The following is a 55,850-nucleotide window of genomic DNA, read 5'->3' as shown; positions in this document are numbered from 1 at the left end:
GCAGAGCGCGCGGGTATTCCAGCAGGTGTGCTCAGCATTCTGCCCTCCACCGCGTCTAGCGAAATCGGTAAGGAATTCTGTGAGAACCCTGTCGTGCGCAAGCTGACCTTCACTGGTTCCACCCAAGTTGGCCGCATCTTGTTGCGCCAAGCCGCAGATCAAGTGATGAAATGCTCCATGGAACTGGGCGGCAACGCGCCCTTCATCGTCTTTGACGACGCAGATATCAACGCGGCTGTGGACGGTGCGATCATGTGCAAGTTCCGCAATGCCGGTCAAACCTGCGTTTGCGCCAACCGTATTTATGTGCAAGCAGGTGTCTATGATGAATTCGCCGAAAAATTAGCGGCCAAAGTCGGCGCGATGAGCATGGGTGACGCGCTTGCAGGCACTGTCGATTTCGGCCCGCTGATCAACCCGAAAGCCGCTGAGAAAGTACATTCACACATAGCCGATGCAAAGGCAAAGGGTGCTACAGTTATTCTGGGTGACACAGAAACGGGGCTGTCTGGTAACTTTATCACGCCAACGATTGTAACGGGCGCCACCAAAGACATGGCGTTCTCCAACGATGAAACATTCGGCCCATTGGCACCTTTGTTCAAGTTTGAGGATGAGGACGAGGTGATCGCCTTAGCCAATGACACGATCTTCGGCTTGGCGTCTTACTTCTACGCCAACGATCTGAGCCGCGTTTACAAGGTTGCAGAGGCTTTGGAGTATGGCATCGTCGGTGTGAACACAGGCATCATTTCCACAGAGGTTGCGCCCTTTGGCGGCGTGAAGCAGTCCGGTCTCGGACGCGAAGGCAGCCATCACGGAATCGAGGATTATCTCGAGATGAAATACATCTGCATGGCGGTTTAAACGCGCGGCGCAGCCCCATGGGTGGACCGGAAAAGGCAAAGTGACAAACGATGTATTTCAAAACGCGCTAGACGCGCTTGGTGTAGGCGAACCGCCGCGCGTGTGGTCGTTTATTGTCACGATCTTTGGCGATCTCGCACAGCAAGCAGGGGATCGGCTATCGGGCCCTGTCTTGGGGGATATACTGTCCCCCGTCGGCGTTCGCCCTGAAGCGATGCGCGTAGCCTTGCATCGTTTGCGTAATGAGGGCTGGATCGAAACCACCAAACAAGGTCGCGTGGGTCTGCATGGATTGACCAGATTTGGGCTGGAACAAAGCGCGATAGCGAGTGAGACGATCTATGCGCCCTCAAACGCGGCTGGTTCTGATTGGCATGTGTTGTGCTTTGCGCCAGTGCCCTCGGTCACGGAGCAAGTGCGCGCAAGCACTTTGACAAAGCAAGGCTACATCGCCGTGTCGGCAGGGGTGTATCTTGCGAACGGGCCTTGCGTTAAGACCCCAAGCGACGCACTTGCGCTGAATGGATCCTTAGGGGACGTGCCAGTGTGGTTGTCACACTCTATTGTCTCAAGTGCGCAACGCACGGCCTTCCGTGCGCTTACACGTGATTTGGAACGGCTTGGCTTAGATCACGGCAACGTCGCTGAATTCACACCTATTCAAATTGCAACGCTACGGGCGCAGATCGTACATCGCTGGCGTAAGCTAGTTTTGAAGTTGCCTGATGTGCCCGACGTCTTGTACGGCGCAGATTTTGAGGGAAGGCGTTGCCGCGTCGAGGTTCTGCGCACTCTGGATGTTTTGCAGCGCCCCGCAATTACGTCACTGATCTGAGGACTGCTCCAAAGCAAGCAAGGCGGCAAGCCCTGCGCGGTAGTCTGGGTAGAGCAACGTCACCCCTAGCTCTGACTTGATACGATCATTTCGAACGCGCTTGCTTTCCGCATAGAAACTACGCGCCATCGGGGTCATCTCGGCTGTTTCAAAATCAACCTCTTCTGGCAAAGGCAGGTCCAATAGTTCCGCGGCATGTGCAATCACATCTTGCGGCGGCGCGGGATCATCATCGCACATATTATAAATAGCTCCAGCGTTCGGATCTGCGATGGAGGCCGCGAGGATCTGCGCGATGTCCTCTACGTGGATACGACTGAAAACCTGCCCTTCTTTGATGATCCGACGCGCTGTGCCTGCGCGCACTTTAGAGAAGGGTCCGCGACCGGGTCCGTAGATGCCCGCGAGGCGAAAGATGTGCAGGGGCAGGTTCGGGATGGATTGCCAGTCCGCTTCAGCCGCAACACGCATTTGACCGCGCTTGGTGGCGGGTTTCAATGGGCTACTCTCATCGACCCAGCCGCCATTGGCGTTGCCGTATACGCCGGTCGTTGACAGGTAACCCACCCATTCAAGATTAGGCGCATGGCGCGCTATATCTTCACGCAAAGCGTTGAGAACAGGATCGCCATCCGCACTAGGCGCAGCGGAAGTGAGCAGGTGGGTTGCGCTATGCAAGGTCTCGCGCAGGTCCGTATCCGGCCAGATCACCGAGGTCACCCCCGTCGCCTCAAGCGCTGCGGCTTTGTCAGAGGAGCGCGTCGTGCCCGTGATCGTGAACCCTTGCTCAAGCAGGAGAGGCGTCAACGCACGCGCAGAAAAGCCGTGCCCTAAAGAAAGCAGATGTTTTGTCATATCGCTTTAGTGCGGCAGGCACTGCGCGGTTGCAAGTGCGCGTCGCTTTCGCTTCTATTAGAGTATGACCGATAATCCAGACTTAGAAGCGGCCTACAAGCTAAGCGGGCCGGATGGCTCGAAACAGCTGTATGCCGCATGGGCAGAAACCTATGACAGCAGCTTTGCCAAAGATATGCAGTACCGCGCACCGCAAGCGGTTGCAGAGTGCTATGCGAAAATCTCTGGAGTGTCGCCTGTTTTGGATCTAGGCGCGGGAACTGGATTGTTAGGAGCCGCGCTTGTGCAACAGGGTATTGAGGTGGTTGATGGTACGGATATCTCGCCCCAAATGCTGGTGGTGGCGGAGAAGAAGCACGTCTATCAACGCTTGTTTGAAGGGGATCTTACCCAACGACTTGAGGTGGATGAAGGAGACTATGCTGGTGTGGTCAGTTCTGGCACATTCACGCACGGACATGTCGGGCCTGATGCGTTGGAAGAGGTTCTGCGCTGCATGGGAAGTGGCGCTTGGGCCGTGCTGAGCGTGAATGCCACGCATTGGGATGCACAAGGGTTTGAAGACGTGCTGAAGCGCCTCGAGCCGCAAATTGCTGAATGGCGCAGGGATGAGTTTGCGCTTTATGGCGCAGGTGCAACGGGTGCACATGCCGCTGACACGGGTTGGCTTTTGCAAATGCGCAAGGCTTAGGAATACATCCGTTTCTTGCGCGCGCGTGTTTCTGCTGTGCTTTCTGGCGTGCCATTGTGAAACGTGCCAAACCAGCGATCCCACGGCATTTCCTGATTGCCATGGTTACACTCGTAATACCGGTGATGCAGCTGGTGATAAAACGTGCCCAGCGCGAGGCGACGTTTATCCTTGATCAAGAGATCTTCGTATCCTGTGTGGGTCATTGCCGCGACGGGGCCAAGGTAGATGACCTGAAAGATCACAAGGATCGGATCGCTGGGCACGACCCAGTGAATGCAAAGCGAGGAGCAATAGAGAAAATGTTCAACAGGATGCATGGAAAAGCCCGACCACGGGCCGACGTTGACGTTGCGATGATGCAGAGAATGCACATGGGTGTAGAGGAACGGCACATGCAGAAAACGATGCATCCAGTAGAAATGAAACGCTGACCAAATCGGCAAAAGGATCAGCGAAAGAGTGAACTACACAGGATTGCCGAGCGGTGTTATCGTCGGCGCGTAACCCTTCGCCATCAGCCACATTGTGAGCGCACTGAAGAGCGTCAGAAACCCTAAGCCGGAAACCAGCGAGTGAAACATGTTGTCGTGCACTTGGTTAGAGAAGCTCCAAAGGCGGTTGCCTTTGGCCATCTCAAGCTTGTCGAATTTTAACTCTGTACCCTGCCCTTTGCGCATGAAGAAATACCACTGGAGCGTGCCTGCACTGATCAGAACCAAGGCGAAATTCGCACTCCACAGATGAGCGGTCCAACCGATTTGGAAACTGCTTGCTGAGGCGAAGTCGGGATAGATCCAAAGCCATAGAGCGATCGCAAGTATGACCATCATCACCCGCTCTGACAGCGTCAGCCAATTGCGCACAAACCAACGCGCAAGGAAACCAACGCGCACGGGCCATTTGAAGATTGAGCCGTCCGCGAGAGGCAAGTCAGGGTGATAATTCCAGTCCGAAGACTTTGATTTGCTCAAAATGTGATTCCTAAGGTGGCCTTACTTGCTGCAGCACGTAAGGCTACGTTGCGTAGTTACTGCCTTCATCGTCCAGAATACCCTTAAGCTCTGCAAGATGGCGCTCATCTTGCTCAGGGTATTGCTCAAGCTCATGTGCTGTTTTTTCTGCGATCTCATCAGGCAGCACACGCAAAGGCTGACCCGTCTGCAATGCTCGAATATATGTCTCGCAGGACCGTTCAAAGTAAAACAAGCGATTGAACGTGTCGGCCACGGTATCGCCAATTATCATGACCCCGTGATTGCCCATCACCATCACTTTCTTTTTGGGATCATCAAAGAGTTTCGCACAGCGCTCCCCTTCTTCTTCAAACGCGAGTCCACCGTAATTTTCGTCGATCACTACACGATTGAAAAACGTCGCTGAATTCTGATCAATCGCAGGTAAGCGGCTATCAGCCAGCGACGCCAACACGGTCGCAAAAATCGAATGCACATGCATTGCGCAACGCGCGTGCGGGCAATGGCGGTGCATCCCGCCATGCAGCCCCCAAGCAGTTGGATCCGGCGCATCGGGCCCCTCCAGCGTCTTAGGGTCATTGGCATCGACGATAATTAAATCCGACGCCTTGATCCGGCTGAAATGCACCTGATTGGGGTTCATCAAAAACCGCGTGCCTTCGTCGTTGATCGAAAGGGAGAAGTGGTTCGAAACCGCCTCATGCATATTGAGGCGCGCGGTCCAACGGAAAGCGGCCGCAAGGTCGACGCGTTCTTGCCAGTGATCCATATTCGGGCGTGTTGCGGTGTTCATTGTGCGTTTCTTTCTTCTGATGTGAGCGCGCGTGAGGCTACCCAAGCATATCCATTCGCGCAAAGAATACAGGCCTCGAGCAGACTATGCGGTTTATTGGTTGGTTCTTGCAAGATATGACCACCATGGGCGTCAGCTTTGCTTGCAGCGACATCAGGATCCGTCGCAAACAGATGAAACTGCGCCCCACCGCCGCGCGCGCCGGCTTCGGGCAGCAGAGACAGCAGAAGATGCGAGTGATAGGTGCCGTCGCTATGGAGCTGAAAGACCTGATCGCCGTAGGTCATGATCGCGAAGTCGCCCGAGACACGATGCGCTTTCATGTCGAAAACGGCACTCAGGAACTCTGCTTGTGCGATCACGTCGCACACAAGAATGTTAAGCCCTAATCCGCGCAAAGACGTGCCAAAGTCAGCGGCGCTTACCGTTTCATAGTACATTTCGCATACTCATCCTTGCGCTCAACCAGATGCTTGAACATCCCTCAAGCTCGTGTCAACTTTGGACATGAGCACAGCGAATTTCAAAACATGGCCGCAAAGCGCGCCGCGATTGGTTAACGTTGCCGCGGGACGCGCAGCCGCTGACCTTGTGATCAAAGGCGGCACATGGGTGAATGTGCACACCCGCGAATGCCTCGAAAACCACGATCTTGCCATTGCAGACGGGCGTTTCGCTTATTGTGGGCCAGACGCGAACCATTGCATCGGGCCAGACACGGAGGTGATAGACGCGCAGGGTCGTTATATGATACCAGGTCTGTGCGACGGGCATATGCATATTGAGAGCGGTATGCTCACCCCTGCCGAGTTCACGCGCGCTGTGATTCCGCATGGCACAACGTCGATGTTTACCGACCCGCATGAGATCGCCAATGTGCTTGGCCTCGCGGGTGTGCGTTTGATGCATGACGAGGCGATGATGCAACCGATCAATGTGTTCACACAAATGCCTTCTTGCGCGCCGTCCGCGCCGGGTTTGGAGACGACAGGTTTCGAGATCAGCGCTGACGATGTGGCCGAAGCCATGGCGTGGCCCGGTGTCATCGGGTTAGGCGAAATGATGAATTTCCCCGGTGTCGTAAACGGCAATCCGCAGATGTTGGCGGAGATCGCAGCAACGCAAAACGCGGGCAAAACTGTTGGAGGGCATTATGCTTCGCCGGATCTGGGACCCGCGTTTCACGCTTACGCAGCGGGCGGTCCTGCGGATGATCATGAGGGCACATGTGAAGCCGACGCAATTGCACGCACGCGCCAAGGGATGCGCCACATGATGCGGCTTGGCTCCGCTTGGCATGATGTTGAAAGCCAGATCACGGCGGTCACGGAAAAGGGCCTTGATCCGCGTGGATTTATCCTGTGCACCGATGACAGCCATTCAGGCACAATCGTGAATGAAGGCCATATGAACCGCGTTGTACGCCATGCGATTGAGTGTGGGTGTGATCCTTTGATTGCCTTGCAAATGGCGACGATCAATACTGCGACGCACTTTGGGTTGGAGCGCGATATTGGCTCTATCGCACCGGGACGGCGTGCAGATGTGATCCTAACCTCAGACCTTAAGACCCTGCCAATTGAGCAAGTGATCGCGCGCGGCCAAACAGTCGCGCGAATGGGAATTTGCGAAGTCGAATGTCCCCATCTTGACTGGCCGCGACACGCACGCAGCACAGTACATATGGGGCCTGCCAAGAACGCTGATGCGTTTGAAATTAGTGCGCCTGATGGGGCCAATTCAGTGCGCGCCAATGTGATTGGTGTAGTCGAAAACCAAGCGCCTACGAAAGCGTTGAAAGCAGATTTGCCCGTCACCAACGGCCTTGTCGAAACGACAGGTGACATTTGCCAGATTGCGTTGGTGGAGCGGCACCGTGCTACTGGGGGGGTGGTGAACGGGTTCGTCTCCGGCTTTGGTTATAGCGGCAAAATGGCTATGGCTTCTACAGTTGCCCATGACAGCCATCATATGATTGTCGTTGGCACGGATCGCGAGATGATGGCGGCGGCGGCGAACCGATTGTCCGACGTGGGCGGCGGCATCAGCGTTTGGAAAGATGGCGCTGAACTTGCGCTTGTTGAACTACCCATCGCGGGTCTTATGTCGGATGAACCTGCAAAAGACGTCGCGCGCAAAGCCGATCAGATGGTGCAAGCCATGCAGGACTGCGGCTGCACTTTGAACAATGCCTATATGCAACATTCCTTGCTTGCTTTGGTCGTGATCCCTGAAATCAGGATTTCCGATCTCGGCCTTGTGGATGTTACGCAATTTCAACTGACCCCGCTCTTTGAAAGCTAGGGACTTGAGGAACATGTGACCGATAAATCTATAGTTACACCTAACGCACCACATCCCGAAGCCTACCGCGACCCCAAAGCCGCGGTAGATCAGCTGGTTAAGCTTTATGAGCGAGCGACAACTTTCCTATGCGAAAAATTTACTGAGGCGATGAGCAAGGGCCATCCCGGTCATCGCTACCGTGCGTTTTATCCAGAGATCAGGATCACTACGACGAGTTTTGCCCAAGTTGATAGCCGTTTGAGCTTTGGGCACGTGTCTTCGCCGGGCATGCATGCCGCGACGATTACGCGGCCTGATTTGTTTCGCAAATATCTGGAACAGCAGATTGGCTTGCTGATTGAAAATCACGATGTTGCAGTTGGCATCAGCGTCTCTGACACGCCGATCCCTGTGCACTTTGCCGTTGCCAATGACGCGCGTATCTCTGTGCCGCTGGATGGCGCGGCTGAGTTCACGCTGCGCGACGTGTTTGATGTACCGGATCTCAGCACCACCAACGATGATATCGTGAATGGGACGTTTAAGCTGCCTGAAGACGGAACCGAACCGCTTGCGCCATTCACCGCCCAGCGCGTTGATTACTCGCTTGCGCGTCTCGCGCATTATACCGCGACAGAGCCAGAGCATTTTCAGAACCATGTGCTGTTCACAAACTATCAATTCTATGTATCCGAGTTTGAGGCTTATGCGCGTGCGCAACTGGCTGATCCGAAGAGTGGCTACACCAGCTTCGTAAGTACCAGGAATGTTGAGATCACCTCGCCAGATGAAGTGATCGATCCGGTGATGAAGATGCCGCAAATGCCGACCTATCATCTGAAAAAGGCGGATGGCAGCGGGATCACCTTGGTCAATATTGGCGTTGGCCCCTCAAACGCAAAGACCGCGACAGATCACGTCGCTGTGTTGCGACCCCATGCGTGGTTGATGGTTGGCCACTGCGCGGGACTGCGTAACTCGCAAAGCCTTGGAGATTTTGTACTGGCCCACGCTTATCTGCGTGAGGATCGTGTGCTTGACGATGACTTGCCCGTTTGGGTGCCAATTCCAGCGCTCGCGGAAATTCAGATAGCTTTGCAAAAGGCGGTTGCGGAAGTCACCGAATACGAGGGCTATGATCTCAAGCGTATTATGCGGACGGGCACCGTTGCATCCGTGGACAATCGCAACTGGGAGTTGCGTGACCAAGACGGGCCAGTGCAGCGATTGTCGCAATCGCGCGCGGTGGCTTTGGATATGGAAAGCGCGACAATTGCCGCCAACGGGTTCCGATTTCGCGTCCCCTACGGCACGCTTTTGTGCGTCTCTGACAAGCCGCTTCATGGGGAGTTGAAGCTGCCAGGAATGGCCTCCGATTTCTATACCACACAGGTTACACGGCATTTGATGATCGGAATCCGCGCCATGGAAACGCTGAGCGAAATGCCGCTAGAACGCATTCATAGCAGGAAATTGCGCTCATTTCAGGAGACAGCCTTCCTGTGACCTAGCGGAAACCGGCCAAAACGCCTGTTTTTATACCTTTTTTCACCTCTATGCGTTGTGCTGACTTGCAAGATGCAGTTAAATGAGCACGTAGAGGCCCTAGATACGGGCAGTAAAGGGAGACCATGAACATGGCAAAACCAATGACAAAAACTCAACTGGTCGCTGCACTGGCTGAAGAGATGGGCGCAGACAAAAAAGCATCAGGCGCAGCGCTTGATGCGGTATGTGCATTGATCACACGTGAAGTATCCGACGGCGGTGCTGTTACACTTCCAGGCGTTGGCAAGATCTATTGCCGCGAGCGCCCAGAGCGTATGGTGCGTAACCCTGCAACAGGTGAGCAGATCAAGAAAGACGCGGACAAGGTTGTTAAAATGACAATCGCGAAAGCACTTAAAGACAGCGTTAACGGCTGATTTTGCTGTCCTAGCAAAATTACGAGAAGGGTCGCTCTGGTTGAGCGGCCCTTTTTAATTGGAGAAAGACCCAATGGATCTGCGCGCACTTTTGATGGGCCTTGCCTTTGCATTCATGTGGTCAAGCGCGTTCACCTCCGCGCGCATCATCGTACAAGACGCGCCACCTCTGATGTCGCTTAGTCTGCGGTTCTTTATCTCGGGTGTAATTGGAATTGCGATTGCCAAAGCACTCGGCCAGCGTTGGCGCCTTACAGCTGCTCAGTGGCGTGCTGTGTTCGTCTTTGGCCTGTGTCAGAATGCGCTTTATCTCGGGCTGAATTTCATGGCGATGCAAACAGTCGAAGCGTCGCTCGCCTCTATCATCGCTTCGACCATGCCATTGATAGTTGCGGGGGCTGGTTGGGTCTTACTCAAGGACAAGCTGCCAACCCAAGGTATCATCGGTCTTTTCATAGGTATCGTTGGCGTTGTGCTGATCATGGGCGCGCGCTTTGATGGAAATGCAGATGCGTTTGGGATGGCGCTTTGTGTGATTGGCGCGATTGGCCTGAGTGTTGCGACACTTGCGATGCGCGGGGCATCTTCGGGCGGTAATTTGCTGATGATCGTTGGTCTGCAAATGCTCGTTGGTTCCGCGATTTTGGGTGTTGTGGCTGCGTTTACGGAAACCTATTTCCTCAATCCCTCGCTCAAGCTTGCTGCCGCATTTGCGTATACGACGCTTATCCCCGGCCTTGTTGCGACTTTCATCTGGTTTCGCCTCGTTGAACGGATCGGCGCTGTGCGTGCATCAACGTTTCATTTCCTCAATCCATTCTTTGGCGTCACGATCGCTGCGCTTTTGCTGGGTGAAACCCTTGGAGTTATGGATGTATTTGGCGTTTTGATCATCACCGTCGGCATCCTACTTGTTCAGCATTCGAAACAAAAACCCACGGACAGTTGAACGCACAACAGTATGTTGTGGGGTGGCAGACTGTCAGGTTTCGCCGTACGACCACTGTCATGGAATTAATAATTGCATATGGCGCAGGATTGCTGACGCTGATTAACCCCTGCGTTTTGCCGGTGTTGCCGATTGTATTGGCCACGGCCTTACAAGCGAGCTATTGGGGGCCCGCCACGTTAGCCGCTGGGATGAGCCTATCCTTCGTCGTCCTCGGCGTTGCTGTCTCTGCCTTTGGCCGCGCTGTTGGGTTAAACGCTGATGATATAGCACATGCAGGCGCGGTTTTAATGATCCTCTTCGGAATCGTGCTGCTGGTGCCCCAAGCCTCGGCCGTATTCTCAACCGCGACCGATGGTTTTGCGGCGCGCGCGGATAGTGGATTGGACGAGGTGGATCGTGGATCGCTCACCGGACAATTCGTCGGTGGCATGTTGCTGGGCGCTGTATGGAGCCCTTGTGTTGGTCCGACATTAGGTGGTGCCATATCCCTAGCAAGCCAAGGCGAAAGTCTGCTGCGCGCGACTGCAATCATGATCTTCTTCGCGCTTGGGATTTCCACAATCATTCTTGTGCTTGGCTATGGCGCGCGTTCTGCTTTGCAAAAGCGCCAAGCGGCAATGCGCAAATTTGCTGTCGCTGCGCGCCCTTTGCTTGGCGTAGTTTTCGTCGCCGTCGGTCTTATACTGTTCTTCAAGTGGCACTATGCCGTTGAAAGCTGGCTGCTCGATATCATGCCGATCTGGCTGCAAGAACTATCTGTTGCTTTGTAATTCGAACCTACCAAGGAGTTAAAAATGAACCGTAGAACATTGATCCTATCCGGTGCTGCGACGCTCGTGATGCCTGCTGCACCAGCGCTCGCAAGTGCTGTAAACTATGTGCCTGGCTTGCTGAAAAAACATCAAGCGGCTGGCGATACAGTGTTCCTTGATTTCACTGCAAGCTGGTGCGGAACGTGCCGTGCACAAGGTCGTGTTCTGGAAAGCCTGAAAGCAGAGAACCCTGCATATGATCAGAACATTGTGTTCATTGATGTCGATTGGGACACTTACGGCAATTCAGTCATGGCAGATCGTTTGAAAATTCCGCGCCGCTCCACGCTGGTTGCGATGAAAAGCAAGAAAGAGATTGGGCGCATCATTGCGGACACCTCCAAGCGCAATATCAAGAAGTTGGTTGATGCAGCTTTGGGTGCAGCGACAGCTTAAGCCAAAAGGCCAGCCGCGGGTCGAATGTATCCTGTGAGCGTCCCACGCCAGTTGGTGATCGGGGCGTTCATACGTTTCAGGGTGGCGGGATGGTTCCTATCAAGAACGCCTGCGCGCACCAACAAGGCCGCAACCGCACATTCTGCACCACGCGTTGTGCCGTCTGCAACTTTCAGTGCAATACCAAGCTGTTGTTCTGGCAGAATGGCAACATAGAACGCTTCCGCCCCTGTTTTGATCGCAGTTCGCCCACCCATCGCGCACATCAATTCTGTGCAAGCACGGGTCTCTCCCGCAACCAATTCGGGATGAAGAGCCATCGCTTCGGTCAAACGTGCCGCAGCAGAGCTGACACTGTCTGAACGCGTATGTGCGGATGCAAAGAATCCCATCGCGCGCGCGATACCCCGCAAAGAGCTAGCAAAATTGGGGGCAGAACAGCCATCAATGCCAAAGCCGGGAGAAGTAAGTTGCGTAGTTTCCTCGAACGCATCAAGGCAGGCTTTCTGCACGGGGTGCGTGGGGTCAATGTACTCGGGCCCAGCCTTCAAATGCTTGGTCAATGTCAGGAAGCCCACATGCTTGCCAGAACAGTTGTTGTGGATCTGGCAGGGGCTTGCATCAGTTTTGATCAAATCGGTTTTCGCAAGTTTATCACTGGGCATTTGCGGCCCGCAACGCATGTCATCATTGCATAAACCTAGGTCATTGAGCCAAGCGCTCACCCGGTCCGTGTGGATCGCCGCACCTTGATGGGATGCACAGGCCAGCGCAAGTTGCTCTGTGCTCAGACCCGCTGCATCCGCAGCACCCGATGTGATCAAAGGAATGCCTTGCAGCATCTTAGAAGACGAGCGCGGGAGCACGATTTCGTCGGCGTTGCCCCAAGCTTGCACAATCTCGCCAGCACCATTGCAAATGACCGCATGACCCAGATGCACACTCTCCAAAAATTCACCGCGCCAGATTTCAGCCAGAGGAACGGGTTGGGTCATGATAATCTCCAGGATTTGAACGGCGAAAAAATGCCAAGGAGGCATTCACCTGTGGTGGATTTCAGGCTAATGTGCTTTTGTCGAGAAGAAAAATATCCTTTTGCGTAGAGAGCCGAGAACAGGCGACGCGCGTAAAGGAACGAGTGAGGCTAAGGACAGCTGGAGGCTGGACAAGATGAATTCATGGATCTCGCGCACAAGTTTGGCGGCCGCTTTGGCGGTTGCAGCAACAGGCGCATTTGCTCAGGCACAGAGCACCAACCGCGTTGGCGCAAACACCGATTGGAGCGTTTTCGTTGAAAGCAATCCGAAGGAATGCTGGAGCGTGTCGTCTCCGAAAGAAACCGTAAACTCACGCGATGGACGCGTTGTTGCGGTGAAACGCAGTGACATTTTGCTGTTTGTGTTCAATCGCCCGGGATCCGGGGTGACGGGCCAAGTGACCTTCACAGGCGGCTATCCTTTCGAGGATGGTTCTTCCGTCAATATGAACATCAGCGGCACAGAGTTTGAATTGTTCACAAAAGGTGAATGGGCGTGGCCCGCGACCCCTGCGGATGATGCGAAGATAATTACGGCAATGAAACGCGGTAGCTCTGCGATTATGACGGCGCGCTCTGATCGTGGCACTCAGACGCAAGACACGTTTTCGCTGCTGGGGTTCACCGCCTCTGTTGAAGAGTCCGAGAAGCGCTGCAAGTAAGCCTTCCCGCCAAGTTGATTTAGACACGCCGTGCCAATTTGGTGCGGCGTCTTTCATTTTGTGACGAATCCGGTGTATAGCCCGCGCAACCCATCAAAAGGCGACACTCCCATGACGGCCACAGCTCCGATCACGCAAGACGTTATGACCATTCCGCGCAAACTGCCGGAGGGTCCGATCAATCTCGTTGGTTTGACACGCGATGGTATGCGCGATGCATTGATCGAGAATGGTACGCCCGAAAAGCAGGCAAAGATGCGTGCAGGCCAAATTTGGCAGTGGATCTATCAATGGGGCAAGCGCGACTTTGATGAGATGACGAACCTCTCCAAAACGTACCGCGCTGAATTAGCCGAGAAGTTTGCGATCGAAGTCCCTGAGGTGGTCACACGTCAGGTGTCCGAGGATGGTACCCGCAAATATCTCGTCAAGATCGCAGGCGGTCACGAGGTTGAGGTGGTTTATATCCCTGAAGACGGACGCGGCACGCTCTGTGTGTCCTCGCAAGTTGGTTGCACGCTGACCTGTTCCTTCTGTCACACAGGCACGCAAAAACTGGTGCGCAATCTGACCGCAGGCGAGATCATCGGCCAAGTCATGATCGCGCGTGACGATCTGGATGAATGGCCAGAGCAAGGTGCGCCCAAGGATGAAACACGCCTCTTAAGCAACATCGTTTTGATGGGCATGGGCGAGCCGCTGTACAACTTTGAAAACGTGCGCGACGCGATGAAGATTGCGATGGACGCCGAGGGCATTCAGCTGTCGCGCCGTCGTATCACACTATCGACCTCTGGCGTTGTCCCAGAAATCGCGCGCACGGCGGAAGAGATCGGCTGCCAACTGGCGATCAGCTTTCACGCAACCACGGATGAGGTCCGCGACAAGCTGGTTCCGATCAACAAACGCTGGAATATCGAGGTGCTTGTCGAAGCGCTTCGTGCCTATCCGCGTGTGTCCAATTCAGAACGGATTACTTTTGAATATGTGATGCTTGACGGGATCAATGACACAGATGCCGATGCGCACCGTTTAATCAAATTGATTGAAGGCATTCCCGCCAAAATCAATCTAATTCCTTTCAACGAATGGCCCGACGCGCCTTATAAGCGCTCCTCCGGCAATCGCATCCATCGCTTTGCGGACATCATCTATAAGGCGGGCTATGCGTCGCCGATCCGCAAGCCGCGTGGCGAGGATATCATGGCGGCCTGCGGTCAACTTAAATCCGCAACAGAACGCGCTCGCAAATCGCGAAAGCAAATTCAGGCTGAAGCGGGTCTTTGATCTGAACCGTACGTCTTGTTCCCACCGTTTACTGTTCGCGGCTGTACCGCGCGAGGAAAGTGGTGACAGCGCCTTCGATGACGCGTTCTAGCTCTGCTTTTTCAAAGTTGGTTTGAACACCGAACAGGATCTTCGGAAAGATATCCGCCTTACAGAGTTCCGCAAATTGATCCGCTGCTAAATCGCAATCGACAATATCTAGTAAGCCCTTGGCTGTCGCATCGTGTAAATATTCACCGATCTTTTCACGCACGACCATCGGCCCGCTTTGATAAAACGCGAGGCCAAGGTCGGGAAAACGATCCGCCTCTGCCACGCAAATGCGGAAAATTCGTTGCCCAAATTCGGATGTCATAAACCCCAACAAGTGGCGTGCTGCACTGCTGAGAACATCTCCGGGCGGTGCGCTTTGATCGATGTGTTGCATCGCCTGCTCCGCTTGGTGCGCGCAAATGGTTTGAACGACGACAATAAACAGGCTCTCTTTATCGGCAAAATAGCTATAAAGCGTGGCTTTGGACACGCCGCTAGCCTTGGCCACATGATCCATATTGGCTGCACCAAAGCCGTCCGCCAAAAAGATTTCGCGCGCGCCTTCCAAGACTTGATCAAACTTGCGACCCTTGCGGATCGCTGTGCTGTGTATATTCAATTTCATCTCCAACGCTACGGCGCAGCCTGCACATCCGAACGGTCTGTGTAGCATAACAACCCTGTCTTTCCCAACGCCGCGTTCCAATAATCAGCAGCTGTTGTGTTTTAGGCGTCGCACACTCGCTTCGGTCTTGCTCCGGTTCAATAGGCAAGTTACCTCTGTTTTAATGCTTGATATCTTCTTACAGACGTTGCCTTTCTTCGCGATCATTGCGCTTGGATATGGCGCAGGGCGCACCGGCTTTTTCACGCCGGAGGCAACGACCTATCTGACCAAATTCGTTTTCTATTTCGCCCTATCTGCGATGCTATTTCGCTTTTCCGCCAATCTTCCGCTGGGCGAGGTGTGGAACGGGCGTTTGGTTATCGCCTATCTGTGGGGAACCGCGTTCATCTATGGTGTGGCAACAATTGTCGCTTTGCTGCGCAATCAGGGCTTCGCCAAGACCGCAATCGAGGCGCAATGCGCAGTCATTGGAAACACTGGATTTCTTGGCGTTCCCATGCTGGTTCTGCTCATGGGGGAGAACGCGATTGGACCCGTCATTCTGGTGCTCGCAGTCGATCTTGTGGTGTTTTCCAGCTTGATCGTCGTTTTGATGTCGATTGCCAAGGATGGCCGCTTTGATCTGTCGATCTTTAAGACTATCGGCCTTGGCCTCTTAAAGAACCCAATGATTGTGTCGATGATGCTAGGCCTTATGTGGTCCGCAACGGGCGCGCCTTTGCCAAGGGCCGTTGATGCGTTTGCAGAGTTGCTCGGCTCTGCCGCAACCCCCGGTGCGCTGTTTGCGATTGGCGCATCGCTTGCCAGTAAATCCACCGAGAAGGTCGAAGTGGCCGCATGGCTCTCATTTTGCAAACTGGTCCTGCATCCAGCTTTTGTCGCGATAGCCGCGATCTATCTCTTTCCGCTCGACCCTTTTTCCGCAGGCGTGATTATCGCCGCTGCCGCCTTGCCAGTCGCGGGCAACGTCTTCATGTTGGCGCAGCATTATGGCGTTGCGCCGCAAAGGGTCTCTGCCGCAATTTTGGTATCCACTACAATCAGCATTGTCACCGTTTCATTAGTCATTGGATGGGTAAGCCAGCTTTAGGCCAAAACCCACACTACAGGAGCACGACCCACTATGACCCCCATTTCAGAGAACGCCTGCTTTGGCAGCACCCAAGGCGTTTACACGCATAAGTCAGATGTCTGCGGCGGCGATATGACCTTCGGTCTATTCGTGCCAGCCAAGGCTGAAAACGGCCCTGTGCCGCTCTTGTGGTTCCTCTCGGGTCTGACATGCACACATGAAAACGCGATGGTCAAAGCAGGCGCGCAAAACTGGGCCGCAGCGCAAGGGATCGCTTTGGTCTTCCCTGACACTTCCCCGCGCGGGGAAGCCGTGGCCAATGATGAAGCTTATGACCTTGGCCAAGGTGCAGGGTTTTATGTGGACGCGACCCAATCCCCATGGTCGCCGCACTACAAAATGTGGAGCTATCTGGCTGACGAACTCCCCGCATTGATCGAAGATCAATTCGAAGTAGATATGGAACGCCAAGCGATCACGGGTCACTCCATGGGCGGGCATGGTGCCTTGACGATGGCGATGAATCTTGAGGGACGCTTTCGCTCAGTCTCAGCCTTCGCACCGATCTGCAATCCGACGGCCTCTGATTGGGGGCGCAAGCAGCTCAGCGCATATCTTGGCAGTGACGAAAGCACATGGGCGAAACATGACGCCACGCTTATGATGGCGGAAAAGGGCTTTGACGGACCTGTCCTGATTGACACGGGCACCAATGATCAATTTCTTGATTTACTAAAGCCCGAAGCATTGGCAGAAGCCGCAACCAAGCGCCGACAGCCAATGAACTTCCGTATGCAGCCAGGCTATGATCATAGCTATTTCTTCATCTCGACCTTCATGGAAGATCACATCAGTTTTCATGCGGAAGCGCTCCACGCTTGAGCCTTTTCATCGATGCAGATGCATGCCCCGTTAAGGCAGAAGCGGAAAAGGTCGCGACCCGCCACCGCGTGACGATGTATGTCGTTTCAAACGGTGGTTTGCGGCCCTCGCAGAACCCTTTGGTGGAAAACATCATCGTCGATGCGGGGCCAGATGTGGCCGACATGTGGATCGCAGATCGCTGCGGCCCTGCGGATGTGGTGGTGACGGGCGACATCCCACTGGCCGCCAAATGCGTCGAAGCGGGTGCAGAGGTGTTGCAGCACAACGGGGATCGGTTCACCGCAGCCAACATCGGGCAACGCTTGGCGATGCGTGATCTAATGGCCGATCTGCGCGAAGCCAATCCACTGGGTGCAGGGGGTGGTGGCAAACCCTTTTCCAAAACCGACCGCTCCCGATTTTTGGATTCTTTGGAACGCGCCTTGAGGGCTGCAAAAGGAAAAATCGCATGACAGTTGAGGCGGTTGTTTTCGATATTGGAAACGTGCTGATCGAATGGCAGCCAGAGCGCTACTTTGACAGCGTAATCGGCGAGACGCGTCGCCACGCTATGTTCGAAACTGTGGATCTCCATGCAATGAATGATCGTGTGGATCGCGGCGAAAACTTTCACGATGTGATTTATGAAACGGCCGATCAATATCCCGAGTTGCGCGACGATATTCGCATTTGGCATGACAATTGGATCGAGATGGCCAGCCCCCCTATCGCGCATTCCGTGCGACTATTACGGGCCTTGAGCGCAAAACAGGTGCCTGTATTTGCTTTGACGAATTTTGGTGTTGAAACATTCGGGATTGCCCAAGGAACCTATGATTTCCTTAGCGAGTTTGATCGAGCGTATGTGTCTGGCCATATGAAAGTGATCAAACCCGATGCGGAAATCTATGAGCAACTTGAAACTGATTGCGGCATTGCGCGTGCGAGTTTGCTGTTTGCAGATGATCGGCTCGAGAACATAGAGGCCGCCGCTGCACGCGGTTGGCAAACGCATTTGTTTGAAGGTCCCAGTGGTTGGGCCGCGCGATTGGTTCGCGCTGGATTGTTAAGCGAGGCGGAGGCACAATGAACATTCAGATCGGTTTTGAAGATGGCGAAAAGGGTCTCGATTGGATCGGTCTGACCAAGGCTTTGAAGGCCGGACATAAGCTGCCAAAAGCGGAGATTGCCGATACATTTCTCTATCGCGGCAAGGACACTTTGTTGAACCGCTCCGCTTGGATTGATGATCTCGGCTTAACCGTGAAATGCGCGACGGTTTTTCCCGAAAATCCCAGCACGGGCGTCCCGATGATCAACGGCGCGGTGTCTTTGTTTGATGACGCACATGGGCGACTTGAAGCGATTATTGATTTTCACTTGATCACAAAATGGAAGACCGCGGGCGACAGTTTACTAGGCGCTTTGCGTCTTGCACGCCCTGAAAGCCGCAAGATTTTGATCATCGGATCAGGCACAGTCGCGCGGTCCTTGTATGACGCTTATAGCGCTGGTTTTCCCGAGGCGAAGTTCACCGTTTGGAGCCGCACGCGTGCAAATGCGGAGATGTTTGCGAATGAGCGCGCCGCAGTCGTTGCTGATGATTTAGAGACGGCAGTGCGTGACGCTGATATCATCACGAGTGCAACCATGAGCACCGAGCCCGTCTTGCGTGGGGACTGGTTGCAGAACGGCCAGCACGTGGATCTGATCGGTGCATATCGGCCTGATATGCGAGAGGCGGATGATCGGGCTTTGCAGCGTGCACGTGTGTTTGTTGATAGCTTTGACACGACTATTGGGCATATTGGCGAAGTGCAAATCCCGCTGGACAGCGGCGCGATTTCACGGCCTGACTTGATTGCGGATTATTATTCTGATGCTGGGTTTGAGCGGCGTTCTGACGATGAGATTACACTGTTTAAGAATGGCGGTGGCGCTCATCTTGATTTGATGGTGAGCCGCTATGTGCTGGAGCGCTACGCCGGCTAGTCTACCCTATTGCTACTCAATCGGACCGAGTAGGGGCCAGCGCCCACACCCCCGGAGTTTTGGCAAGATGTAGTCTAGGCTGCTAGAGGGCGTTCGAGTTTACTTTCTCTGATCGGAAGGTGGATGAGTGCGCTGAACGCACCAACGCCGATGCCAACCCACCAAACGGCTGTGTAGCTACCATAAATGTCGTACATGCGACCCCCGAGCCATATACCGAGAAAGCTGCCAAGTTGGTGACTGAAAAAGACGATGCCATAGAGCGTGCCCATATAACGCAGCCCATAAATATGTGCGACTAGGCCGGATGTGAGCGGCACTGTGGCGAGCCAGAGTGATCCCATTGCAACCGAAAAGATGATGACTGATGTGGGTGTGATCGGGCTCATGATGAAGAGAATGGCGATGATTGTGCGGCCTGTGTAGATCCCCGCGAGCAGGTATTTCTTTGAGTAACGGTTGCCAAGCCAGCCTGCGAAGAGCGTCCCGCCAATGTTGGCCCCGCCAATAAGTGCGATGGCCATTGCGCCTAGCGCAGAGGTCGTGGTGATACCCGCCGCATGCAGCGCGCCACCAGGCAGGATCGGGCCACACATTTCGGTCACAAACGCCGGAAAATGCGCAGTGATGAAAGCGAGCTGATAGCCACAGCTAAAGAAGCCGAGGAAGATGAACGTATAGGTCGGGTCTTTGAACGCGCCTTTGAGGACTTGTCCGAGGCTTTGTTCCAACTCTGCCTTGCTGGCCAATTGTGGAGCGCGCATGAAGGGTAGCAACATCAGCACTGCGAGGATCGCAGCGGCGAAGACGATGAATACGTTTTGCCATGGCATGAAACTGAGCAAGAGTTCAGCCGTTGGCGCACCCACGATTTGACCCGCACTTCCCGCCGCAGTCGCGATTGCCAGCGACATTGAGCGGTTCGCATCCGAGCTCGCGCGACCAACTACCGCGAGGATCACACCAAAACCTGTGCCAGCGATGCCGAAACCAACAAGGATTTCGAGCACCTGATGCGCTTCGGGAGTGACCGCGAAGGAGGACAACACAAGGCCCGCCGCATAAATGAACGCGCCCGCGATGATGGCTTTGCGATCACCTATCTTTTCTGCCAAAGCACCGAAAATAGGCTGGCCAATGCCCCATGCAAGGTTCTGGATCGCGATGGCGAGCGAAAATTCAGAACGCATCCAGTTGAATTCCGCGGCGATCGGGATTTGGAACACACCAAAGGAGGCGCGGATCGCGAAATTCACAAGGATGATGACGCAGCCAACAATTAAGACCGGCGTGAACAAATTACTTTGAGATTTCATCGCGACCTATCCGACTGCTTCCTGCGGGACGTTACGCTTTTTCCTTAGCGGGTCAATTGCCTGCCCTCTTTTCGCAAGACCATTTGCGCGGTAGAGGGGGGCATGGAGACTTTATCGCAGATATATGCAGCGCGCGTCGCAAGTGGTGAATTGACGGCTGATCCCGTGCAGGAACTTGCGTTGACACAGTTTGAACGCATTCGTGCAGCGCTTGCGGAACCTGTCAAAACTGGGTTCTTTCGCAAAGCGCCACCGCCGCCAAAGGGGCTATATCTTTGGGGCGGTGTCGGGCGCGGCAAATCGATGTTGATGGATCTGTTCGTTGATGCTTCCCCTGTGCCCGCACGGCGTGTGCATTTTCATGCGTTTATGCAGGAAATTCATGCGGGGATGCACAAGGCGCGCCAAGATGGTGTTGAGGACGCACTACAACCCGTCGCACAGGCGGTTAGCACTGATATCAGACTGCTTGCGTTTGACGAGATGCAGATTACCGATATCACGGATGCGATGATTGTTGGCCGCTTGTTCGAGATGCTCATGCAAAGCGGCGTTGTGATTGTAACGACCTCGAACCGCGTGCCTGACGATCTTTATAAGGATGGTCTGAACCGCCTGTTGTTCTTGCCCTTTATTGATCTTCTAAAGGACAAGATGGAGGTCGCGGAGCTCGCCAGTCCGACGGATTACCGTCAGGACAGATTGTCAGGATCTCCCGTCTTTTTTGCGCCAAACGGGCCAGAAGCACGTGCACAGATTGAGGAGATCTGGCAGCGGTTGACTGAGGGCAAGGCGAAACCGCTCGACCTGATTGTGCAGGGGCGCAAAGTACGCTTGCCTGGCTTTCACAACGGTGTCGCGCGTGCGAAGTTCTTTGATCTATGCGGCGCTCCCCTTGGGCCTGCGGATTATCTGACTATCGCAGAGGCCGCGCGTGTGTTGGTGCTAGAAGATATCCCACGTCTGAGCCGTAACAACTTCAACGAAGCCAAACGTTTTGTGACGTTGATCGACGCGCTTTACGAAGCGCACGTACAATTGATCGCCTCCGCTGCGGCGACGCCAGAAATGCTATACGTCGAAGGTACGGGCGCGTTTGAATTTGAACGCACCGCGAGCCGTTTGCGCGAAATGCAAAGTGCGGATTGGGGACTCGACTAGATCCTTACCACATCCGTGGTTTGGCATATTTTGCGTATTCGTCATCATAGGCTTTGCCATCAAACAACGCATCGAGTTCTTTCACGAAGTCACCCGCTGTGGGCACTTTGGTATCGCAGCCTAGACCTTGCCAGAGGCCCGAACGCATCAGCGCTTTGGCACATTGGAAATACATCTCACCAATACTCATCACGACGACAGAGCGCGGGAGCTTGCCCTTTTTTTCAAAACGCGAACATGTGGCAGGATCTGTTGTGACAATCCCAGTGCCGTTGATGCGCACAACATTGGTGATAGAGGGGATCATGAACATAAGGCTGACCCGCTCGTCGCGCACAATATTGCGCAGGCTATCAATGCGATTGTTACCGAACCAATCGGGCAGCAGCACGGTTTGGTCATCCAGTATTTCAACGACAGACCCATCATCACCGCGCGGGCTGGCGTCCGTGCCTTCCGGCCCAACCGTAGAGATCACTACAAAGCGGGACGCTTCAATCCAAGCGCGATAGTGCGGGGTCATTGTTGTGACCACTTTTTCAATCGAGCGCGGGACCGGTTTGGTGTAGATCGCTTCTAGCTCTGCGAGGGTCTTGATTGGGGTCATATCCGTCTCCACTGCGTGCACTGTGCAAGCGTTCATAGAGCGCCTTTGGCAGCAACTCAAAAAAGAAGGGACGATGAACGCCCCCTCAAGTCTTTGCCTGTTATTAAGTCCCGTTGTCCGAACGCCGCTCGATGAGACGTTGGTCTTCGGAGGGATCTTAGATTTTAACTTTTTTGGGACATAACATCGCGCAACGTAAAACTCGTTATCCGCATGTGTCGGTGCATTCGCTTTCTCCCCAACGGACCAAATCTGTTCATGTGAGGCTGGCAGGCGTCACGCGGGTCCGGTTGGGAATCAGATATAAGCGAATCGATTCGTTCTAGTCAACATTCTGTGATTCGCGATTTGGACGCTACAAAATCTGGCGTGCTGCCTGATCAAGCCTCGGTGGAAATCACAGGTTGAAGTGTGAAAACCACAAGCCCTTGTTACGACTCTAGAAAATCGAAACAGATGTTAGAAGAAAAACTGAAATCACAATGAAACAGCTAACTCGGTCAGGCAAAGTCGCGCCGAAATTTATTTTCAGAAGCGTTGCTTTCTCGAAGATTTGCCCAATCTCGTGGCAGCCCTGGGGCATGCGATAATTCAACTGTTGACCAATCCGAAGCGCATTTGAATTTTGACGCAGCGAGGATCTGTATTGCAACAGCTGATCAGTCGCAAAGGCGGAACCATAGAGTTTAATCGCGATCAATGCCAATGTGTCACCCGATGAGACCGTATAGTTCTGCAATCCTGAATTCGCAGCGATTTGCGGGCGCGACACTTGCTGGACGGATGCGTTGTCGATTGCGACGGCCGGAGCACTTGGCTCAATGCGCATTTGCGAGGACGGCGCACTGACAATCAGCGTACCATCCACATGCCCCATGGAGCGACGCACGATAGAGTTCAGAAGACTTCCCTGCTGGCCCGGTGCTTTGGACACATGTCCAATGCTGTCGAGCGCATTGAGCGTTTGCCAGCTCATATCACGAAGTTCCGGCGCAATGGCGTGTATGCTCGCTTGCGGCTGGACTGAGGGTTGCTGAAAAACTGTTGTCGCTTCAGCCAATGCATCACTCACGGCAGAATTTGTGTTTATGTGAGTCGCCAATGTCGCTTGAAAACGATTCAAAGCTGCACCTGTGTCCGCCGCTTCCGACGCGACTACGGGTCGAACAGATTGCTCTGTTCCGCCCGATTTCAATTCAAAGATGACATCATCGGGCATTGTTAGAAGTGTGTCTTCGCGTGGCTTATCGATCACCTGCATTTGATTGCGACTGGTTTCAAGAAGAGCTTGGGGTTTTCCTGATAAGCAAAATCGTCCCGTGGACCGGGTTGCAAAACAATGACCAGCACCGTTGAGATTGTGAAGAAGGCGAAAATCAAGAAACCACGCATCATGATCTGATACTCACTTTGAAACCGTTAACCCAAAAATGTGCTACATCTGTAATCCACCCCGATAACAGAGGATCTTTTGCGCCGGATATCCGACATCCAGAAGCAGTTGCACAGCTTAGCGTGCCGGGGGCGACCAAGGACCATCGTCGAATACTAAAAGATCAAACGCACTCGAGAAATCCATCTGACCAAGCGCGCCTTTTACACCGAGCGCCAGCAGAAGATCTTCACGGTACGGATTGTTTTTCACAAGCGTTGCAGCAGGCACAGAAATAGCACCCTGAATTGAGCCACCCGAAAACTCCGCTGGCAAACGCGCATCAACCAGCAGGCCACTTCCCGTAGAGACGTTTTGTTGCATGAAAGTGAAGACTTCGAGTTCACTGAGTGTCGCCACAACCGGTGCCGCTGTCGCGGGTTCGATGCAATGTTCGGGACATTTGCGTGTTGCTTGATAATATCTGTTTGGTAAGGCTGCATCCCCGCCAGCACCTCGGCGGATGCTAAAGGCTTGACCACCAAACTCAAATTCAACTCTGGACAGACCACGTACAATATCTACTACCGCACTTTGCAGTGATAGCAAAAGCGTTAGGGCGGCCACCCGGAAAGCTTACGCAAAAGCGCCTTTGACTGACTTTATTTTACTCATACCTGCTCGAAACGTTTTTCCATTTTCGTTGCGCTGAGGCTAAATTTTTGCACTCGCGCGGTCAGTGTATTATTGTGGTTGCATTTTATTCATAAAACAATCCATTGAGCATCAAAAAAATGGTCAACCGTTCTCGCGTAAAATGTGTCCTGCGAGATAGAGTGATCCGCAAATCAAGACACGCGCCGTAGGGGTAGTTTTTGCGATTTGCGTCAATGCGTCTTCAACCGACTTGGCCTCTTGAGCGGGAATGCCTGCATCACGCGCAGATTGGGCTGTGACATTAGCCAGGAGCGTGTTGATCTCACCGGGAATATCGACAGCATGCAATTGCGCGACCTGCGCCGCGAGCGGGCGCATATAGCCGCTTACATCCTTGGTATTCAGCATCCCGCAAATCACATGAGTGTCGCGCTTTGGCAGCTTTGCCAAAACATCCACAATCGCCAGCGCAGCGGAGGCATTGTGCCCCCCGTCCAACCAAAGTTCGAGCGCGGGTGAGCGATCGGCCCAAGTCCCTGTTTTCAATCGTTGCATACGCGCAGGCCATTGAGCGTCGGTCATCGCAGCCGTGCAGGCTTCTTCGCCAAATCCAAGCGTGCGTAAACCGGCAATCGCGGCCCCTGCGTTCTGCACTTGATGCTCCCCCAAAAGCGCAGGCGTGGGCAGGTCCAGAAGACCCGTTTCATCCTGATAGATCAGACGATCACGTTCGGTGCTGACGTGCCAGTGTTGTCCATACACAAACACAGGCACGCCTAGACGCGCAGCTTTGGCTTCTATAACCTCAAGGGCTGCGTCTTTCTGCGGACCAACGATACAAGGCACACTCCGCTTAATGATGCCCGCCTTCTCACCGGCGATCTCTGGCAAAGTGTCGCCCAAGAATTGCTGATGGTCGATGGATACAGGCGTTATGATAGTCAACGCAGGCCTATCAATCACATTGGTAGCATCCACACGCCCACCAAGGCCAACTTCTACCAGCGTGTAGTCTGCCTTTTGGCGCGCAAAAGCGAGCAGGGCCGCGCAAGTGGTGATTTCGAAATAGGTGATGCTTTCACCGGCATTGGCGTGGTAGCATTCATCCAGGATTTCGGTCAGATAGTCTTCGGTGATCAACTCACCCGAGACGCGAATACGTTCATGAAAACGCGCAAGATGGGGCGAGGTGTAGGCGTGTACGGATTTACCCGCACCCTCAAGACCCGCTCGCATCATCGCTTGCGTGCTGCCTTTGCCATTAGTGCCTGCGATATGAATGACAGGTGGCAAGCGACGTTCCGGATTGCCCAGCGCGTTCAGCAAACGCTTGCATCGATCCAGCACAAGGTCGATAACCTTGGGATGCAGTTTCATCATCCGCTCTAGAATAACGTCCGATGTTGCATGGTTCACGCTTTCGCGTCCTCGGGAACCTCATCGCTTGCCTCGGTTGGTGCGGCAAGTTCGGGGGGCTCGGATGGCTTTGGTAAATCGCCCATCACGGGGGGCGGCAAGTGCATCAACATACGAATGATCTGCACCAGCTCCATTTTCATTTCCGTACGCTTGGTCACACGATCCAGCATACCGTGCTCCAACAAGTATTCCGCACGTTGAAAGCCTTCGGGCAGCTTTTCACCAATAGTCTGCGCAATCACGCGCGGGCCTGCAAAACAGATGAGCGCATTGGGCTCCGCAATCTGAACATCACCGAGCATCGCGTAGGAGGCCGTCACACCACCAGTTGTCGGATGCGTTAGCACCACGATATAGGGCAGCCCTGCCTCTTTCAGCATTTGCACAGCCACTGTCGTTCGCGGCATTTGCATCAGGCTGAGAATGCCTTCTTGCATACGCGCGCCACCTGCCGCAGAGAACAGAACCAAAGGTTTGCCCGTATCAACCGCCCGCTGAGCCGCCGCAATAATCGCGTTGCCCACATACATGCCCATAGACCCCGCCATGAACGAGAAATCCTGACAGGCCGCAATGATTGGTGTGCGTCCAATTTCGCCCTCGGCGACAAGCATAGCTTCTTTCTCGCCCGTGCCTTTCTGGGCGGCTTTCATGCGATCGGGGTATTTCTTTTGATCTTTGAACTGCAAAGGATCAGCGACAGGCTCTGGCACGTCAACTTCGGTAAAGATACCGCCATCGAACAGCGATTCAAAACGGTCTCGCGCAGTGAACGCCATGTGATGACCGCACGATGTGCAAACGTTCAGGTTGCCGCTCAACTCGCGGTGAAACAGCATTGTTCCGCATTCGTCGCATTTGGACCACAGGTTTTCTGGCGTCTCGCGACGGGAGAAAATCGAATTGATCCGCGGTCGGACGTAGTTGGAGATCCAGTTCATCGCAGACCCTTTCCTGCGTTAGTCTTTCGGATTCAGATAAAGGCCCTTGGCCACAATTGCAATCAGCGCCTAAGCGCAAGGCGCGCCGCAAGCCAGCACACGATCATCACCGCAAAGTCGATGGGGAGGAACGAGCGGATCGCTGATTCGTCGTTTGCGGTGAAGGGATATTGATAAAGCGCAAGACCCGACATTTCGCCCTGTGGCGCGATCAGCAAAAGCGCCGAGACGTTTGTGACAAAATGAACGGCAATCGTAGGCCCGAGCGTGCCTGAACGCGCGGTAAGATCCGCAGCGATCATTCCGAATACGCTGGCCCAAATCACGACAAGCAACGCATTGCCACCATAGGTTCCAGGTGAATAGTGCGCGAGACCAAACAAGACCGACGGGATCACCATCCACACCGCAGGATGCGCAAAACGGGCCGCGAGTTGTTGTTGGATGTATCCGCGAAACAGAACCTCTTCCGCGCTGGCTTGGATCAGCACAGCGATCAGCGCGGGCAACAAAAACGTCAACCATTGCGCAAAAGCCAATCCATCTAGCAACGCGGGATCATGCCCATAAGGCGGCAGAGCCATCAAAGCACCCATCACCAAAAGCAGTGCAACAATCACGAACTTTGCTTGCAAGAACGCGATTGTCGGTGGGCCAATCAATGTCTCGGGACGTCGTCGATGCAAACCGATAACAACAGCCGCCACCGCGATCCAGATCATGCCGAACGAAAACAACAAAACCAAAACGCTTTGCGGCAGCAACAGTGTCTCCAAGTCCTCGTAGAGGGCTCGATAGCCTTCATCGCTCATCACATAATAAAGGAACTGCCAGATCAACGGGGAACAGATCATCAGAATGCCAGCCGTTGCAATCAACCCGACAAACAGACACCACAGCTGTGCCTTCTCCCGCGCAGGCGCGACAAAGCGGTCATGGGCCGTGTAGTCAAAAGAGAAGATTGTCTTGAGCATATTGCCTACATTTAGGCTCCCGTAGCGCTCGGCGCTAGTGCGTACTTAAGCATTTCACAAAGCGAAGCCGCACTTCTTTTATTATTAAAACAATTTCCCCGCAAAAGCCTTTGCGGTTTCAGCAAATCAATTGATAACAGCCACTGCAGCCTCTCCGCAACTTCCCAGAACTCCGACCATGCCTCGCCTTGATCAATTGATGCATCATCGGTCTTCATTTCAAAATTTCGAGTTACCACCTTGAGCTGTCTTGCCGCGTTAAATAGTCTCATTTCGTTGTCTTTAGACAACGTGCCACCCAAAATCTCGGTCAGCCCTTTGCCGTTTTAGCGTCCTCTGGAAACTCGAAAAAATATGTCTCAAACGCTAATAAATCAGCCTCACTTACGCCCCAACACACCCAATTAATGGCAATTGGGGTGAGGAGGAAATTAAAGCCAAAGAACGGATTAGACTTTTCCGATGCCATCGAAGACGACAAAACAAAACTGAGGATCATCCGTTTTGACCATCTTCGTATCGCGTTTCCCCTTCCGAAAGCAGCCGTTGGCATGCTGAAACAGAATGCGGGTTTTCGCGACATGTGCTTTGCCGGTCGCGTTTCAATTCCAATGCAGCATCACGTCGCACCTTGCGACCTTGCCTTCGCTGATTTATCCACTCTTCAACGCATATTTCGGAGAGCCCACTATGACCAAGTTCGACAAAAGCAAATTGCCAAGCCGCCATGTCACAGAAGGGCCAGCGCGCGCGCCACATCGTTCGTATTATTACGCGATGGGCATGTCTGAGAAAGAAATTCACCAGCCCTTGGTAGGCGTTGCCACATGCTGGAACGAAGCCGCGCCGTGCAACATTTCTTTGAACCGTCAAGCACAGGCCGCAAAGATGGGTGTCAAAGCCGCCTCTGGCAGCCCGCGTGAATTCACGACCATCACGGTCACGGACGGCATTGCGATGGGTCATGAAGGCATGCGCAGCTCCTTGGCGTCACGCGAAGCGATTGCTGATACGGTTGAATTAACCATGCGTGGCCACTGCTACGACGCGCTTGTGGGCCTTGCGGGCTGTGACAAATCCTTGCCAGGCATGATGATGGCGATGATCCGTCTCAACGTGCCGTCCGTGTTTGTCTACGGTGGCTCCATCCTGCCGGGTCGCGCACCTGCCGGCGCGAAGGTTCCAGAGTCTTATGCAGATCGCGATCTTACGGTTCAGGACATGTTTGAAGCCGTGGGTCATCAACAAAACGGCACAATGACCGAAGCAGAGCTTGAAATCCTAGAGCGTGTGGCTTGCCCATCTTCTGGTGCATGTGGTGGTCAGTTCACCGCTAACACGATGGCCTGTGTGTCCGAGGCTATTGGCCTTGCGTTGCTGAATTCCTCCGGTGCCCCTGCCCCGTTCGAAAGCCGTGATGAATATTCCAAGGCCTCCGGAATCGCCGTGATGAACCTGATTGAAAAAGGCATTCACGCACGTGATGTGTGCACACGCGAAGCGTTTGAGAACGCAGCGCGTGTTGTTGCTTGCACGGGGGGTTCCACAAATGCAGGTCTGCACCTGCCTGCGATGGCGCATGAAGCAGGCATTGATTTCTTCCTTGAAGATGTTTGCGATATTTTCCGCGACACGCCATATTTCGTCGATCTCAAGCCCGGTGGTCAGTATGTTGCCAAGGATCTCTATGAGGCGGGCGGCGTTCCCGTTGTCTTGAACGAGCTGCGCCGTGCTGGCTTGTTGCATGCAGATTGCATGACCGCGACGGGCTATTCCATTGGTGAAGAACTCGACAAGCACACGCTGAAGGCTGATGGCCGTGTGGTTTATCCTGTTGAAACGCCAATCACCAAGACTGGTGGCGTTGTGGGCCTCAAAGGCAACCTCGCCCCAGAAGGCGCGATTGTGAAAGTTGCAGGCATGGCCGCGCAGCATCAGCGTTTTGTTGGCCCCGCGCGTATCTTTGAGTGCGAACAAGACGCCTTTGAGGCGGTTCAAAACCGCACTTATAAAGAGGGCGATGTTTTCGTTATCCGTAACGAGGGCCCTGCAGGCGGTCCCGGTATGCGCGAAATGTTGGCAACAACAGCTGCGCTTTCCGGTCAGGGCATGGGTCTGAAGGTGGCACTGATCACTGACGGTCGTTTCTCTGGCGCAACCCGTGGCTTCTGTGTGGGTCACGTTGGTCCCGAAGCTGCACATGGCGGTCCGATTGCCCTGCTCCAGCAAGGTGACGTGATCACGCTTGATGCGGTTGAAGGTACGTTGGACGTGGATATTTCTGACGAAGAGATGGCCAAGCGCCGTGCCGATTGGAAAGGCCCGCGTGAGACGATCTATGCCTCTGGCGCGCTTTGGAAGTATGCGGATCAAGTTGGCGAAATCTACAAGGGTGCGGTCACGCATCCTGGCGGCAAGGCAGAAAAGCATGCGTATTGGGATCTGTGATCTCGACTTAAGCAAAGCTCGCCAGTCGGGCCCTGCGCTGCTCATCTGTGTATCCCTTGGCGCCTGTGTGGGCGGTGAGGGCCTATCCTTTGCACAAAAAGGCGAAGCAGAAGGCACGCCAAGCGGCGTTGTGATCCTGAAGACTACACAAACCACGCTGGCACTGGGCGCAATCAAGCTGACTGCGCCAAAGGGCTACTGTATTGACGAAACTTCTGTCAGCAGCGGCTTGCAAGGCAGCTCGGCAATGCTAGCGCAATGTTCTTCGCTTGATGGCAAAAGCGGAGGTACGGACATAGCAGTAATGAGCGTCCAAGTCTCCTCTCGGCGTGGGGAAAGTGCAACAGCTCCCAGCGCGCAAGATCTTGCAAGCGCAGCGATGCCACGCAAGACACTTCAGACAAAGCAAAGGGGCAATCTCGCCTTGGCTCAGCTGGCAACCGGCGGTGATGAAGTCTTAGCACCCGCCGATCCGATCCATTGGCGCGGCGCGACTGAACTAGATACGCGCCTTGTTTTACTCAGCCTATTTGCGCCGAAAGGGTCCGATCTAACAGGCAACAAAGGTGCTGAACTCTTGGCAGCGCTTGCGCATGGAATTTCTGCGAAACGTGGATCTTTGTTCGGGTTTGGCCGCGGCGAGCCCGAGAGCAAAGATGCAAATTCGGAAAATATTCAACCTATAGATGTTGCTGAAAGCTCAACGACCGATACGGTTGAGCCAGAAAAAAAAGGTGGCCAAGGCATCATTGCACGTTTGTTAAACCACTCTTAATTTGGTTAGAATAACGGAAAGAGCCGCAGCAAGGCAGGTAACTGAATACCATGGCATTGGGTAAACCGTCTTTTTTGAATAGAATTCTGTTCAAACGTTCCATTCGCCGTTAGCGCGTGTTGTGGATGCTGCCAAAAATACTCCCGTATCTGTGTTTCACAAACAAAGGGCACGTGCGCGTCGATTGCTCGTGCATCTCAACCCCTTTGTACATGTTGCTGACAACCGTTTGGCGTTGCCTCTAATCGGCAGTCAGGCGATCCAGACATCACACGATTCAGATTAGGCCTGGTGCCCGGAAGCATGGTCTGGCCCGTTGCCAGAACAAGGCATGGCATTAGTGCCGAGCAAATCGATGCTTGGCGGGAAAATCTCGCTACACTACGATTGCGATTTTTCGGAACTATCATTGCGCCAACTCCGCAATACACGCGAGGTAGATTTAGCCCCCGACGGCCTGCGTGTGGGTGTTTTCAACTTTGAAGGATCATTCCTGTCTTTGGTGATTGATTTTCCAGAAGCGAGCGTGTCCGGCTTGAAACGCAAACATCTGATCCGCCTTAAACCGATCATGGAGTTAGAAAAACCCCTCGAAATTTTTGCGCGCTTGAACATCAAGCATGGCCCGAACACGGAACAAGTTGTGCGTGAGTTGCCGCTGAATGATACGGTGCCAATAGTGGAATTCGACCTTACCTACACGAAGCTCAATGAAAAGCGCGTGGATAGCATGTGGCTTGATCTGATCTTTGAAGGCCCGCAAATGAACCAAGTCACGCTGCGCAACCTCGCGCTGACCCGCCGACCTAGGGCGGACGTTTAGCAGCCATGAAACACTGTCAAAAGAAAGACCTTCCAGATGAGCGCATTTGAGCTAAGCAAAACCCGCCTGTTTGAGGGTGTTTGGGAAGGTGTGCTGACGGCCGTAGACGAGAACACAGAGCAACCTGATCTAGGGGTCACGCATCTTGATAAGCCTTTGGGCGAATTGCGCTTGAAAGAAACCGGGGAGCCAAACCAATGGTCAGTGCGCGTTCCGATCCCAATCGAGCTGATTAGCGACGGTGCGCAGACCTTTCTGATCTTTGATCGCGACACGGGCGAAACACTCGACAGTTACACCATTATCGCAGGCGATGCGGTCAGTGAAGATATCCGTGCCGAAGTTGCGCTACTGCGTGCAGAGCTGGATATGGTCAAACGCGCTTTTCGTCGCTACTGTGCTGAGACGACATAGACAAGTTGACCTGCTCTAAAATTACGTAAGCAAGGTGACGCTGCGTTTCAGGTGACATGGCTCTCTGGTCTGCGCACTCTGCTCCCAACTTTGGGAGATACCTATGACCGACTATCCGCACATGCTAGCCCCCCTTGACCTTGGCTTTACCACGCTGAAAAACCGCGTTTTGATGGGGTCGATGCACACCGGCCTCGAGGAAAGCAAAGACTGGAATCGTGTCGCAGAGTTCTACGCAGATCGCGCACGCGGTCAGGCCGCGTTGATCGTAACGGGCGGCATGGCCCCCAGCAAAGAGGGCGGCGTTTTCCCCGGCGCCGCTGGTTTGTTCAATGATCAGGACATCGCCAACCACAAGATCGTCACGGACCGCGTCCATGCGGCTGACGGCAAGATCGCAATGCAGATCCTGCATGCCGGACGTTATGCTTACGGCCCTGAGTGCGTTTCTGCGAGCGCTGTAAAATCCCCGATCTCGCCCTTCCCACCAAAAGAGTTGGATGAAGAAGGCATCGAAAAACAGATCAACGACTTCATCGTCGTCGCCACGCGCGCGCAGCAAGCGGGCTATGATGGCGTGGAGATTATGGGCTCTGAGGGGTATTTCATTAACCAGTTTCTCGCGCTTCATACAAACAAACGCACGGACCGTTGGGGTGGCACTTATGAGAATCGCATGCGCCTGCCTGTAGAGATTGTACGCCGCGTGCGTGAAGCAGTCGGCACAGATTTCATCATCATCTACCGCCTCTCGATGATTGATTTGGTGCCGAATGGATCAACCTTTGACGAAGTGATCCTGCTCGCCAAAGCCGTCGAGGACGCGGGCGCGACGATAATCAACACAGGCATTGGCTGGCACGAAGCGCGCATTCCCACGATTGCCACCTCTGTTCCACGTGCGGCTTTCACTTGGGTCACCAAAAAATTGATGGGCGAGGTCAGCATCCCTGTCATCACCTCTAACCGCATCAACACGCCTGAAGTGGCTGAAGAGGTCTTAAGCAGCGGTGCCGCGAATATGGTGTCCATGGCGCGGCCTTTCCTCGCAGATGCGAAGTTCGTGAGTAAAGCAATGGCCGGCAAGGCCGATCAAATCGCGCCTTGTATTGCGTGTAACCAAGCCTGTCTCGATCACACCTTCGGCGGCAAGATGACGTCTTGCTTGGTCAATCCCCGAGCCTGCCATGAAACCGAGCTAGTGATCGAACCGACCGCTGACGCGAAAAAGATCGCTGTGGTTGGTGCGGGTCCAGCTGGTCTGAGTACCGCTATGACGGCCGCAGAGCGAGGCCATAGCGTGACTCTGTTTGATCGTGCAGACGATGTCGGTGGTCAATTGAACATGGCCAAACAGGTCCCCGGCAAGGAAGAGTTCTGGGGCCTCGTTGATTGGTATCGCACAATGATGGCGACCTCTGGTGTCGATGTGCGTTTGAACACAGAGGTGAATGCGGACGATCTGGCTGATTTCGATGAGGTGATCATCGCGACCGGTGTGGTCCCGCGTGACGTTGGCATTCCTGGTCAAAACGGGGCAAACGTGCTCTCCTATATAGATGTGCTGCGAGGAAAGGCTGAAGTCGGCAAACGCGTCGCAATTATTGGCGCGGGTGGCATTGGCTTCGATGTTGCGGAAACTTTGGTGCACGAGGGTGTCAGCCCTGCCGTTGATCTGGACGCTTGGAAAGAAGAATGGGGCGTCGGCGATCCGTCCGAGACGCCTGGTGGCCTCGCCCTGAGCGGTCCAAAACCTGATGCGCCAGCACGCGAGGTGACGTTGTTGCAACGCAAAGCCACGAAACACGGCAAGGGTTTGGGAAAAACGACGGGCTGGATCCACCGCGCAGCTTTGAAAATGAAGAACGTCAAAATGATTGGCGGTGTGAATTATGAGCGCATCGAAGAAGGCGGGTTATATGTGTCCTTTGGTGAGACTCACGAGAACCCACAGCTTATCGAGGCGGATACGATTGTACTATGTTCGGGGCAATTGCCAGAACGTTCGCTTGCGGATGCCTTGGAGGCCAAGGGTGTCCCATGTCATGTAATCGGTGGCGCGGATGTTGCCGCAGAGCTGGACGCAAAGCGCGCGATTAATCAGGGGACGCGATTGGCTGCCTCGCTCTAAAACTAAGAGTTCGGCAGGGGGCCAGCCCCCCGCGCCCTCTCGAGATATTTTTGGAAAAAGGAACCACATCCGCTGTTTCCATGCCGCAAACTATCCCCGACAATACCCTAGCGTTGTCTAGGGAGCGCCCCAATCGCGCCCCTTTTGAAGCTGATACCTTATTCCAGACACAGGAACACAAAGGTAGACGAAATGGATCACCTGACAGAAATGGAAGCCTTCGCCACAGTTGTGGACCAAGGTGGATTTACAGACGCTGCAAAGAAGATGGGAATATCAAAATCTGCCGTTTCAAAGCACGTCTCTTCACATGAAGCACGCCTTGGTGCGCGCCTTTTGAATCGCACAACGCGACGTGTAAGCCCAACAGAAGTCGGCCTTGCCTATTACGACCGCGCTCGTCGCGTTTTAAATGATGCAGGTGAGGCGGATGCGTTGGTCACATCCATGCAATCCGCGCCTTCGGGTTTGCTACATATCTCTGTAGCGACAGACTTTGGAGTTAATCACCTCAGCCCCGTGCTTGGCGATTTCCTATCCGAGTTTCCAGATATCACCATCAATATGGTCCTGAATAACCGCTATGTAGAGTTGATTTCAGAGGGCTTTGATATGTCCGTGCGAATTGGTGAGTTGGAAGACAGCTCGCTTCGGGCACGCAAATTGACTGAAACGACGAAGCGCATAATCGCCTCCCCACCTATTTTGAGAAATATGGTCGGCCAGAGAAGATCGACGATCTCAATGATCATAAGCTTTTGCGTTACTCGAACCAATCCAGTGGCAACGTATGGAAAGTCACCGCACCTTCCGGCGAAAAACGTCAGACCCGCACCGCTAGCTGGCTGAGCGTGAATGACGGGCAGTCCTTGCTAAACGCCGCGATTGCGGGACTTGGTATCGCGTATCTTCCAAGCTTTTTGTACTCAGAGGCGATGGAGCAAGGTTTGGTTGTTGATGCGATCCCCAAGCTTCGCACAGAAACGCAAGGCATCTACGCCGTTTATCCACCGGGCCGCTTTACACAACCAAAAGTGCGCGCATTCATTCGTTTCCTCGTTCAATCGTTCGCTGATAAAGGACCTTCTGAGTGGTAAAAGCACTCACATTCTAGATATCTCCCCCGACCCCACTGGTCCCTTTGCATATTGAGAAGGGGCCATTTTTTATGTGCTGAGAAAGCTGATATTCGTGCCGCCGAACTTGCGGGTCTCCAAGAGGTCGCATTCTGGCGGAGGGATGATGTCTGCGCTTTCTTCCCATAGGACAAGCGCGTTCTTGGCGATCCAACCACCAGCCAGTGCGCTTTTCAACGCAGCTTCGCCCATGGATTTGCCATAAGGCGGGTCAAGGAAGATCAGGTCATAAGGTGCATCAGGTTTGACAGGCAAACGCGTTGCATCGCGTGCAAAAAGCTTGGTTTCGGTTTTGCATTGACACAATGCAATATTCTCGCGGATCAGGCTTTGGCCTTTACGCCCCGTTTCAACAAACGTTGTGTGGATCGCACCGCGCGACAACGCTTCCAAGCCTAACGCGCCGGTACCTGCAAACAAATCAAGGCAGCGCATATCTGTGATCGGATCGCCATAACGTCCGCCCATCAGCACGTTAAACAAGCTCTCGCGCACGCGGTCCGTCGTCGGTCGCAGATGCGCGCCTGCGTCGCCTTTGCCAACAGAGGCGAGCGCGCGACCACGAAAAATTCCACCGATGATCCTCACGCTTTTAGCAGGGCCTTCATATCGGTATCTGGGTTGGCGATGACGTCAGGCGTGGGTGATTTTCCGGCCTCGATCAAGCGTTTGCCGATCATGTAGTTGCGTGGATCGTTCATCGCGTCCACGGCCAAGAGCGTGTGGTCCTTATAGTACCAGAAGGAGATCGCTGGTGACTTAGTGTCGCGGCGCGCAACGACGCTATCATAACCAATGTTCAGCCCCGCAATTTGCAGTTTTACATCGTATTGATCCGACCAGAACCACGGTTTCGGTGTATAGCTCTTGCCCGCTCCCAACATGTTTTCAGCAACAGCTTCCGCCTGATCAATCGCGTTTTGTACGCTTTCAAGACGACGTCGCGCACCGCGCAGGTCGAACGAGGCGCAATCACCAGCCGACCAGATGTTGGGATCAGACGTGCATCCTTGTTCATTCACCGCAATACCGTTTTCAATGGTTAGACCTGCCTTTTCAGCAAGGCTGACGTTAGGTGTGATGCCAACGCCGACAATCACGAAATCAACGTCGAGCTCTGTGCCATTCGCCAGTGTGGCACCGCTCACATAGCCCTCGCCGTTCAAGCTTTTGAGGCCAACGCCCTCTAAGATTTTAACACCATGCGATTGATGCAGTGCACGGAAATAATCAGAGGTATCAGGCGCTGCGACACGCTGTAGAATGCGCTCGGCCATCTCAACGACAGTCACTTCGACCCCCATCTTGCGCGCGACTGCTGCGGCTTCTAGTCCGATGTAGCCGCCACCCACAATCAGCGCACGTTTGCCAACGTTGAAATGATCCGCCATCGCATCCACATCCGCCAAGGTGCGCACGGTGAATACGCCGTCTAAAGCACCGCCAATAGAGGCAGGCAAGGTGTTCGCACGAGAGCCAGTCGTGAGTGCGAGTTGATCGTAGGATATTACATCATCACCCAAATGCACTTCGCGCTTGGCCATATCAATCGATGTGACAGCCGCTCCCATTTGCAACGTGATATTCTGATCTGCATAAAAACTCTCAGGGCGCAGGAACAAGCGCTCCAAAGCTATGTCGCCCAGCAAATAGGCTTTAGACAAAGGCGGGCGCTGGTAGGGCGGCACATGCTCTTCGCCGATCAAAGTGATCTCGCCCTCAAAACCAGAGCTGCGCAATTTGGCAACAAGCGAGGACCCTGCTTGCCCTGCCCCGATGATCACAAAATGTGCCATTAGCACGATCCCTTCTAAAAACTTGTGGCGTCTGACTGCGCAGACTCTATATCGTTGGGGAAGTCGAACGCAATTCCCAGAAAAGGTATCCACATGACAATTTCAAAAGGCGACCGCTTGCCGACATCCACTTTGGTCCAATTGGGTGACGCAGGCCCCGCGCCTGTCGCTTTGGCGGATAAGACCGCAGGGCGCAAAGTCGTGATTTTCGCGGTGCCGGGCGCGTTCACACCGACATGCCACTCTGCGCACGTGCCAAGTTTTATGCGCACCAAAGATCAGTTCACCGAAAAAGGCGTGGATGAAATCATTTGCGTTTCCGTCAACGACCCGTTCGTGATGAAAGCATGGGGCGAAGCAACGGGTGCTACTGCGGCTGGCATCACCATGCTCTCGGATGCGGAAAGTGCGTTTACCAAAGCGATTGGTATGGATTTTGACGCACCCTCCGCAGGCTTCATCGCGCGCTCCAAGCGTTACGCGATGTTGATCGAAGACGGCGTTGTGACGCAGCTCAATGAGGACCGCCCGGGCAAATGCGAGATCTCCGCAGGCGAAGGTCTGTTGGACGTTATGTAGTCCTAGAGGCTATCAAATTTGCGCGCTAGCGTAACATCCAGTGCGCTTAGGCCATCCACAGAGTGGGTGGTCAAAACCACGTGTACTTTGTTGTAAACGTTGAACCATTCCGGGTGGTGATCCCATTTCTCCGACCAAATCGCCGCGCGGGTCATCCAGCCGAATGCATCTGCAAAATTCTTGAACTTGTAGCGTTTCTCAATCGCATCGCGTCCCTTCACCATAGCCCAGCCTGTCGCGAATAGCGGGTCAAGCAGAGGGCCGCGCGTGTCGTCAAATAGTCTCTCGCTCATTGCTGTTCCTCCACTTGGATTTTCTTAAACGGGCCATAGTCCGTGAGAACCTCGATATCCTGCTCAATCGCTTTACGCTCTTCTTGTAAGTAACGCGCGATGGCGTCGGAAAAACCCTTGTCGCCAACCCAATGCAGCGAATGGGTGGTCACAGGGAGATATCCGCGCGCCAATTTATGTTCGCCCTGCGCACCCGCTTCGACACGTTTCAAGCCCAACTCGATCGCGACGTCGATAGCGCGGTAATAACACAGTTCGAAATGCAGGCAGGGATGATCCTCAACGCAGCCCCAATAACGGCCATAAAGCGCCTCTCGTCCAACGAAATTCAAGGCCCCTGCGACAGGCACCCCATCGCGTTCCGCAAGCACAAGAATGACATCATTGCGCATGGTGTCTTGAACGATATCAAAAAATTGCCGAGTGAGATACGGCGTGCCCCATTTGCGCGCGCCTGTGTCTTGGTAGAACTGCCAGAAGGCATCCCAGTGCTTGGGCTTGATTTGATCGCCGGTTAAGGCTTGGATCGTGCCGCCAAATGCATTGGCCTGCTCACGCTCTTTGCGGATATTCTTGCGTTTGCGAGAGGCGAGCGAGGCAAGGAAAGCGCTGAAGCTCTCATAGCCATCGTTAATCCAATGAAACTGCTGGCTGAAGCGCCCCATGAGCCCCATTTCAACACCGGCGCGCATCTCCTCTTCGGTGCAGAACGTTAGATGCAGCGATGAAATTTCGTTGTTCGCAGCCAATTGCACTGCGCCTTGGATCAATGCAGACTGCCCAACCTGTTCGAACGCGGGCTTCACCAACAAACGCCGTCCCGTCGCAGGCGTAAAGGGCACAGCAACCTGCAATTTCGGGTAATAGCGCCCACCCGCATTCTCGTAAGCATGCGCCCAATTGTGATCGAAAATATATTCTCCCTGCGAGTGCGATTTTGCGTAAAGCGGCGTGACAGCTATCAATTCCCCGTGGAGTTTCGCAGTCAGGTATTGCGGCTGCCAGCCCGTGCCAGAACCCACAGATCCGCTTTGTTCTAGGGCATATAGAAACCGGTGGGTCGTGAACGGATCAAACGGCGCGCCACCCTCATTAGCCTCTGGACAGGCGCAGGCGTCCCAGTCTTCAGCCGCGATCTGCGACAGGCTTTGAACAATCTCGATTTCGACGGGCGTGTCGCTCATGAGGTTGGGAGCTTTGCCAAATATTGCTCGAAGGTGATGTTATCAGCGACTTTGCGCGCGCGTATTTCTTGCACCTCGCTCTTGACGGTCCAGCACAGAACATCTGCGCCTCTTGCTTTGAGATCTGCCACGCGCGGAGCTCCTAAATCCTCTATCTCATGAGAGATAAAGCAGGCCCCGACAGAGTCAAAGTCAGGGATTTCGCGCAGCCGATTCCGCGTACCTTTTGGCAGCAGCGGCCAATCCTCAGCAGTGTAAGCACTTGTCACGATCCCACGCGGCACAAGCGGTGCATGGATGGCCATTTGTTGCACCGAATGTGGGTTGAACGACATCACGCCAAGCGGGCCTTGATAGCCTTCAATGTCACGCGCAACCGCTTGCTCCAAGCGGCCAACATTTGCGCCCATAATGCCGTCTTGATCCTTAATCTCAATCATCAAAGGTACACCGCCCGCAACCAAGGCAAGCACTTCCGCCAGCGTCGGAATACCCTCATCGCTGCCGCGCAAGATCACCCGACCTAAGTCAGCACCGGAGCGTTGCTGGATCGGACCGCTGTCCTTGGCGAGGCGTTTCAAGTCGTAGTCGTGAAACACTATTGCCGCGCCATCGCTGGACAATTGCACATCAATTTCGATGCCATAGCCCGCCTCTATCGCCGCTTTGATCGCTGCGCGCGAATTTTCCGGTCGCGCGTCTTTCACATCGTGCAATGCCCGGTGAGCCAGAGGTTGGCGCAGGAATGATGGACCAAGGCGGTTCATTTGATCTGAAAAATACCTTCGATCTCGACAGCCACACCAAATGGTAAAGACGCAGCTGACACGGCAGAACGCGCATGACGTCCAGCATCGCCTAGTGCTTCCACCATGAAATCAGACGCACCATTGATGACCTTCGGCTGATCACCAAAATCGCTGGTGGAGTTCACGAAACCCACTAATTTCACGACACGCACCAAACGATCCAGATCACCGCCGCAGGCTACCTTGGCTTGCGCCAAAAGCGCGATCGCGCAGGTTTTGGCGGCGACAGCCCCCTCTTCAGCGCTCATCGTGTCGCCAAGTTTGCCTGTAATGAAACCATCGGCATTGTTAGAAATCTGGCCCGATACATGCACCAATTCCCCCACTTGCACGAAGGGCACATAATTCGCCGCAGGTGCAGGTGCATCGGGAAGGGTCACGCCCAATTCAGCAAGTTTGCTCTCAAAAATTCCAGCCATGTCAGGTCTCCTATTTGCGTTTGCGCATAGGCAAACACGCACGCCCGTTGCGCGCAAGTCTCAAACGCGGCGCGCAGCCATACGTTCGCGCACAAGAGTGAAGATTCCAGCCATCACGATCAGCGATGCGCCTATGACAACGTTCAAGCGCAATTGTTCTGCGAAGATCAAAAGCCCTAGGGATGAGGCCCAAACCAGTTGCAAATAGGCAAAGGGTTGGACCGCGCTCGCCTCTGCGGCTTCATAGGTTTTGATCAACAAGAAATGCCCCGCAGCCCCTGTCAAACATAGCAAGCCCATCCAAGCCCAATCCACTCCACTTATCCGCTCCCAGAACGCAAAACCCACGGCTGTCATCAGCGCAGCGCCCGACACGCCCGTCCAGAAAAAGCTGGTCGCCGCGCTGTCCTTGTGCGCCACATAGCGTGTAAGCATACTATAGAGCGCGAACATCAACGCAGACACGAAGGGGATCAATGCGTAGGGCGAAAATACACCCGTGCCCGGCTGAAGAATAATCAACATCCCAATAAAGCCAACACCGATCGCTACCCAGCGCCGCCAGCCGACAGTTTCACCCAAAATTGGGCCTGAAAGTGCGGCGATAACAAGAGGGTAGCAGGCAAAAACCGCATGGCTCTCGATCAATCCGATGTAGACGAAGCTTTGCACGGCGACGCAGATTTCTGCCGCCAGAAGCACGCCACGAAAGATCTGCATCTTGAGCTGACCCGTTTGCACCGCTTTGCGCAATCCACCCTTGCTGCGCGACGCGATGGTAATGACGAAGGCGGCGAAGAACCAGTAACGCACCATAACGATCATCATCACATTGTATTCGCGCGCGAGATGCTGGGAAATGCCATCCTGCATCGCAAACACGAAGGTGGTCGCGATCATCAGGCTAATACCAACGGGCGCGTTGTTTTGGCTCATGCGGGTTTGCTTCCTACGCTCATGTGGCGCTTGCGTCCAAATCCTGTGACGCGCTCAACCGCGAAACCTGCGTCACTTAACGCGCGCCGCACGAAGCCCGCGGCAGTGTATGTGGCAAAGGTTCCGTTGAGGTTTGTATGTGTGCCGACTTCGCTGAGCAAAAACGCTTCCCAGAGTTCCGGGTTCTTCGCGGGTGAGAAACCATCGAGGAACCAAGCGTCCGCTTTTTCACGCCATGCCGGCAATGTTTCGCGTGCGTCGCCAGTGATAAGCGTAAAGTTCAAATCCTTAAGCTGCACACCTTCTGGGGTCAGCGCATCAAGCAATTCACCCGCCAACTCTGCCAACTCTGGAAACGCTTCAAGCGCTTGACGCATCTCTGCGATGTCCAAGGGAAAAGCCTCAAAACTGGTGAAATGCAACGTGCCATCAACATTGCTGTCTCGCCACCCGTGCCACGTCGCAAGCAAGTTCAGACCCGTGCCAAACCCAAGCTCAGACACATGAAACCCATCCACAAAACGCGCAGGCAGATCATTACCCCCCAAAAACACATGGCGCGTTTCGGCCAATCCATCCTGAAACGAATAGTAAGGATCATCAAAACGCTGCGAAATTGGGACGCCATCTTCGTTCCAATCGAGTTTGCTTGTCTGGTCGTTCATGCGTTCTTGCCTTACGAGCGTATCCAAGTGCATTGGACATGAGGGCGCGCAAATGGCAATGGCCGATATCACGATCTATGGCGCGGGCATCTTCGGGCTCAGCATCGCGTGGAGCTGTGTGACGCGCGGCGCAACGGTGCAAGTGATTGATCCATATGGCGTTGGTGCAGGATCCAGCGGTGGTGTCGTGGGGGCTTTGGCCCCACATACCCCCGAGAATTGGAACGACAAAAAGCAGTTTCAATTCGAGAGTCTGATTATGGCGAACCGCTATTGGGGCGCCGTTGAACAAGCGGGTGGGTTAAGCACGGGTTACGCGCGTTCAGGGCGCTTGCAACCGATAAACGATGACCGCGCATTGGAACGCGCGAAAACGCGACGAGTGGGTGCGAAACAGCTTTGGCAGGGCTTGGCAAAGTTTGAGATTGTGAAGGCCGCTGGCACGTGGTCGCCCAAAAGTGAAAGCGGCTTGGTGATCCATGACACGCTCAGCGGTCAAATGCATCCGCGCATGACCTGTGCGGCTTTGGTGGCAGCTTTGGCAAGCAAGGGCTGCGATGTTGTTGCTGAAGGTGCGCCGGACGGCATCATCGTGGAGGCGACAGGGTGGCGTGGACTGCTGGAACTTGCCGAACAGATGGAGCAACCCGTGGGCAATGGCGTCAAAGGACAGGCGGCCGTTCTTCAATTTGCCACCGCCCCCAATGCGCCGCAGCTATTCGCAGACGCGCTTCACATCATCCCGCATAGCAATGGCACTGTCGCGATAGGCTCGACCAGTGAACGCCTGTTTGATGACCCCACCAGCACAGATCAACAGCTAGACGACGTTGTTTCGCGCGCAAAACATGCATTTCCTGTACTGCAGGATGCGCCTGTGATTGAACGTTGGGCGGGTGTACGGCCCCGCTCCAAATCGCGCGCGCCGATGATTGGTCATCACCCGATCCGAAAAGATACATTTATCGCGAATGGCGGGTTCAAAATCGGCTTTGGTATGGCCCCCAAAATCGCCGAAATCATGGCTGATTTGATCTTAAACGGAACGGATCGGATACCAGAGGACTTCCGGCCAGAGGCATCTTTGCGTTAACGCTGCGCTATTACGTTGCGCAGACTTATGACAGCATTATCTAAGCTTTTCTGATACTGCTCACTTTTCAACGTGCCATCTTCGTTGAATTCATTGTGGACGCCAGCGACCAATACGGCTGGTGTTGCAAGGACCACAGCACCGAGCTGTGACAAGCAGTTACGCGTCATGAAATACGCTGTTTCGCCGCCCGTGCGACCCGCTGCCGCGCCAATAAGCAAAGTCGATTTGGCTGTGAACACAGTGCCAGGTACGCGGCTCACTCAATCCAGCGCATTTTTGAGAACACCGGAAATGCCTTTGTTGTACTCAGGGCTTGCAACAATCAACACATCTGCTGCCGCGATCTGAGCGCCGAGCTTCGTCACCATTTCGGGAATACCCTTGGCTTCCAGATCACCATCGTAAAGCGGAAGATTGAGATCCGCTATTTCGACATCGGCGGTGCCATAAGAGGCAATCGCCGCCTTAATTAGTTGCGTGTTGAACGACGCCTCACGCAGCGAGCCAGAAATACCAAGAATTTTAGGGATAGCCATGGGAGTGCACCTTTGTGTTACTAACTCTTTGCCCGAAATTGCGCGTTTTACTAGGCTTGTTCAATCGCAGTGCGCGCAGGGCTTATGTGCAAAAATAAAAGACCCCACCAAATTGACGGGGTCTTTGTGCAAATTTTTAATGGCTTAGCTTGTTGGCAAAATCACGATTTCGACGCGACGATTTTGCGCTTTGCCCTCTTCGGTCAAGTTGCTTGCCAAAGGCTGATCTTCGCCGCGACCAATGCCTTGTAGACGCGTGAAGGACACACCCGCACCCGCGAGCACGTTCACAACAGAATTGGCGCGTTGAACGGAGAGGTGCTGGTTATAGCCTGCTTCGCCCGTGCTGTCTGTGTGGCCAATCACCTGAACGGTGGAATCTGGATAAGACTGCAAGTTCGTCGCAACGGCGTTCAAATCACTCTGGATCCCGCTCGACAAAGTCGCGCTGTCAGAGGCGAATGTAATGTCTTGTGGAAGGGACACGATCAAACGATCACCCGTGTTTGTGATGGTCACACGATCATTGCCAAGGCTCTTCTGGAGCTCTGCCGCTTGCTTGTCCAAGACGTTGCCCACAACAGCACCGCCAGCACCACCGATAAGCGCACCTTTGATTGCGTTTTGCTTGCGCTCTTTGGAATCGTCGCCAGAAATCAGACCCGCGATTACGCCCACACCAGCACCAATAGCCGCGCCTATAGTCGTCTTTTTAAAATCATCGTTGTTCGCGCTGCGCTCTGGAGTGGCGCAAGCGGTCAAAGCCAGCAGGGATGCTGCAGAAATTGCGAGAAGGGGGGAATTTCGTGTCATGTTGTGCCTCATATGCTTTCTCCGTTAATCGGAGCTGATCGTACTGTAGCATCACCGAATTAGTTTCCCAAGATTTGCTTTGGGGGAATTTGAGCACACTTTCGCCAACTATCTTGGAGCAGCTTCGCGCGCTGCAGTTTCATAGGCCAGCATCGCGCGTTTGATCGGAGTGCCCCAATGATAACCACCAAGCTCGCCCGATTTGTGCAAAGCACGGTGGCACGGGATAAGCCAACTCACAGGATTTTTGCCAACAGCCGTGCCAACCGCACGCACCGCTTTGGGGCTACCGACAACGCGTGCAATATCGGAATAGGTGGTGACGTGACCACTGGGAACATGCAACAACGCTTCCCAGACTTTGATTTGAAAAGGCGTGCCAATCAAGTGGAGTTTACGCTCACCAGCGCCACCGAACGCAGCGCTCATCCAAGCGTCTAACTTGTCTTTGTTTTCCACAAATGCCGCTTCAGGCCAACGCGCAGCCATGTCTTTGTACGTCGCATCGTCGCCCGCTTCTGCAGCAAAAGCCATGCCACAAAGCCCAATATCTGTGCCCATCCCAAGGACGCGGCCAAAAGGGCTGTCGAACCAACCTGTGTAAATCGTCAGCCCAGCGCCGCCCTTAGCATATGTGCCTGGGCTCATCGCTTCCCAGCGCAGGAACATATCGTGCAAGCGGCCCCCACCTGATAAGCCCGTCTCAATCGCAGTATCGAGCGTGGAATGATGTGCGCGAAGTAAAAATCTGGCATGATCAAGCGCTAGAAATTGCTGATAGCGTTTCGGCGAAACTCCCGCCCATTTTGAGAACAGCCGCTGAAGATAGGTCGGGCTGAGGTTCATTTCTTGCGCAAGCTCTTCGAGCGAAACGGGTGCGTCGCTCGCGTCTAACCGCTCAATCGCGCGGCGCACGAGTTTGTAATGATAGCTGGCCTCTTGGTCCTGTGTGACATGTGTGTTCATGGGTTTACTCTAGGACGCGACCCGATCTCACGCGATCCGTTTTTTGCACTTTACCCCAAGCAGTTTGTCAAACGTGCTGGCCCCCGTTGATTTCGATCTCCGTGCCGCTGACATAGCTCGAGGCGTCGTTGCACAAAAAGTAGATCACATTCGCCACTTCTTCAGTGCGGCCCAAACGTTGCATCGGCAATTTCTTAACGATCTCGTCGGTGCCCTCTGACAGAATTGACGTTTCAATCTCACCCGGCGCAATCGCGTTGACGCGCACACCCATTGGGCCGAAGTCATGCGCCATTTCGCGGGTCAGTGCCGCGAGCGCGGCTTTGGAGGTTGCATATGCCGCCCCTGCAAAAGGATGCACGCGCGATCCGGCGATAGAAGTGACATTCACAATGGATCCCTTGGCCGCGACCAATTCATCCTTGAGACCGCGGGAGAGCACAACAGGCGCGAAGAAGTTCACATGAAATACTTTTCCCCAATCCATCAGATCAGTGTTAATCGTATTCAAGCGCTCCACATCAGGCCCTTTTGGCGACACGCCCGCATTGTTGACCAAACCATGCAAAGGACCGTCCAAACGCTCACGAATACGTTCTACCGCGTTTATTGTGTCAGCGGGATCAGACAAATCGACCTGGATATGATTTTCAGCGCCGCCAGGCCAAGGACAACCCTCATCAAAGGCTTGGCGCGAACAGGTCAACACTCGCCAACCTTCACGCGAAAATTTCTTCACTGCCGCATGGCCAATGCCACGGCTCGCGCCTGTTAATAGAAGTGTCTTAACCATGGTTTTGCCAATTCTGTTGAGTCCTAAGAACCATATGCCCAAAAACCAAACGCAGAAAAGCACAATACTCAATTCATGCGCGTGCCCTTGCCGAATATAGCGCAAACAGGCTAGCACTCGCGGCATGACAAAACCTGCGAAACAACTGCCTTATCATACGATCCGCGAGATCTTCACGCGCTTTGAAGCATCCGAGCCTGAACCAAAGGGGGAACTGGATCACACCAACGCTTATACATTGGTTGTCGCTGTAGCACTGTCTGCGCAATCCACGGACGTGGGCGTAAACAAGGCCACCAAAAAGCTATTCAAGATCGCGGATACGCCGCAGAAGATGCTCGATCTCGGGCTTGAGGGCGTGATTGAGCACATCAAGACCATCGGACTTTATCGCAACAAAGCGAAGAACGTGATCAAGCTGAGCCAGATTTTGGTCGATGACTACGGTGGTGTTGTGCCGAACTCGCGTGCAGCTCTCGTGTCTTTGCCCGGTGTCGGACGCAAAACAGCGAATGTCGTGTTGAACATGTGGTGGAGTTATCCATCCCAAGCCGTTGATACGCATATTTTTCGGATCGGAAATCGCATTGGCATTTGTCCCGGAAAAGATGTGGACGCTGTTGAGCGCGCGATCGAGGATCATATCCCTGTCGATTTCCAACAGCACGCGCACCACTGGCTCATTCTGCACGGCCGTTATATCTGCAAAGCGCGCAAACCTGTTTGCAGCAACTGCATTATCAAAGACCTATGCCCATTTGAGGAAAAAACCCCATGAAGACCTACAAAGTCGTTGGAATCGGCAATGCTGTCGTTGACGTAATCACCCAAAGCGATGACAGCTTTCTTGCTAACATGGGCATTGAAAAAGGCATCATGCAGTTGATAGAAAAGGATCGCGCAGAGGTGCTTTATGGCTCTATGTCAGATCGTACGCAGGCGGCGGGTGGCTCTGTTGCGAACTCTATCGCGGGGATCGGATCGCTTGGACTGCGCACCGCATTTGTGGGGCGTGTGAGCGATGATGCATTGGGCAAGTTCTACGCCAAAGCGATGACCGATGAGGGTACTGTTTTCGTCAATGATCCTGTCGCGAGTGGTGAATTGCCAACATCACGTTCGATGATTTTTGTCTCTCCCGATGGAGAGCGGTCGATGAATACCTACCTTGGCATTTCCGCAGAGCTTGGGCCTGAAGATGTGTCCGCCGATGTCGGTACAGATGCAGAGATTGTGTTCCTTGAGGGATATCTGTTTGACAAAGACAAAGGCAAAGAAGCGTTTGTGAAGCTCGCGCGCGCTTGTCGTGCGGCAGGTGGCAAAGCCGGTATCACCATTTCAGATCCGTTCTGCGTGGAACGTCATCGCGCGGATTTTCTGAACATAATTGAGCAAGAGCTCGATTATGTAATTGGCAACGAAGAAGAAGTAAAATCGCTGTTTGAGACCAATGATCTCGACGACGCGATTGCCAAGCTTAGTGCGATCTGCCCCCTCGCGGTGTGCACACGATCCGGTGACGGCGTTTCGATCATGTCAGGAGGCGAGCGCATTGATGTGCCTGTAACCAAGGTGGTTCCTATAGATGCAACAGGTGCAGGCGATCAGTTCGCAGCCGGGTTCTTATATGGCCTCGCTACGGATCGTGATCTGGAAACCTGCGGCAAGATGGGTTGTATTTGTGCGGGTGAGGTCATTGGCCACGTGGGTCCGCGCCCCAAAGCAAATATCTCTGCGATGTTCCACGATGCGGGCTTAGAGAACTAAAGAGTAAAACGCTTCCTTTTGCACTGGCTCTAAGCCCGCGAAATTCTGTCGTAGCATCGTGTTCCAGCCAGAGTTGTAGCCTTCACAAGTTTCTACGGCACTTTCCCTAAAGCGTCCCAACCAGAGTGCACAAGGGTGATACTTGTGTTCCCATCATCTGTTGGATCAAAGCGCAAATAAATCTGCGTTGCCTCTTTCACAGTGCTTATCTTTACTCTGACTGATCGCGCATAAAACGGGTCGAGAGAATTATTTATTTCCGTCATTCCAAAGCCAATCAAAGGAGTGACCATGACCTATATTTTCTCAGGAATGACCAGAAAACAGCCAACGCCTACCGCGCGGGGGCGCTTGATGCTTATGGGAACGCACCTGAGCAAGGAGTCTCTAGCGGGACAGGTGTACCTTGCGGCCATTGTCTGAACATCGTTCCAGAAGGTGAAGGCTTCCTCGTGGTGGCGCACCGACCGTTTAGCATCCTGCAACCCTATGCGGAAACTGGCCCAATCTTTATCTGTCAGTCTGATTGCAGCGCCCCAAGCGCGACTGAAATCCCCCAGGTTCTAGAGGCCTCGCCCGAATACTTGATCAAGGCTTACACAAGTAACCAACGGATCAAGTACGGGACAGGAGCTATCGTTCCCAAAGAAAATTTCACGAGTAAGCTGAGCGCGCTTTTGGCCCGCAGCGATCTTGCGTTCGTGGATATAAGATCAGCAAAAAACAACTGTTGGCTCACCCGCGTGACCCATCAAACCTAGCGGCTGCGCGTGAGCTCCAGGAACACATCTTCAAGATCGGCCTGTTCGGTTCGCACATCGCGAATGATCACGCCAGCGTTTCGCACTGCTTCTAGTACAGCGTCGGCGCTGGTCTTGCTGGCGCGGTAAGTTAAACGCAACGCACCTTTTGGATCAATCGCGAGGTCAATGCCATTTGTAACCGCGAACTTCATCGCCTTGCCTTCAGGTTCAATGATCATAGTCTTTTGGTCAATACTGCCGAGCAAATGTGCAGTGGTGTCGCGTGCGACGACTTCGCCATGATTGATAATTGCGATCTCGTCACACATTTCCTCGGCCTCTTCTAGGTAATGTGTGGTCAGTACAATCGTCATGCCCTGTTCATTCAACTTGCGCACATTGGCCCAAAGCATCTGACGCAACTCGATATCAACACCCGCCGTCGGCTCATCGAGAACCAGAATATGTGGGTGATGCACCAGGGCTTTACCAAGCAACAAACGGCGTCGCATCCCGCCCGACAAAGTGCGTGCATAGGCATTGGCCTTGTCTGACAAGCCAACCAACTCGAGGATTTCGTCAGAGCGCCGTTCAGCCTTTGGCACACCGTAGAGCCCAGCCTGCACATTAAGCGCTTCACGCGGTGAGAAGAATGGATCGAGGTTCAATTCCTGCGGCATAACCCCGATTGAGGCACGCGATTGGCGTGGGTTCACATCCTGATCGAACCCCCAGATCGACACTTTGCCAGATGTTTTCAACACCAAGCCCGCAAGGATATTGATCAAGGTTGATTTTCCAGCACCATTGGGCCCGAGCAAACCAAAGATTGAGCCCTTTGGGATGCACAGATCAATCCCTTTAAGCGCATCTTTAGTCGGGGCACCTTTGCTGCCTGCATAGGTTTTGCAGAGATTCTGAATTTGAATGGCGTCTTGTATCACAGGCTGCTTACTCACTCTTGCCGATTTCACTCGGGTGGATCATAACGCCTGTACCGCGACCACCCAAAAAAGGGAACACATCCGATGACAACGCCTGCACCTGAAACAAAGATCGTAGACAGTTTTCGTGTGGCATGTGACGGTGGCGAAGGGGCTTTGGGCCATCCTCGCGTTTGGCTGCAAATCCCAGGTGAGCATGGTTGGGTAGAATGCCCCTATTGTGACGCTAAACTCGTTCACAAAGATTTCGAAGGTAAGGTCTAGCCGCCTTTTCGCGCTGGTTGACCGCGTTTGAACTCACTTAACTCAAATTATTGACATATTGCAGGTGCATCTTTTCGTTAGTGAGTTATTGGTGACCTTTGGAAATTTTATTGATTTTGATCCCCGCGGCACTGGGGGTTAGCTTTCTTTTTGGTGAAGATTTAGGCTCCGATGACGACAACTCTGCAGAGGCAGACGCGTTGCTTGCCGCAGAAGCAACTAAGGCTGACGAGGAAGCAACAGCGCCGTATTATGGCGCTGATGGCGATCCATTGACTAGTGTTTCCTTGGACGATTTTATCAACGGCACCAATGGTAACGACATGATGCTCGGACACGCTGACGACGATACACTTGATGGCGGTGATGGCAGCGACACCATTTCTAGTGGCAGTGGTGATGATAGCATTCTTGGCGGTAGCATGGCCGAATCGCTCAATGGTAATGACGGCAATGATTTTGTTTCCGGCGAAGATGCGCTGGTCATCGAATACGATAACAGTGCTCCCGCACCAGTTGTCACGATCTTCGAAGCCAACGGTCATTCCCTGATTCATCTGGATTGTGTGTGGGTCGCAGATATCCGTGACGCGGCTGGAACTTTGGAAGTTGGCGATATTTCATTGGTTGGCGTGGATCACAGTGTATAACGCACTGGCATAGCCCTGCCTGACACGTCTAGTATGCCTCCAACGCGCAAACCGCTTTGGGGGCATTTTCACATGAGCACGACTTTCGACAAAGGATGCCATCTGCATCTGATTGATGGCTCCGCCTTTATCTTTCGCGCCTATCACGCGCTGCCTCCTTTGACGCGTAAGTCCGATGGTTTGCCGATTGGTGCCGTCGCAGGTTTTTGCAACATGCTCCAACGCTATGTTGAGGAAAATGCTGGCAGTGACGTGACCCATGTGGCCGTCATTTTCGACAAGGGCAGTCACACATTTCGCAATGATATGTATAACCAGTATAAAGCCAACCGCGACGCGATGCCCGAAGATTTGCGCCCACAGATGCCCCTCACACGCGCCGCGACCAAAGCGTTCAACATCGCTTGCGAAGAAATCGAGGGCTTTGAGGCCGACGACATCATCGCCACCCTTGCGCGCCAAGCACGTGAAGCAGGTGGGCGCTGCACGATTATTTCGTCGGACAAAGACATGATGCAGCTCGTCGGTGACGGCGTCGAAATGTATGACGCCATGAAGCAACGCCGGATCGACCGCAATGGCGTATTTGAGAAATTCGGCGTCTTCCCTGAAGGCGTCGTGGATGTGCAAGCACTAGCAGGCGATAGCGTCGACAACGTCCCCGGGGCACCCGGCATTGGCATCAAAACCGCCGCTTTGTTGATCAATGAGTATGGCACTTTGGAAGAGTTGCTGGATCGCGCAGAAGAGATCAAACAGCCCAAGCGCCGCCAAACGTTGATCGATCACCGCGCGCAGATCGAGCTTAGCAAACGCCTTGTGACTTTAGACCGAAACATGACGCTGGATTTCACGCTTGATGACCTCGAAGTGCGTGACCCGATTGCGGACGAACTTCTTGAATTTCTTGCTCAAATGGAATTCCGCACATTGACCAAGCGGATATCCGAGGCGCTCGACGCGCCCATGCCAGAGATCGCAGAAGCGCCGATCAAAACAGGCTCACTTGATGCGCCCAAAGCCGCGCCTTTTGATGCGGAAAAATATGAGTGCGTGCGCGATATGGCTGCGTTTCAAACATGGATCGACGCCGCTTACGCGCGCGGCTATGTGGCCGTCGATACGGAAACCACGGGGCTCAACGACATGATCGCAGACCTCGTTGGCATCTCGATGTGCAGCGAGGCGGGCAAGGCCTGCTACATTCCTCTAACGCACAAAGATGCGGGCACGGATGATCTCTTCGGCTCTGATGACTTGGCAGATGGTCAAATCGATCTGGAGACCGCTGTTGCCGCCTTAAAACCGCTTCTCGAAGACCCGTCGGTAATGAAAATCGGCCAGAACATGAAGTATGACGCCAAAATTTTCGCGCGTTACGGGATCGAGATTGCGCCGATTGATGACACGATGCTGATTTCATACGCTCAACACGCAGGCCTGCACAATCATGGCATGGATGCCTTGTCTGAGCGCTATCTCGGCCATACGCCGATCCCAATCAAACCACTGTTGGGCACGGGCAAGTCCGCTACCACTTTTGACCGCGTGCCAATTGATCAAGCCACGCCTTACGCGGCAGAGGATGCAGATATCACGTTGCGTCTGTGGCAGCACCTCAAACCCACGCTTCACAGCACTCACACGACCCGCGTGTACGAGACGATGGAACGACCTTTGGTTCCCGTTCTGGCCCAAATGGAGCGGTATGGCATCAAAGTAGACCGTGACGTTCTAAGCCGGATGTCGAACGCTTTTGCACAAAAAATGGCCGGGCTGGAGGCGGAGATCCACGAAATGGCGGGTCACTCGTTCAATGTGGGAAGCCCTGCTCAAGTCGGTGAAATTCTTTTTGACGAGATGGGCTTAGAAGGCGGTAAAAAGGGTAAAAACGGCAAGTATTCGACTGGCGCTGACATTCTCGAAGACCTTGCGACGGAACATGAAATGCCGCGCCGCATTTTGGACTGGCGTCAACTCAGTAAGTTGAAATCGACCTATACGGACGCGCTGCAAGATCACATCAACCCCTACACGGGCCGCGTTCACACCAGCTATTCTATCGCAGGCGCGAGCACGGGTCGCCTTGCCTCGACCGATCCAAACCTGCAAAACATCCCGATCCGCTCCGAGGAAGGCCGCCGCATTCGCGAAGCGTTTATTGCAGAAGAGGGCAAAATTCTGGTTGCTCTCGATTATTCCCAGATCGAACTGCGCATCCTCGCCCATGTGGCGGGCATAGACAGCCTGAAACAGGCGTTCCGCGATGGCCATGACATCCACGCCATGACCGCGTCTGAAATGTTCGATGTCCCATTGGATGAAATGACCGCAGACGTGCGCCGCCAAGCCAAGGCAATCAACTTTGGTGTGATCTACGGCATCTCCGGCTTCGGACTTGCGCGCAATCTGCGTATCCCAAGGTCAGAAGCGCAAGGCTTCATTGATCGCTATTTCGAGCGCTTCCCGGGTATCAAAGAGTATATGAATGACACGACCGCCTTCGCAAAAGCCAATGACCGCGTCGAAACCCTCTTTGGCCGCGTGATCCATACACCCAATATCAACGCCAAAGGTCCACACGCAGGCTTCGCCAAACGCGCCGCAATCAACGCGCCAATTCAGGGTACAGCCGCTGACATCATCCGCCGCGCAATGATCCGTATGCCAGAAGCGATTAAAGACCAGCCCGCGAAAATGTTGTTGCAAGTGCACGATGAATTATTGTTCGAAGTGGAAAAAGATGGCGTCGATCAACTGATTAAAACAGCCAAAGACATCATGGAAAACGCCGCTGATCCTGTCGTCAAACTCGACGTGCCGCTGATCGTAGATGCAGGCCAAGGCGCGAATTGGGCAGAGGCGCACTAATGATCAGTGACTGGCGCCAGATGAAGGCCTTCGCACTTTCGCTTGGTTCACCCAAGGTGGAGCAGGCTAAAAGCTGGTACAATGGGGTCCTGAAAGCGCATGGGAAACTTTGGGTCTGGTGGAGCCCCTATGTCGACTCAGCCCTGTTTAAATACGCCAAAGACGAGCGCGAGATGCTGCGCACAGCAGACCCTGACACCTTCATCCACCACAAACACTATGAAGCCCAAAACTTGATTTTGGTCGCAGCAGGCCGCATTGACGAAGGATGGGTAGAGGCGCGCTTGCGCTCTACCTGGCACGCAGCGGCCCTCAAACTATTTCTCAAAGACTGGGACGCAACGAAAGGTTAAGCACGCTGCTCTTCATCTTTCCAAATAAACTTCCGCCGGAGGCTCCTTAACCCTCAAGCTCACGCGACGGAATAATCTGAAAGAACACACCGCCAGACCAAACCCCAAACCACCCTTCGTGATGCGCGCCAATATCAACCAGACGATAGAAACTTTTACGATCAATCAACGCTTCCAACCCTGCACGCACCATAACATAGGGCGACGGCTCGCCAGTCTCAGCATCACGCACAACGCGGATTAGATGTTCTGCCCCCGCTCCAACAAAATCGCCCACATGGGTTTCAAACGTCAAAACACCATCGGCCAGATCGAAATCTACAGCTACGAAAGGCGCGTCTTCGACGGTGATCCCGACTTTCTCGACCGGTGTGACTAGAAAATACTTTCCGTCTTCTAGCTTCAAAATTGATGAAAACAGCTTCACCAGCTCAAACCTGCCGATCGGCGTGCCCATGTAAAACCATGTGCCATCGCGTTTAATCTGCATGTCCAGATCGCCACAAAACGGTGGGTTCCACAAATGAACAGGGGGCAAGCCACCCCCTTTGGCAGCGGCCTTGGCAGAAGCAGCGATTCCCACAGCGTCAGGTGTCACGGTATTTTGTCCAACCATAGTTTTGCTATTTGTCCTTAGGGGCCTAGTCTCATAGCATCACAACTAGAGTTCAAGGGAGAGTTGTCATGTCCAGCGCAGAAGATTTAGTCACCGACATCGAAACGCTGGGAGCACGTCTGGCAGAAGCAAAGGAATCAATCACCAAGCGCTTCATCGGGCAAGAGCGGGTCGTTGATCTGACACTCTCTGCGCTTTTGTGCGGTGGTCACGCTTTGCTGATTGGTCTTCCTGGCCTAGGCAAAACACGCCTCGTAGAGACGCTTTCAACTGTGATGGGTCTGGATGGCAATCGCGTTCAATTTACGCCAGATTTGATGCCTGCGGATATTCTAGGTTCCGAGGTTCTAGAAACCGGTAATGACGGAAGCCGCGCCTTCAAATTCATCGAAGGACCAATTTTTTGCCAGCTATTGATGGCGGATGAAATCAACCGTGCCTCGCCACGCACGCAATCTGCGCTGTTGCAAGCAATGCAGGAAAAAATGGTCTCTGTTGCGGGTGAAGATCGCGCGCTTGAAGCACCGTTTCACGTGCTCGCCACACAAAACCCGATCGAGCAGGAAGGCACATACCCGCTCCCCGAAGCGCAGCTTGACCGCTTTCTTGTGCAGATCAATGTCCCCTATCCTGATCGCCAAACCGAGCGCGATATCCTGATCGCAACCACCGGTGTTATGGAGGACGAGGCGCACGCAGTCTTTACCACCGGCGAATTGCTGGCGGCACAAACCGTACTGCGCCGCATGCCTGTCGGAGATAGTGTGGTTGAGATGATCCTCGATCTTGTGCGTGCCTTTCGTCCTGACGAACCAGATGCGAGTGCACACGTGAAAGACAACGTTGCTTGGGGGCCCGGGCCTCGAGCAGCGCAGGCGCTGATGCTGACTGTGCGCGCCAAAGCGTTGCTGGATGGTCGTCTCGCCCCCTCGCCCGAGGATGTGATCGATATGGCGGAACCTGTTTTGGGGCATCGCATGGCATTGAATTTCGCGGCGCGTGCACGGGGTGACAGCCTTGCGGATCTTATCCGTAAAACGGCCAGCCAGATCACTGGTTCACAGGCAAGCGCCGCGTGACAGACGCCCGCGCCCTTCGTTTGACTGCAGAGGCGGAAGCCTCTCATCTGCCGCACTTTTTGGCACGTGCAGAGCAGTTGGCAGGCACGGTTCTGCTGGGCGAACACGGGCGCAGACGCGCAGGAATGGGTGATGATTTCTGGCAGTACCGCCTTGTTCAAACAGGCGATAGCCGTCGGATGATTGACTGGCGCCGCTCCGCGCGCTCGGACGCTGAATTTGTGCGCGAACGCGAATGGCAGGTGGCAAAAAGCGTGATGCTTTGGGTTGATGCTTCTGCATCGATGCAGTTCAAAAGTGCGGATGCGCTGCCCAAGAAATTCGATCGTGCGCGCTTGATCGCTTTAACCGCGTCCATCCTGTTGATCAAAGGCGGTGAACGCGTCGGCCTATCGGGCACTGACCTTCCGCCACAGCGTGGTCGCGCACAAATCTTGAGACTAGCAGAGCATTTCACCCACAACACAGACACAGACACAGACACAGACACAGACACAGACACAGAATATGGTGCGCCGGAAGCACGCGCAATGCTACCGCA

62 protein-coding genes and 2 pseudogenes (1 of these 64 running past the window's edge) are annotated in these 55,850 nt (G+C 53.9%); 34 read left to right on the top strand and 30 right to left on the bottom strand.

Annotated elements, in window-relative coordinates; all coding sequences use genetic code 11:
- Both QZ280_RS04595 and QZ280_RS04590 read left to right on the top strand, forming a co-directional pair.
- Positions 1-867 carry the 3' portion of an NAD-dependent succinate-semialdehyde dehydrogenase gene (locus QZ280_RS04595; protein ID WP_293441377.1) on the top strand. The gene continues 612 nt to the left of window position 1, outside the view, so the window shows 867 of its 1,479 coding nt (coding positions 613-1,479); its start codon lies beyond the left edge, outside the window; its stop codon occupies positions 865-867.
- 40 nt (positions 868-907) lie between these two features.
- A complete protein-coding gene (locus QZ280_RS04590; RefSeq protein WP_293441376.1) occupies positions 908-1,702 on the top strand; it encodes a PaaX family transcriptional regulator C-terminal domain-containing protein in 795 nt (264 codons plus the stop codon).
- On the opposite strand, the gene QZ280_RS04585 is transcribed toward QZ280_RS04590, so the two are convergent.
- Positions 1,691-2,557 carry an SDR family oxidoreductase gene (locus tag QZ280_RS04585; RefSeq protein WP_293441375.1) on the bottom strand — a complete coding sequence of 289 codons (867 nt, stop codon included), beginning with the start codon at positions 2,555-2,557 and terminating at the stop codon, positions 1,691-1,693. The genes QZ280_RS04590 and QZ280_RS04585 overlap by 12 nt on opposite strands.
- A 64-nt stretch (positions 2,558-2,621) precedes the next feature.
- Between QZ280_RS04585 and QZ280_RS04580 the strand changes: the two genes are divergently transcribed.
- Entirely contained in the window at positions 2,622-3,248 is a 627-nt protein-coding gene (locus QZ280_RS04580; RefSeq protein WP_293441374.1) for a class I SAM-dependent methyltransferase, read from the top strand.
- Here QZ280_RS04580 and QZ280_RS04575 read toward each other — a convergent pair.
- Genes QZ280_RS04575 through QZ280_RS04560 form a run of 4 tightly spaced genes read right to left on the bottom strand, consistent with a single transcriptional unit; the run spans position 3,245 to position 5,458 of the window.
- Positions 3,245-3,694, bottom strand: a complete 450-nt coding sequence (locus tag QZ280_RS04575; protein WP_293441373.1) for a sterol desaturase family protein — start codon at positions 3,692-3,694, stop codon at positions 3,245-3,247. The two genes, QZ280_RS04580 and QZ280_RS04575, sit on opposite strands and share 4 nt — an antisense overlap.
- Positions 3,695-3,715: 21 nt before the next feature.
- The gene (locus QZ280_RS04570) at positions 3,716-4,222 is read right to left on the bottom strand and encodes a hypothetical protein (protein WP_293441372.1); all 507 of its coding nucleotides are present in this window, start codon (positions 4,220-4,222) and stop codon (positions 3,716-3,718) included.
- Positions 4,223-4,265: 43 nt separating this feature from the next.
- Entirely contained in the window at positions 4,266-5,018 is a 753-nt protein-coding gene (locus QZ280_RS04565; protein WP_293441371.1) for a class II aldolase and adducin N-terminal domain-containing protein, read from the bottom strand.
- Positions 5,015-5,458, bottom strand: coding sequence for a glyoxalase (locus QZ280_RS04560; protein ID WP_293441370.1), 444 nt, complete (start codon positions 5,456-5,458; stop codon positions 5,015-5,017). Before QZ280_RS04560 ends, QZ280_RS04565 begins: the two co-directional genes overlap by 4 nt.
- A 67-nt stretch (positions 5,459-5,525) precedes the next feature.
- Between QZ280_RS04560 and ade the strand changes: the two genes are divergently transcribed.
- The 6 genes from ade (at position 5,526) to QZ280_RS04530 (ending at position 11,389) form a co-directional block, all read left to right on the top strand.
- Positions 5,526-7,322 carry an adenine deaminase gene (gene ade, locus QZ280_RS04555; protein WP_293441369.1) on the top strand — a complete coding sequence of 599 codons (1,797 nt, stop codon included), beginning with the start codon at positions 5,526-5,528 and terminating at the stop codon, positions 7,320-7,322.
- A gap of 15 nt (positions 7,323-7,337) precedes the next feature.
- The gene (locus tag QZ280_RS04550; RefSeq protein WP_293441368.1) at positions 7,338-8,810 is read left to right on the top strand and encodes an AMP nucleosidase; all 1,473 of its coding nucleotides are present in this window, start codon (positions 7,338-7,340) and stop codon (positions 8,808-8,810) included.
- Positions 8,811-8,941: 131 nt separating this feature from the next.
- Positions 8,942-9,229 (top strand): HU family DNA-binding protein, encoded by a 288-nt coding sequence (locus tag QZ280_RS04545; protein WP_293441367.1) that lies wholly within the window; start codon positions 8,942-8,944, stop codon positions 9,227-9,229.
- A 73-nt stretch (positions 9,230-9,302) separates the two neighbouring features.
- Positions 9,303-10,178, top strand: a complete 876-nt coding sequence (locus QZ280_RS04540; protein ID WP_293441366.1) for a DMT family transporter — start codon at positions 9,303-9,305, stop codon at positions 10,176-10,178.
- 59 nt (positions 10,179-10,237) lie between these two features.
- Positions 10,238-10,951 (top strand): cytochrome c biogenesis CcdA family protein, encoded by a 714-nt coding sequence (locus tag QZ280_RS04535; protein ID WP_293441365.1) that lies wholly within the window; start codon positions 10,238-10,240, stop codon positions 10,949-10,951.
- Positions 10,952-10,975: 24 nt separating this feature from the next.
- Positions 10,976-11,389 carry a thioredoxin family protein gene (locus tag QZ280_RS04530; protein ID WP_293441364.1) on the top strand — a complete coding sequence of 138 codons (414 nt, stop codon included), beginning with the start codon at positions 10,976-10,978 and terminating at the stop codon, positions 11,387-11,389.
- Here QZ280_RS04530 and QZ280_RS04525 read toward each other — a convergent pair.
- The gene (locus tag QZ280_RS04525) at positions 11,386-12,384 is read right to left on the bottom strand and encodes an asparaginase (RefSeq protein WP_293441363.1); all 999 of its coding nucleotides are present in this window, start codon (positions 12,382-12,384) and stop codon (positions 11,386-11,388) included. The two genes, QZ280_RS04530 and QZ280_RS04525, sit on opposite strands and share 4 nt — an antisense overlap.
- A gap of 175 nt (positions 12,385-12,559) precedes the next feature.
- Here QZ280_RS04525 and QZ280_RS04520 point away from each other — a divergent pair, with 175 nt between their 5' ends.
- Both QZ280_RS04520 and rlmN read left to right on the top strand, forming a co-directional pair.
- Positions 12,560-13,087, top strand: a complete 528-nt coding sequence (locus tag QZ280_RS04520) for a hypothetical protein (protein ID WP_293441362.1) — start codon at positions 12,560-12,562, stop codon at positions 13,085-13,087.
- A 111-nt stretch (positions 13,088-13,198) separates the two neighbouring features.
- Positions 13,199-14,374: a 23S rRNA (adenine(2503)-C(2))-methyltransferase RlmN gene (rlmN, locus tag QZ280_RS04515; protein WP_293441361.1), complete on the top strand. Its 1,176-nt coding sequence runs from the start codon at positions 13,199-13,201 to the stop codon at positions 14,372-14,374.
- Positions 14,375-14,402: 28 nt separating this feature from the next.
- Here rlmN and QZ280_RS04510 read toward each other — a convergent pair whose 3' ends face one another.
- On the bottom strand, positions 14,403-15,032 hold the full coding sequence (locus QZ280_RS04510; protein WP_293441360.1) for a TetR/AcrR family transcriptional regulator: 630 nt from the start codon (positions 15,030-15,032) through the stop codon (positions 14,403-14,405).
- A 163-nt stretch (positions 15,033-15,195) separates the two neighbouring features.
- On the opposite strand from QZ280_RS04510, the gene QZ280_RS04505 reads away from it, so the two are divergent.
- From QZ280_RS04505 to QZ280_RS04485, 5 genes are read left to right on the top strand one after another with little or no spacing between them, the layout of a single operon-like run.
- Positions 15,196-16,125: an AEC family transporter gene (locus QZ280_RS04505; RefSeq protein WP_293441359.1), complete on the top strand. Its 930-nt coding sequence runs from the start codon at positions 15,196-15,198 to the stop codon at positions 16,123-16,125.
- Positions 16,126-16,158: 33 nt separating this feature from the next.
- On the top strand, positions 16,159-16,989 hold the full coding sequence (gene fghA, locus QZ280_RS04500) for an S-formylglutathione hydrolase (protein WP_293441358.1): 831 nt from the start codon (positions 16,159-16,161) through the stop codon (positions 16,987-16,989).
- Entirely contained in the window at positions 16,986-17,444 is a 459-nt protein-coding gene (locus QZ280_RS04495; RefSeq protein ID WP_293441356.1) for a YaiI/YqxD family protein, read from the top strand. Before fghA ends, QZ280_RS04495 begins: the two co-directional genes overlap by 4 nt.
- Complete coding sequence (locus tag QZ280_RS04490) at positions 17,441-18,061, top strand: HAD family phosphatase (protein ID WP_293441354.1); 621 nt, start codon at positions 17,441-17,443, stop codon at positions 18,059-18,061. The genes QZ280_RS04495 and QZ280_RS04490 overlap by 4 nt, the downstream gene beginning before the upstream one ends.
- On the top strand, positions 18,058-18,963 hold the full coding sequence (locus QZ280_RS04485; protein WP_293441352.1) for an ornithine cyclodeaminase: 906 nt from the start codon (positions 18,058-18,060) through the stop codon (positions 18,961-18,963). Before QZ280_RS04490 ends, QZ280_RS04485 begins: the two co-directional genes overlap by 4 nt.
- Before the next feature lie 74 nt (positions 18,964-19,037).
- Here the strand turns inward: QZ280_RS04485 and QZ280_RS04480 are convergent, their stop codons facing one another.
- On the bottom strand, positions 19,038-20,279 hold the full coding sequence (locus tag QZ280_RS04480; RefSeq protein ID WP_293441350.1) for an MFS transporter: 1,242 nt from the start codon (positions 20,277-20,279) through the stop codon (positions 19,038-19,040).
- 102 nt (positions 20,280-20,381) lie between these two features.
- On the opposite strand from QZ280_RS04480, the gene zapE reads away from it, so the two are divergent.
- The gene (gene zapE, locus QZ280_RS04475) at positions 20,382-21,440 is read left to right on the top strand and encodes a cell division protein ZapE (RefSeq protein ID WP_293441348.1); all 1,059 of its coding nucleotides are present in this window, start codon (positions 20,382-20,384) and stop codon (positions 21,438-21,440) included.
- Between the two features lie 4 nt (positions 21,441-21,444).
- Here the strand turns inward: zapE and QZ280_RS04470 are convergent, their stop codons facing one another.
- The 7 genes from QZ280_RS04470 to QZ280_RS04440 all read right to left on the bottom strand — a co-directional run bounded on the left by QZ280_RS04470 (position 21,445) and on the right by QZ280_RS04440 (position 27,682).
- Positions 21,445-22,083, bottom strand: a complete 639-nt coding sequence (locus QZ280_RS04470; protein ID WP_293441346.1) for a pyridoxamine 5'-phosphate oxidase family protein — start codon at positions 22,081-22,083, stop codon at positions 21,445-21,447.
- A 403-nt stretch (positions 22,084-22,486) separates the two neighbouring features.
- The gene (locus QZ280_RS04465) at positions 22,487-23,302 is read right to left on the bottom strand and encodes a LysM domain-containing protein (RefSeq protein ID WP_293441344.1); all 816 of its coding nucleotides are present in this window, start codon (positions 23,300-23,302) and stop codon (positions 22,487-22,489) included.
- Positions 23,303-23,557: 255 nt separating this feature from the next.
- On the bottom strand, positions 23,558-24,046 hold the full coding sequence (locus QZ280_RS04460; protein WP_293441342.1) for a rhodanese-like domain-containing protein: 489 nt from the start codon (positions 24,044-24,046) through the stop codon (positions 23,558-23,560).
- A 171-nt stretch (positions 24,047-24,217) separates the two neighbouring features.
- A complete protein-coding gene (locus QZ280_RS04455; protein WP_293441341.1) occupies positions 24,218-25,492 on the bottom strand; it encodes a folylpolyglutamate synthase/dihydrofolate synthase family protein in 1,275 nt (424 codons plus the stop codon).
- Entirely contained in the window at positions 25,489-26,436 is a 948-nt protein-coding gene (accD, locus tag QZ280_RS04450; protein ID WP_293441339.1) for an acetyl-CoA carboxylase, carboxyltransferase subunit beta, read from the bottom strand. Before accD ends, QZ280_RS04455 begins: the two co-directional genes overlap by 4 nt.
- Before the next feature lie 62 nt (positions 26,437-26,498).
- Positions 26,499-27,410, bottom strand: a complete 912-nt coding sequence (locus QZ280_RS04445) for a CPBP family glutamic-type intramembrane protease (RefSeq protein ID WP_293441337.1) — start codon at positions 27,408-27,410, stop codon at positions 26,499-26,501.
- Positions 27,411-27,421: 11 nt separating this feature from the next.
- Complete coding sequence (locus tag QZ280_RS04440; RefSeq protein WP_293441335.1) at positions 27,422-27,682, bottom strand: hypothetical protein; 261 nt, start codon at positions 27,680-27,682, stop codon at positions 27,422-27,424.
- A gap of 418 nt (positions 27,683-28,100) precedes the next feature.
- Here QZ280_RS04440 and ilvD point away from each other — a divergent pair, with 418 nt between their 5' ends.
- The 6 genes and pseudogenes from ilvD (at position 28,101) to QZ280_RS04410 (ending at position 35,098) form a co-directional block, all read left to right on the top strand.
- Positions 28,101-29,858, top strand: a complete 1,758-nt coding sequence (ilvD, locus tag QZ280_RS04435) for a dihydroxy-acid dehydratase (protein ID WP_293441333.1) — start codon at positions 28,101-28,103, stop codon at positions 29,856-29,858.
- Entirely contained in the window at positions 29,839-30,633 is a 795-nt protein-coding gene (locus tag QZ280_RS04430) for a hypothetical protein (protein WP_293441331.1), read from the top strand. Before ilvD ends, QZ280_RS04430 begins: the two co-directional genes overlap by 20 nt.
- Positions 30,634-30,683: 50 nt before the next feature.
- Positions 30,684-31,456 (top strand): annotated as a pseudogene (locus tag QZ280_RS04425) (DUF6478 family protein).
- Positions 31,457-31,492: 36 nt separating this feature from the next.
- Positions 31,493-31,870, top strand: coding sequence for a hypothetical protein (locus tag QZ280_RS04420; RefSeq protein WP_293441329.1), 378 nt, complete (start codon positions 31,493-31,495; stop codon positions 31,868-31,870).
- 103 nt (positions 31,871-31,973) lie between these two features.
- Entirely contained in the window at positions 31,974-34,001 is a 2,028-nt protein-coding gene (locus QZ280_RS04415) for an FAD-dependent oxidoreductase (RefSeq protein WP_293441327.1), read from the top strand.
- Between the two features lie 192 nt (positions 34,002-34,193).
- Positions 34,194-35,098: pseudogene (locus tag QZ280_RS04410) on the top strand (LysR family transcriptional regulator).
- Between the two features lie 69 nt (positions 35,099-35,167).
- Here QZ280_RS04410 and rsmD read toward each other — a convergent pair.
- A complete protein-coding gene (gene rsmD / locus QZ280_RS04405; protein ID WP_293441325.1) occupies positions 35,168-35,725 on the bottom strand; it encodes a 16S rRNA (guanine(966)-N(2))-methyltransferase RsmD in 558 nt (185 codons plus the stop codon).
- The gene (locus QZ280_RS04400) at positions 35,722-36,933 is read right to left on the bottom strand and encodes an FAD-dependent oxidoreductase (protein ID WP_293441323.1); all 1,212 of its coding nucleotides are present in this window, start codon (positions 36,931-36,933) and stop codon (positions 35,722-35,724) included. Before QZ280_RS04400 ends, rsmD begins: the two co-directional genes overlap by 4 nt.
- Positions 36,934-37,026: 93 nt before the next feature.
- On the opposite strand from QZ280_RS04400, the gene QZ280_RS04395 reads away from it, so the two are divergent.
- Positions 37,027-37,512, top strand: a complete 486-nt coding sequence (locus QZ280_RS04395; RefSeq protein ID WP_293441322.1) for a peroxiredoxin — start codon at positions 37,027-37,029, stop codon at positions 37,510-37,512.
- A 2-nt stretch (positions 37,513-37,514) separates the two neighbouring features.
- On the opposite strand, the gene QZ280_RS04390 is transcribed toward QZ280_RS04395, so the two are convergent.
- The 6 genes from QZ280_RS04390 to mnmD are packed head-to-tail and all read right to left on the bottom strand — an operon-like array spanning position 37,515 to position 41,818.
- On the bottom strand, positions 37,515-37,805 hold the full coding sequence (locus QZ280_RS04390) for a 4a-hydroxytetrahydrobiopterin dehydratase (RefSeq protein ID WP_293441321.1): 291 nt from the start codon (positions 37,803-37,805) through the stop codon (positions 37,515-37,517).
- The gene (locus tag QZ280_RS04385; protein WP_293441319.1) at positions 37,802-38,989 is read right to left on the bottom strand and encodes a GNAT family N-acetyltransferase; all 1,188 of its coding nucleotides are present in this window, start codon (positions 38,987-38,989) and stop codon (positions 37,802-37,804) included. Before QZ280_RS04385 ends, QZ280_RS04390 begins: the two co-directional genes overlap by 4 nt.
- Complete coding sequence (locus QZ280_RS04380) at positions 38,986-39,756, bottom strand: glycerophosphodiester phosphodiesterase family protein (protein WP_293441318.1); 771 nt, start codon at positions 39,754-39,756, stop codon at positions 38,986-38,988. The genes QZ280_RS04385 and QZ280_RS04380 overlap by 4 nt, the downstream gene beginning before the upstream one ends.
- Entirely contained in the window at positions 39,753-40,217 is a 465-nt protein-coding gene (locus QZ280_RS04375) for a RidA family protein (protein ID WP_293441317.1), read from the bottom strand. The genes QZ280_RS04380 and QZ280_RS04375 overlap by 4 nt, the downstream gene beginning before the upstream one ends.
- A 60-nt stretch (positions 40,218-40,277) precedes the next feature.
- A complete protein-coding gene (locus QZ280_RS04370) occupies positions 40,278-41,153 on the bottom strand; it encodes a DMT family transporter (RefSeq protein ID WP_293441316.1) in 876 nt (291 codons plus the stop codon).
- Positions 41,150-41,818 carry a tRNA (5-methylaminomethyl-2-thiouridine)(34)-methyltransferase MnmD gene (gene mnmD / locus QZ280_RS04365; protein ID WP_293441315.1) on the bottom strand — a complete coding sequence of 223 codons (669 nt, stop codon included), beginning with the start codon at positions 41,816-41,818 and terminating at the stop codon, positions 41,150-41,152. Before mnmD ends, QZ280_RS04370 begins: the two co-directional genes overlap by 4 nt.
- A gap of 52 nt (positions 41,819-41,870) precedes the next feature.
- Here mnmD and QZ280_RS04360 point away from each other — a divergent pair, with 52 nt between their 5' ends.
- A complete protein-coding gene (locus QZ280_RS04360; protein WP_293441314.1) occupies positions 41,871-42,911 on the top strand; it encodes an FAD-dependent oxidoreductase in 1,041 nt (346 codons plus the stop codon).
- On the opposite strand, the gene QZ280_RS16245 is transcribed toward QZ280_RS04360, so the two are convergent.
- The 5 genes from QZ280_RS16245 to QZ280_RS04340 form a co-directional block, all read right to left on the bottom strand.
- The gene (locus QZ280_RS16245) at positions 42,908-43,174 is read right to left on the bottom strand and encodes a hypothetical protein (protein WP_365734199.1); all 267 of its coding nucleotides are present in this window, start codon (positions 43,172-43,174) and stop codon (positions 42,908-42,910) included. The genes QZ280_RS04360 and QZ280_RS16245 overlap by 4 nt on opposite strands.
- Entirely contained in the window at positions 43,175-43,450 is a 276-nt protein-coding gene (locus QZ280_RS16240) for an NADPH-dependent FMN reductase (RefSeq protein WP_365734197.1), read from the bottom strand.
- 144 nt (positions 43,451-43,594) lie between these two features.
- Complete coding sequence (locus QZ280_RS04350; protein ID WP_293441313.1) at positions 43,595-44,263, bottom strand: OmpA family protein; 669 nt, start codon at positions 44,261-44,263, stop codon at positions 43,595-43,597.
- A gap of 108 nt (positions 44,264-44,371) precedes the next feature.
- The gene (locus tag QZ280_RS04345) at positions 44,372-45,229 is read right to left on the bottom strand and encodes a bifunctional helix-turn-helix domain-containing protein/methylated-DNA--[protein]-cysteine S-methyltransferase (RefSeq protein ID WP_293441312.1); all 858 of its coding nucleotides are present in this window, start codon (positions 45,227-45,229) and stop codon (positions 44,372-44,374) included.
- Positions 45,230-45,296: 67 nt separating this feature from the next.
- Positions 45,297-46,022, bottom strand: coding sequence for an SDR family oxidoreductase (locus QZ280_RS04340; RefSeq protein WP_293441311.1), 726 nt, complete (start codon positions 46,020-46,022; stop codon positions 45,297-45,299).
- Between the two features lie 124 nt (positions 46,023-46,146).
- Between QZ280_RS04340 and nth the strand changes: the two genes are divergently transcribed.
- From nth to QZ280_RS04325, 3 genes are all read left to right on the top strand, one after another.
- Positions 46,147-46,800: an endonuclease III gene (gene nth, locus QZ280_RS04335; RefSeq protein WP_293441310.1), complete on the top strand. Its 654-nt coding sequence runs from the start codon at positions 46,147-46,149 to the stop codon at positions 46,798-46,800.
- On the top strand, positions 46,797-47,789 hold the full coding sequence (locus QZ280_RS04330) for an adenosine kinase (RefSeq protein ID WP_293441309.1): 993 nt from the start codon (positions 46,797-46,799) through the stop codon (positions 47,787-47,789). The genes nth and QZ280_RS04330 overlap by 4 nt, the downstream gene beginning before the upstream one ends.
- A gap of 230 nt (positions 47,790-48,019) precedes the next feature.
- Entirely contained in the window at positions 48,020-48,550 is a 531-nt protein-coding gene (locus QZ280_RS04325; protein WP_365734292.1) for a DUF1203 domain-containing protein, read from the top strand.
- On the opposite strand, the gene QZ280_RS04320 is transcribed toward QZ280_RS04325, so the two are convergent.
- Positions 48,547-49,476, bottom strand: a complete 930-nt coding sequence (locus QZ280_RS04320) for an ABC transporter ATP-binding protein (protein ID WP_293441685.1) — start codon at positions 49,474-49,476, stop codon at positions 48,547-48,549. The genes QZ280_RS04325 and QZ280_RS04320 overlap by 4 nt on opposite strands.
- 84 nt (positions 49,477-49,560) lie before the next feature.
- Between QZ280_RS04320 and QZ280_RS04315 the strand changes: the two genes are divergently transcribed.
- The 4 genes from QZ280_RS04315 (at position 49,561) to QZ280_RS04300 (ending at position 53,614) form a co-directional block, all read left to right on the top strand.
- Positions 49,561-49,740, top strand: coding sequence for a zinc-finger domain-containing protein (locus QZ280_RS04315; RefSeq protein WP_293441307.1), 180 nt, complete (start codon positions 49,561-49,563; stop codon positions 49,738-49,740).
- 110 nt (positions 49,741-49,850) lie between these two features.
- Complete coding sequence (locus QZ280_RS04310) at positions 49,851-50,390, top strand: hypothetical protein (RefSeq protein WP_293441305.1); 540 nt, start codon at positions 49,851-49,853, stop codon at positions 50,388-50,390.
- Between the two features lie 72 nt (positions 50,391-50,462).
- Positions 50,463-53,261: a DNA polymerase I gene (gene polA / locus QZ280_RS04305; RefSeq protein WP_293441303.1), complete on the top strand. Its 2,799-nt coding sequence runs from the start codon at positions 50,463-50,465 to the stop codon at positions 53,259-53,261.
- Positions 53,261-53,614, top strand: a complete 354-nt coding sequence (locus QZ280_RS04300; protein ID WP_293441302.1) for an MmcQ/YjbR family DNA-binding protein — start codon at positions 53,261-53,263, stop codon at positions 53,612-53,614. Before polA ends, QZ280_RS04300 begins: the two co-directional genes overlap by 1 nt.
- 46 nt (positions 53,615-53,660) lie before the next feature.
- On the opposite strand, the gene QZ280_RS04295 is transcribed toward QZ280_RS04300, so the two are convergent.
- Positions 53,661-54,230, bottom strand: a complete 570-nt coding sequence (locus QZ280_RS04295) for a DUF1285 domain-containing protein (protein WP_293441301.1) — start codon at positions 54,228-54,230, stop codon at positions 53,661-53,663.
- Between the two features lie 68 nt (positions 54,231-54,298).
- On the opposite strand from QZ280_RS04295, the gene QZ280_RS04290 reads away from it, so the two are divergent.
- Positions 54,299-55,309: a MoxR family ATPase gene (locus QZ280_RS04290; RefSeq protein ID WP_293441300.1), complete on the top strand. Its 1,011-nt coding sequence runs from the start codon at positions 54,299-54,301 to the stop codon at positions 55,307-55,309.
- On the top strand, positions 55,306-55,850 hold a 545-nt coding region (locus tag QZ280_RS04285; RefSeq protein WP_293441299.1), incomplete at its 3' end, for a DUF58 domain-containing protein. The genes QZ280_RS04290 and QZ280_RS04285, both read left to right, overlap by 4 nt.

This window comes from Planktotalea sp., assembly GCF_018607995.1.
Taxonomy (GTDB): Bacteria; Pseudomonadota; Alphaproteobacteria; order Rhodobacterales; family Rhodobacteraceae; genus Planktotalea.
This window is presented reverse-complemented; position numbering and strand designations above follow the sequence as displayed.

What these genes read in the sequence shown, in the direction of transcription:
- QZ280_RS04585 (WP_293441375.1), bottom strand. Translation starts at nt 2,557, where the DNA reads ATGACAAAACATCTGCTTTCTTTAGGGCACGGCTTTTCTGCGCGTGCG.
- QZ280_RS04580 (WP_293441374.1), top strand. Translation starts at nt 2,622, where the DNA reads ATGACCGATAATCCAGACTTAGAAGCGGCCTACAAGCTAAGCGGGCCG.
- QZ280_RS04565 (WP_293441371.1), bottom strand. Translation starts at nt 5,018, where the DNA reads ATGAACACCGCAACACGCCCGAATATGGATCACTGGCAAGAACGCGTC.
- QZ280_RS04560 (WP_293441370.1), bottom strand. Translation starts at nt 5,458, where the DNA reads ATGTACTATGAAACGGTAAGCGCCGCTGACTTTGGCACGTCTTTGCGC.
- ade (WP_293441369.1), top strand. Translation starts at nt 5,526, where the DNA reads ATGAGCACAGCGAATTTCAAAACATGGCCGCAAAGCGCGCCGCGATTG.
- QZ280_RS04545 (WP_293441367.1), top strand. Translation starts at nt 8,942, where the DNA reads ATGGCAAAACCAATGACAAAAACTCAACTGGTCGCTGCACTGGCTGAA.
- QZ280_RS04540 (WP_293441366.1), top strand. Translation starts at nt 9,303, where the DNA reads ATGGATCTGCGCGCACTTTTGATGGGCCTTGCCTTTGCATTCATGTGG.
- QZ280_RS04535 (WP_293441365.1), top strand. Translation starts at nt 10,238, where the DNA reads ATGGAATTAATAATTGCATATGGCGCAGGATTGCTGACGCTGATTAAC.
- QZ280_RS04530 (WP_293441364.1), top strand. Translation starts at nt 10,976, where the DNA reads ATGAACCGTAGAACATTGATCCTATCCGGTGCTGCGACGCTCGTGATG.
- QZ280_RS04525 (WP_293441363.1), bottom strand. Translation starts at nt 12,384, where the DNA reads ATGACCCAACCCGTTCCTCTGGCTGAAATCTGGCGCGGTGAATTTTTG.
- QZ280_RS04520 (WP_293441362.1), top strand. Translation starts at nt 12,560, where the DNA reads ATGAATTCATGGATCTCGCGCACAAGTTTGGCGGCCGCTTTGGCGGTT.
- rlmN (WP_293441361.1), top strand. Translation starts at nt 13,199, where the DNA reads ATGACGGCCACAGCTCCGATCACGCAAGACGTTATGACCATTCCGCGC.
- QZ280_RS04510 (WP_293441360.1), bottom strand. Translation starts at nt 15,032, where the DNA reads ATGAAATTGAATATACACAGCACAGCGATCCGCAAGGGTCGCAAGTTT.
- QZ280_RS04505 (WP_293441359.1), top strand. Translation starts at nt 15,196, where the DNA reads ATGCTTGATATCTTCTTACAGACGTTGCCTTTCTTCGCGATCATTGCG.
- fghA (WP_293441358.1), top strand. Translation starts at nt 16,159, where the DNA reads ATGACCCCCATTTCAGAGAACGCCTGCTTTGGCAGCACCCAAGGCGTT.
- QZ280_RS04490 (WP_293441354.1), top strand. Translation starts at nt 17,441, where the DNA reads ATGACAGTTGAGGCGGTTGTTTTCGATATTGGAAACGTGCTGATCGAA.
- QZ280_RS04485 (WP_293441352.1), top strand. Translation starts at nt 18,058, where the DNA reads ATGAACATTCAGATCGGTTTTGAAGATGGCGAAAAGGGTCTCGATTGG.
- QZ280_RS04480 (WP_293441350.1), bottom strand. Translation starts at nt 20,279, where the DNA reads ATGAAATCTCAAAGTAATTTGTTCACGCCGGTCTTAATTGTTGGCTGC.
- zapE (WP_293441348.1), top strand. Translation starts at nt 20,382, where the DNA reads ATGGAGACTTTATCGCAGATATATGCAGCGCGCGTCGCAAGTGGTGAA.
- QZ280_RS04470 (WP_293441346.1), bottom strand. Translation starts at nt 22,083, where the DNA reads ATGAACGCTTGCACAGTGCACGCAGTGGAGACGGATATGACCCCAATC.
- accD (WP_293441339.1), bottom strand. Translation starts at nt 26,436, where the DNA reads ATGAACTGGATCTCCAACTACGTCCGACCGCGGATCAATTCGATTTTC.
- QZ280_RS04445 (WP_293441337.1), bottom strand. Translation starts at nt 27,410, where the DNA reads ATGCTCAAGACAATCTTCTCTTTTGACTACACGGCCCATGACCGCTTT.
- QZ280_RS04440 (WP_293441335.1), bottom strand. Translation starts at nt 27,682, where the DNA reads ATGAGACTATTTAACGCGGCAAGACAGCTCAAGGTGGTAACTCGAAAT.
- ilvD (WP_293441333.1), top strand. Translation starts at nt 28,101, where the DNA reads ATGACCAAGTTCGACAAAAGCAAATTGCCAAGCCGCCATGTCACAGAA.
- QZ280_RS04430 (WP_293441331.1), top strand. Translation starts at nt 29,839, where the DNA reads ATGCGTATTGGGATCTGTGATCTCGACTTAAGCAAAGCTCGCCAGTCG.
- QZ280_RS04420 (WP_293441329.1), top strand. Translation starts at nt 31,493, where the DNA reads ATGAGCGCATTTGAGCTAAGCAAAACCCGCCTGTTTGAGGGTGTTTGG.
- QZ280_RS04415 (WP_293441327.1), top strand. Translation starts at nt 31,974, where the DNA reads ATGACCGACTATCCGCACATGCTAGCCCCCCTTGACCTTGGCTTTACC.
- QZ280_RS04400 (WP_293441323.1), bottom strand. Translation starts at nt 36,933, where the DNA reads ATGGCACATTTTGTGATCATCGGGGCAGGGCAAGCAGGGTCCTCGCTT.
- QZ280_RS04395 (WP_293441322.1), top strand. Translation starts at nt 37,027, where the DNA reads ATGACAATTTCAAAAGGCGACCGCTTGCCGACATCCACTTTGGTCCAA.
- QZ280_RS04390 (WP_293441321.1), bottom strand. Translation starts at nt 37,805, where the DNA reads ATGAGCGAGAGACTATTTGACGACACGCGCGGCCCTCTGCTTGACCCG.
- QZ280_RS04385 (WP_293441319.1), bottom strand. Translation starts at nt 38,989, where the DNA reads ATGAGCGACACGCCCGTCGAAATCGAGATTGTTCAAAGCCTGTCGCAG.
- QZ280_RS04380 (WP_293441318.1), bottom strand. Translation starts at nt 39,756, where the DNA reads ATGAACCGCCTTGGTCCATCATTCCTGCGCCAACCTCTGGCTCACCGG.
- QZ280_RS04375 (WP_293441317.1), bottom strand. Translation starts at nt 40,217, where the DNA reads ATGGCTGGAATTTTTGAGAGCAAACTTGCTGAATTGGGCGTGACCCTT.
- QZ280_RS04370 (WP_293441316.1), bottom strand. Translation starts at nt 41,153, where the DNA reads ATGAGCCAAAACAACGCGCCCGTTGGTATTAGCCTGATGATCGCGACC.
- mnmD (WP_293441315.1), bottom strand. Translation starts at nt 41,818, where the DNA reads ATGAACGACCAGACAAGCAAACTCGATTGGAACGAAGATGGCGTCCCA.
- QZ280_RS04360 (WP_293441314.1), top strand. Translation starts at nt 41,871, where the DNA reads ATGGCAATGGCCGATATCACGATCTATGGCGCGGGCATCTTCGGGCTC.
- QZ280_RS16240 (WP_365734197.1), bottom strand. Translation starts at nt 43,450, where the DNA reads ATGGCTATCCCTAAAATTCTTGGTATTTCTGGCTCGCTGCGTGAGGCG.
- QZ280_RS04350 (WP_293441313.1), bottom strand. Translation starts at nt 44,263, where the DNA reads ATGACACGAAATTCCCCCCTTCTCGCAATTTCTGCAGCATCCCTGCTG.
- QZ280_RS04345 (WP_293441312.1), bottom strand. Translation starts at nt 45,229, where the DNA reads ATGAACACACATGTCACACAGGACCAAGAGGCCAGCTATCATTACAAA.
- QZ280_RS04340 (WP_293441311.1), bottom strand. Translation starts at nt 46,022, where the DNA reads ATGGTTAAGACACTTCTATTAACAGGCGCGAGCCGTGGCATTGGCCAT.
- nth (WP_293441310.1), top strand. Translation starts at nt 46,147, where the DNA reads ATGACAAAACCTGCGAAACAACTGCCTTATCATACGATCCGCGAGATC.
- QZ280_RS04330 (WP_293441309.1), top strand. Translation starts at nt 46,797, where the DNA reads ATGAAGACCTACAAAGTCGTTGGAATCGGCAATGCTGTCGTTGACGTA.
- QZ280_RS04315 (WP_293441307.1), top strand. Translation starts at nt 49,561, where the DNA reads ATGACAACGCCTGCACCTGAAACAAAGATCGTAGACAGTTTTCGTGTG.
- polA (WP_293441303.1), top strand. Translation starts at nt 50,463, where the DNA reads ATGAGCACGACTTTCGACAAAGGATGCCATCTGCATCTGATTGATGGC.
- QZ280_RS04300 (WP_293441302.1), top strand. Translation starts at nt 53,261, where the DNA reads ATGATCAGTGACTGGCGCCAGATGAAGGCCTTCGCACTTTCGCTTGGT.
- QZ280_RS04295 (WP_293441301.1), bottom strand. Translation starts at nt 54,230, where the DNA reads ATGGTTGGACAAAATACCGTGACACCTGACGCTGTGGGAATCGCTGCT.
- QZ280_RS04290 (WP_293441300.1), top strand. Translation starts at nt 54,299, where the DNA reads ATGTCCAGCGCAGAAGATTTAGTCACCGACATCGAAACGCTGGGAGCA.